General features: G+C 69.2%; 48 protein-coding genes (1 of these 48 only partly in view). 29 read left to right on the plus strand and 19 right to left on the minus strand.

Features of this window, described 5'->3' with window-relative positions; all coding sequences use genetic code 11:
* Both DSZ44_RS13980 and DSZ44_RS13985 read right to left on the minus strand, forming a co-directional pair.
* A protein-coding gene (locus DSZ44_RS13980) for a pyridoxal phosphate-dependent aminotransferase (RefSeq protein ID WP_110853293.1) crosses the window boundary here: on the minus strand, positions 1–721 show its 5' portion. 500 nt of this gene lie to the left of the window's left edge; the window shows 721 of its 1221 coding nt (coding positions 1–721); the start codon lies at positions 719–721; its stop codon lies off the left edge, out of view.
* A gap of 633 nt (positions 722–1354) precedes the next feature.
* Positions 1355–3754, minus strand: coding sequence for an amidase family protein (locus DSZ44_RS13985; RefSeq protein ID WP_110853246.1), 2400 nt, complete (start codon positions 3752–3754; stop codon positions 1355–1357).
* Between the two features lie 270 nt (positions 3755–4024).
* On the opposite strand from DSZ44_RS13985, the gene DSZ44_RS13990 reads away from it, so the two are divergent.
* Positions 4025–5296 carry an MFS transporter gene (locus tag DSZ44_RS13990; protein ID WP_110853247.1) on the plus strand — a complete coding sequence of 424 codons (1272 nt, stop codon included), beginning with the start codon at positions 4025–4027 and terminating at the stop codon, positions 5294–5296.
* A 14-nt stretch (positions 5297–5310) separates the two neighbouring features.
* On the opposite strand, the gene DSZ44_RS18365 is transcribed toward DSZ44_RS13990, so the two are convergent.
* Positions 5311–5451, minus strand: coding sequence for a hypothetical protein (locus DSZ44_RS18365; protein ID WP_181424650.1), 141 nt, complete (start codon positions 5449–5451; stop codon positions 5311–5313).
* A 239-nt stretch (positions 5452–5690) separates the two neighbouring features.
* Here DSZ44_RS18365 and DSZ44_RS13995 point away from each other — a divergent pair, with 239 nt between their 5' ends.
* A complete protein-coding gene (locus tag DSZ44_RS13995) occupies positions 5691–6557 on the plus strand; it encodes a potassium channel family protein (protein ID WP_110853248.1) in 867 nt (288 codons plus the stop codon).
* A 156-nt stretch (positions 6558–6713) separates the two neighbouring features.
* Complete coding sequence (locus DSZ44_RS14000) at positions 6714–7241, plus strand: DUF305 domain-containing protein (protein ID WP_110853294.1); 528 nt, start codon at positions 6714–6716, stop codon at positions 7239–7241.
* 316 nt (positions 7242–7557) lie between these two features.
* Here the strand turns inward: DSZ44_RS14000 and DSZ44_RS14005 are convergent, their stop codons facing one another.
* The 4 genes from DSZ44_RS14005 to DSZ44_RS14015 all read right to left on the minus strand — a co-directional run bounded on the left by DSZ44_RS14005 (position 7558) and on the right by DSZ44_RS14015 (position 10137).
* Complete coding sequence (locus tag DSZ44_RS14005; protein ID WP_110853249.1) at positions 7558–8118, minus strand: DUF421 domain-containing protein; 561 nt, start codon at positions 8116–8118, stop codon at positions 7558–7560.
* 320 nt (positions 8119–8438) lie between these two features.
* Positions 8439–8885, minus strand: coding sequence for a hypothetical protein (locus DSZ44_RS14010; protein ID WP_146237564.1), 447 nt, complete (start codon positions 8883–8885; stop codon positions 8439–8441).
* Positions 8886–8905: 20 nt separating this feature from the next.
* On the minus strand, positions 8906–9028 hold the full coding sequence (locus DSZ44_RS18850; RefSeq protein ID WP_258369525.1) for a hypothetical protein: 123 nt from the start codon (positions 9026–9028) through the stop codon (positions 8906–8908).
* Positions 9029–9120: 92 nt separating this feature from the next.
* On the minus strand, positions 9121–10137 hold the full coding sequence (locus DSZ44_RS14015) for a zinc-dependent alcohol dehydrogenase family protein (protein WP_110853251.1): 1017 nt from the start codon (positions 10135–10137) through the stop codon (positions 9121–9123).
* 174 nt (positions 10138–10311) lie between these two features.
* Here DSZ44_RS14015 and DSZ44_RS14020 point away from each other — a divergent pair, with 174 nt between their 5' ends.
* On the plus strand, positions 10312–11508 hold the full coding sequence (locus DSZ44_RS14020) for an NAD(P)/FAD-dependent oxidoreductase (RefSeq protein WP_110853252.1): 1197 nt from the start codon (positions 10312–10314) through the stop codon (positions 11506–11508).
* Between the two features lie 24 nt (positions 11509–11532).
* Positions 11533–12525, plus strand: coding sequence for an RNA polymerase sigma-70 factor (locus tag DSZ44_RS14025; protein ID WP_110853253.1), 993 nt, complete (start codon positions 11533–11535; stop codon positions 12523–12525).
* Here the strand turns inward: DSZ44_RS14025 and deoC are convergent.
* The 7 genes from deoC to DSZ44_RS14060 all read right to left on the minus strand — a co-directional run bounded on the left by deoC (position 12519) and on the right by DSZ44_RS14060 (position 19144).
* The gene (gene deoC, locus DSZ44_RS14030) at positions 12519–13193 is read right to left on the minus strand and encodes a deoxyribose-phosphate aldolase (protein WP_110853254.1); all 675 of its coding nucleotides are present in this window, start codon (positions 13191–13193) and stop codon (positions 12519–12521) included. The genes DSZ44_RS14025 and deoC overlap by 7 nt on opposite strands.
* A gap of 85 nt (positions 13194–13278) precedes the next feature.
* Complete coding sequence (locus DSZ44_RS14035) at positions 13279–14007, minus strand: GntR family transcriptional regulator (RefSeq protein WP_110853255.1); 729 nt, start codon at positions 14005–14007, stop codon at positions 13279–13281.
* Between the two features lie 101 nt (positions 14008–14108).
* Positions 14109–14588, minus strand: coding sequence for a D-ribose pyranase (gene rbsD, locus DSZ44_RS14040; protein WP_110853256.1), 480 nt, complete (start codon positions 14586–14588; stop codon positions 14109–14111).
* Position 14589: 1 nt separating this feature from the next.
* The gene (locus tag DSZ44_RS14045) at positions 14590–16128 is read right to left on the minus strand and encodes a sugar ABC transporter ATP-binding protein (protein WP_110853257.1); all 1539 of its coding nucleotides are present in this window, start codon (positions 16126–16128) and stop codon (positions 14590–14592) included.
* A 3-nt stretch (positions 16129–16131) separates the two neighbouring features.
* Positions 16132–17163 (minus strand): substrate-binding domain-containing protein, encoded by a 1032-nt coding sequence (locus DSZ44_RS14050; protein WP_110853258.1) that lies wholly within the window; start codon positions 17161–17163, stop codon positions 16132–16134.
* A 32-nt stretch (positions 17164–17195) separates the two neighbouring features.
* Entirely contained in the window at positions 17196–18218 is a 1023-nt protein-coding gene (locus DSZ44_RS14055) for an ABC transporter permease (protein WP_110853259.1), read from the minus strand.
* A complete protein-coding gene (locus DSZ44_RS14060; protein ID WP_220035209.1) occupies positions 18215–19144 on the minus strand; it encodes a ribokinase in 930 nt (309 codons plus the stop codon). The genes DSZ44_RS14055 and DSZ44_RS14060 overlap by 4 nt, the downstream gene beginning before the upstream one ends.
* Positions 19145–19250: 106 nt before the next feature.
* Between DSZ44_RS14060 and DSZ44_RS14065 the strand changes: the two genes are divergently transcribed.
* The 3 genes from DSZ44_RS14065 to DSZ44_RS14075 all read left to right on the plus strand — a co-directional run bounded on the left by DSZ44_RS14065 (position 19251) and on the right by DSZ44_RS14075 (position 25880).
* Entirely contained in the window at positions 19251–19835 is a 585-nt protein-coding gene (locus DSZ44_RS14065) for a DUF8817 family protein (RefSeq protein ID WP_110853261.1), read from the plus strand.
* 136 nt (positions 19836–19971) lie between these two features.
* Positions 19972–22572 carry an Ig-like domain repeat protein gene (locus DSZ44_RS18985; RefSeq protein WP_146237565.1) on the plus strand — a complete coding sequence of 867 codons (2601 nt, stop codon included), beginning with the start codon at positions 19972–19974 and terminating at the stop codon, positions 22570–22572.
* Complete coding sequence (locus DSZ44_RS14075) at positions 22569–25880, plus strand: multicopper oxidase domain-containing protein (protein WP_110853263.1); 3312 nt, start codon at positions 22569–22571, stop codon at positions 25878–25880. Before DSZ44_RS18985 ends, DSZ44_RS14075 begins: the two co-directional genes overlap by 4 nt.
* Before the next feature lie 103 nt (positions 25881–25983).
* On the opposite strand, the gene DSZ44_RS14080 is transcribed toward DSZ44_RS14075, so the two are convergent.
* The gene (locus DSZ44_RS14080; RefSeq protein WP_110853264.1) at positions 25984–26613 is read right to left on the minus strand and encodes a dihydrofolate reductase family protein; all 630 of its coding nucleotides are present in this window, start codon (positions 26611–26613) and stop codon (positions 25984–25986) included.
* Between the two features lie 67 nt (positions 26614–26680).
* Between DSZ44_RS14080 and DSZ44_RS14085 the strand changes: the two genes are divergently transcribed.
* The 4 genes from DSZ44_RS14085 (at position 26681) to DSZ44_RS14100 (ending at position 28813) form a co-directional block, all read left to right on the plus strand.
* The gene (locus DSZ44_RS14085) at positions 26681–26974 is read left to right on the plus strand and encodes a hypothetical protein (protein ID WP_110853265.1); all 294 of its coding nucleotides are present in this window, start codon (positions 26681–26683) and stop codon (positions 26972–26974) included.
* A gap of 121 nt (positions 26975–27095) precedes the next feature.
* Positions 27096–27524 carry a hypothetical protein gene (locus DSZ44_RS14090; RefSeq protein ID WP_110853266.1) on the plus strand — a complete coding sequence of 143 codons (429 nt, stop codon included), beginning with the start codon at positions 27096–27098 and terminating at the stop codon, positions 27522–27524.
* A 9-nt stretch (positions 27525–27533) separates the two neighbouring features.
* A complete protein-coding gene (locus DSZ44_RS14095) occupies positions 27534–28040 on the plus strand; it encodes a signal peptidase I (protein ID WP_110853267.1) in 507 nt (168 codons plus the stop codon).
* Complete coding sequence (locus DSZ44_RS14100; RefSeq protein ID WP_110853268.1) at positions 28007–28813, plus strand: hypothetical protein; 807 nt, start codon at positions 28007–28009, stop codon at positions 28811–28813. The genes DSZ44_RS14095 and DSZ44_RS14100 overlap by 34 nt, the downstream gene beginning before the upstream one ends.
* A 29-nt stretch (positions 28814–28842) precedes the next feature.
* Here DSZ44_RS14100 and DSZ44_RS18375 read toward each other — a convergent pair whose 3' ends face one another.
* The gene (locus tag DSZ44_RS18375; RefSeq protein ID WP_181424651.1) at positions 28843–28986 is read right to left on the minus strand and encodes a hypothetical protein; all 144 of its coding nucleotides are present in this window, start codon (positions 28984–28986) and stop codon (positions 28843–28845) included.
* Positions 28987–29175: 189 nt separating this feature from the next.
* Between DSZ44_RS18375 and DSZ44_RS14110 the strand changes: the two genes are divergently transcribed.
* The 4 genes from DSZ44_RS14110 to DSZ44_RS14125 all read left to right on the plus strand — a co-directional run bounded on the left by DSZ44_RS14110 (position 29176) and on the right by DSZ44_RS14125 (position 33809).
* Positions 29176–30333 carry a MalY/PatB family protein gene (locus DSZ44_RS14110; protein WP_258369527.1) on the plus strand — a complete coding sequence of 386 codons (1158 nt, stop codon included), beginning with the start codon at positions 29176–29178 and terminating at the stop codon, positions 30331–30333.
* A gap of 130 nt (positions 30334–30463) precedes the next feature.
* Positions 30464–32356: a DUF8600 domain-containing protein gene (locus tag DSZ44_RS14115; RefSeq protein WP_110853270.1), complete on the plus strand. Its 1893-nt coding sequence runs from the start codon at positions 30464–30466 to the stop codon at positions 32354–32356.
* Positions 32353–32892, plus strand: a complete 540-nt coding sequence (locus tag DSZ44_RS14120) for a KwaA family protein (RefSeq protein ID WP_146237566.1) — start codon at positions 32353–32355, stop codon at positions 32890–32892. The genes DSZ44_RS14115 and DSZ44_RS14120 overlap by 4 nt, the downstream gene beginning before the upstream one ends.
* On the plus strand, positions 32889–33809 hold the full coding sequence (locus tag DSZ44_RS14125; RefSeq protein WP_110853272.1) for a DUF4868 domain-containing protein: 921 nt from the start codon (positions 32889–32891) through the stop codon (positions 33807–33809). The genes DSZ44_RS14120 and DSZ44_RS14125 overlap by 4 nt, the downstream gene beginning before the upstream one ends.
* A gap of 220 nt (positions 33810–34029) precedes the next feature.
* Here the strand turns inward: DSZ44_RS14125 and DSZ44_RS14130 are convergent, their stop codons facing one another.
* Together DSZ44_RS14130 and DSZ44_RS14135 are read right to left on the minus strand one after the other, a co-directional pair.
* Entirely contained in the window at positions 34030–38151 is a 4122-nt protein-coding gene (locus tag DSZ44_RS14130; protein WP_181424652.1) for a metallophosphoesterase, read from the minus strand.
* A 32-nt stretch (positions 38152–38183) separates the two neighbouring features.
* Entirely contained in the window at positions 38184–40367 is a 2184-nt protein-coding gene (locus tag DSZ44_RS14135; RefSeq protein WP_110853274.1) for a purple acid phosphatase family protein, read from the minus strand.
* Positions 40368–40725: 358 nt separating this feature from the next.
* On the opposite strand from DSZ44_RS14135, the gene DSZ44_RS14140 reads away from it, so the two are divergent.
* Complete coding sequence (locus DSZ44_RS14140) at positions 40726–41601, plus strand: HAD family hydrolase (RefSeq protein ID WP_181424653.1); 876 nt, start codon at positions 40726–40728, stop codon at positions 41599–41601.
* 48 nt (positions 41602–41649) lie between these two features.
* Here the strand turns inward: DSZ44_RS14140 and DSZ44_RS18585 are convergent, their stop codons facing one another.
* Positions 41650–42033: a sortase family protein gene (locus DSZ44_RS18585; RefSeq protein ID WP_220035210.1), complete on the minus strand. Its 384-nt coding sequence runs from the start codon at positions 42031–42033 to the stop codon at positions 41650–41652.
* 181 nt (positions 42034–42214) lie between these two features.
* On the opposite strand from DSZ44_RS18585, the gene DSZ44_RS14150 reads away from it, so the two are divergent.
* The 12 genes from DSZ44_RS14150 to DSZ44_RS14210 all read left to right on the plus strand — a co-directional run.
* Positions 42215–43948, plus strand: coding sequence for a polysaccharide biosynthesis protein (locus DSZ44_RS14150; RefSeq protein WP_258369528.1), 1734 nt, complete (start codon positions 42215–42217; stop codon positions 43946–43948).
* Positions 43945–45111, plus strand: a complete 1167-nt coding sequence (locus DSZ44_RS14155; RefSeq protein ID WP_110853277.1) for a DegT/DnrJ/EryC1/StrS family aminotransferase — start codon at positions 43945–43947, stop codon at positions 45109–45111. The genes DSZ44_RS14150 and DSZ44_RS14155 overlap by 4 nt, the downstream gene beginning before the upstream one ends.
* Positions 45098–45778, plus strand: coding sequence for a sugar transferase (locus DSZ44_RS14160; RefSeq protein WP_110853278.1), 681 nt, complete (start codon positions 45098–45100; stop codon positions 45776–45778). The genes DSZ44_RS14155 and DSZ44_RS14160 overlap by 14 nt, the downstream gene beginning before the upstream one ends.
* Positions 45775–46353 carry a GNAT family N-acetyltransferase gene (locus DSZ44_RS14165; RefSeq protein ID WP_110853279.1) on the plus strand — a complete coding sequence of 193 codons (579 nt, stop codon included), beginning with the start codon at positions 45775–45777 and terminating at the stop codon, positions 46351–46353. The genes DSZ44_RS14160 and DSZ44_RS14165 overlap by 4 nt, the downstream gene beginning before the upstream one ends.
* A 50-nt stretch (positions 46354–46403) precedes the next feature.
* The gene (locus DSZ44_RS14170) at positions 46404–47462 is read left to right on the plus strand and encodes a GNAT family N-acetyltransferase (RefSeq protein ID WP_181424654.1); all 1059 of its coding nucleotides are present in this window, start codon (positions 46404–46406) and stop codon (positions 47460–47462) included.
* On the plus strand, positions 47453–48640 hold the full coding sequence (locus DSZ44_RS18110) for a glycosyltransferase family 4 protein (RefSeq protein WP_181424655.1): 1188 nt from the start codon (positions 47453–47455) through the stop codon (positions 48638–48640). Before DSZ44_RS14170 ends, DSZ44_RS18110 begins: the two co-directional genes overlap by 10 nt.
* Entirely contained in the window at positions 48640–49569 is a 930-nt protein-coding gene (locus DSZ44_RS14185; RefSeq protein ID WP_110853282.1) for a glycosyltransferase family 2 protein, read from the plus strand. The genes DSZ44_RS18110 and DSZ44_RS14185 overlap by 1 nt, the downstream gene beginning before the upstream one ends.
* Positions 49570–49819: 250 nt before the next feature.
* Entirely contained in the window at positions 49820–50908 is a 1089-nt protein-coding gene (locus DSZ44_RS14190) for an O-antigen ligase family protein (protein WP_181424656.1), read from the plus strand.
* 139 nt (positions 50909–51047) lie between these two features.
* Entirely contained in the window at positions 51048–51986 is a 939-nt protein-coding gene (locus DSZ44_RS14195; protein ID WP_146237568.1) for a polysaccharide pyruvyl transferase family protein, read from the plus strand.
* Positions 51987–51988: 2 nt separating this feature from the next.
* Positions 51989–53365, plus strand: coding sequence for an oligosaccharide flippase family protein (locus DSZ44_RS14200; protein ID WP_258369535.1), 1377 nt, complete (start codon positions 51989–51991; stop codon positions 53363–53365).
* Between the two features lie 140 nt (positions 53366–53505).
* Positions 53506–54486 (plus strand): glycosyltransferase family 4 protein, encoded by a 981-nt coding sequence (locus tag DSZ44_RS19040; protein ID WP_110853286.1) that lies wholly within the window; start codon positions 53506–53508, stop codon positions 54484–54486.
* Positions 54487–54517: 31 nt separating this feature from the next.
* The coding region (locus DSZ44_RS14210; RefSeq protein ID WP_146237569.1) for a 3-hydroxyacyl-CoA dehydrogenase NAD-binding domain-containing protein at positions 54518–54644 on the plus strand (127 nt) is incomplete at its 3' end.

A 54644-nucleotide genomic window follows, 5' to 3' on the forward strand; every position in this document is an offset into this window, starting at 1 on the left:
AGATCGTCAGCGTCCGCCCGGCCGCGGCGGGCAGGGTGGCGAGCGGGACGTGGCGGACGCCGTCGTAGGTGAGGTGCTCGTAGACCTCGTCGGTGACGATGACGGCGTCGCGCGCGGCCGCCTGCTCGGCCAGCAGGGTGAGCTCGGCGGTGGTGAGGACCGTGCCGGTGGGGTTGTGCGGGGTGTTGACCAGGACGAGGCGGGTGCGGTCGGTGAAGGCGACGCGCACGTCATCGGGGTCGAGGTGGAAGCCGTCGGGGCCGGGGCGCAGCGCGATGGTGCGGTGGGTGGCGCCGGCCATGGCGATCGAGGCGGCGTAGGAGTCGTAGTAGGGCTCGAGGGTGACGACCTCGTCGCCCGGGCCGGTGAGCGCAAGGATCGTCGCGGCGATGGCCTCGGTGGCGCCGGCGGTGACGAGCACCTCGGTGTCCGGGTCGACGCTCAGCCCGTAGTGCCGGGCCTGGTGCGCGGCGACCGCCTCTCGCAGCTGCGGGATGCCGGGGCCCGGCGGGTACTGGTTGTGGCCGTCGCGGATGGCCGCGATCGCCGCCTCCTTGAGGTGCTCCGGCCCGTCGACGTCCGGGAACCCCTGGCCGAGGTTGACCGCGCCGGTGCGGGTGGCGAGCTCTGACATCTCGGCGAAGATCGTCGGGGCGACGGCTCCCGACGGCGAGAGCAGGCCGGCCCCGCGGGCCACGTCGATCCAGCGGTCACTACGCATGAGGGCATCTTCGCACTGCACCGGCGAGGCGGTCGGTTCGTCCATCGGCACGCTCGCCAGCGCGCGTCGGGAGCGCCCCGAGAGCGGCCGGACCGAACTATGCGAGTGCACCGCGCAAATGGGCTGAATTCATGTACGGATGTAGAAACCCTTCCACGTGGGCGTCCCCAGCGCCCCACACGTCGGTGTTAGGGAGGCGCCATGCCCCGCTCTCACCCAGGCACCCCTGACGCTGTAGGCCCATCCAAGGCGATTGCAGCCCTGAACGGCCTGAACCTCTCCGGTGCCGCGGTTGCACCACGCTGCTACGCGACCGCGACCGTCATATGCAGAGCCACATGACGACGGGTAAGCCGCGGACGCCGGGATGGCGCTCACCACGAATGAACTCGCCACTAGGGCGACTGTTGCGGCCGCACTCGCGAGCGACCGCCGAACTGAGGTGTTCACCTGTCTTCTCCCCCCTGCTGAAGAAGCCGCTCGGTCGAACGGTGGCCAAACCTTACTATCGACGAAACCCCCGCGGAAGCCTCTTGCATTGTTCAATTTCTGGCGACGCGGGCCTCGGTTAAGAACAGGAAGGCCCGCACCCGTCTCGGGTGCGGGCCTCCCGTTAGGGCCGACTCGCGACCGTCAGCCCACCGGCAGACGACGCACGCCCAGCGTGTCCTTCCCGTCGCCGTTCCAGTCCCCGACGTAGACCTCGTCGGCCGCTCGCCCGTACATCACTGCGAAGTCGGCCGGCCCACCGACGAGCGAGTTCTTCACGAAGTACGCCTTGCCCCGGCGCACCGCGAAAGTGTCGGTGCCGTTGCCGTCCCAGTCACCGGCCAGCGTGACGTCGGCCGCCCGGCCGTAGGTGAACACCCGGTCCGCGTCGCCGCCGACCATCGCGTTCTTCACGTGGTAGGTCGCCCCTCGGCGGGCGGCGAAGGTGTCGGTACCGCTGCCGTCCCAGTCACCGACCACGATCGCGTCACCGGCACGGCCGTAGGTGACCACCGTGTCGGCGTCACCACCACGAAGCGAGTTCTTCACGTGGTAGGTGCTCCCGCGACGAATCGCCAGCGTGTCCACGCCGTCGCCGTCCCAGTCACCAACCACGAAGACGTCTCCCGGGCGGCCGTAGGTGAACACCCGCTCCGCCGGGCCACCCCTCGGCGCGTTGCTGACGTGGAACCGGTCCTCACGACGCACGACGATGGAGTCCGTCCCGTCGCCGTCCCAGTCGCCGATGAGCACCTCGTCGGCCGAACGTCCGTACTGGAAGGCGTGGTGCGCCGTCCCGGACCAGTCGTCGGAGAGGAAGAACCCGGACGGCGACGGCGTCGGCTCGACCGGGTCGGAGGCGGCCGGCAGGTCGGGGAAGCCTGCCGGCGCGGCCCGGAGCTGGCTGGCCTGCTCGTAGTCGTAGGCGAAGCCGAGCAGCTCGCCCTCGGAGTAGGGCCGCCCCATGAAGGACAGGTCCATCGGCAGGCCCTGCGAGCCGAAGCCCATCGGCACGACGACGCCCGGGAAGCCCACGGAGCTGTACCCCGCGAACGTCGAGGGCTTGGGGACGCTGGACCGCACGAACGTCGGGTCCTCGACGGTCTCGACGGGATTGTTGATCGGCGTCGCGAAGCTCGTCTCGTACGGGAAGACGAGCGCCTCGACGTCGTTGTCCTCGAAGAGGGAGAGCTTGTACTCCGTCGCGGCGGGCAGGACGCGTTCGATGAGGTCCTGGAACGCCGGATCGTCAGTCGACGTCGTGAGCGACCGCTTCAGCAGGTTCAGGACGCTGGCCTCCACGGGCAGCGCCGACTGGCTGACCTCCTCCTCGTAGATCTCGATGAACTCCTCGACCGTCTTGGGCACGTCCGGCCCGAAGGTCGCGAGGTAGGTCTCGAACTCCTCCTTGAAGCGGTAGTCGGCGATGGTGCGGATGTTCGGGCCGCCGTTGGTGAGGTAGAAGTCGACAAACTCGGGGTCCAGCTCGATGTCGACGAGCGTGGCCCCCTGCTCCTCGAGGGTCTCCAGTGCCTCCTCCGCCATCGCGTCGATCTCCGGGTCGCCCCCGAAGAACGTCCGCACGACGCCCAGGCGCACGCCGTCGAGAGCGTTCTCGTCCAGGTGGTCGAGGTAGTCGATGCCCGGGGTGCCGGGGGCGCCACCGGGGTAGTTCTCGTACACCTCCACGCTCAACGGGTCCGCCTCGTCCACGCCGGTCAGGGCGCGCATCATGATGGCCGTGTCGGTGACCGTGCGGGCCATCGGGCCGGCGGAGTCGAAGGTGAGGTTCTTGGGGGCGATGCCGTCGCGGCTGATGAGGCCCGTCGTCGGGCGCAGGCCGACGATCCCGTTGTAGGCGGCAGGCCCGCGCACCGACGTGCTCGTGTCGGTACCGACGGCGAGGACGGCGAGGTTCGCCGCGATGGCCGCGCCCGAGCCTGCGCTGGAGCCGCCGGTGCCGCGCTTGGCGTTGTACGGGTTCACCACCTGCCCGTTGATGGTGTTGTAGCTGCCGCCGGCGAACTCCCCCATCTCCGCCTTGCCGAGGATGAGGGCCCCCTCCTCGCGGAGCCTGGCGGTGATGAAGGCGTCGTCCGGCGGGACGGCGTCCTCGAGGATGACCGAGCCGTTCGTCGTCGGCATGTCGTCCGTGTCGATGTTGTCCTTGAGCAGGACTGGGATGCAGTGCAGGTCGCTTCGCGGGCCAGTGCGCGCGTACTCCTCGTCAAGAGCTGCGGCGGTCTCCAGGGCGTCGGGATTGACGGTAGCGACGGAGTTGATCCTGGGACCGGCGTCGTCGTAGGCCGCGATCCGCTCGATGTAGAGCTCGGTGAGCTCGACACAGGTGAGGGACCCTTCCGCGAACGCGCGGGAGATGTCCTCGATGGTCGCTTCCTCGAGGGTGAAGTCCTCGTCGGGCGCCGGCTGCGCGACCGCCGGTGCCCCCATGGCGAGCGATGCCACCGTCGCGACACCGAGCAGCGCCACGCCTCGTCGTCCTGCGAGCGCGCGGGTCGCGGCTCCCTCCTTCGTGTGCTTCATGTTCCCTCTCCTCGTGCGTGCCGGTACGTGTGGACCGTGCAGACGGAGCGGCCGCAGGTACGCAGAAGCTGCTGTTCCTCAGCCATGGCGACGCCCCCTACCCAGGACTGCTCCGTTGGTCGGAACGAGACGTCCAGGTATGGCCGATACTGCGAGACCGTCGTTTCCCCGGAGTTACCTGCTGTTGCGCCCGCGTAACAGTCGCGCACCGCGAGGGATCTCCCGGCTCCGCGTCGGTCCTAGACTCGGCCCGTCGGCGAGAGGAGAGCGATGCCGCAGGACCACCACACCCACCGCCGCGCCGTCGCGCTCCTCGCCCTGAGCAACGTCCTGGGCGGGATCGGGGTGGCGTCGGGGATCGCCGTCGGCGCCCTGCTCGCCGAGCAGCTCGGTGGCACGGCCGTGGCGGGCCTGGCCCAGGCCGCGGGGGTCCTCGGCGCCGCGGTCGCTGCCGTCCCGCTCGCTGCGCTGGCCACCCGGCGAGGTCGCCGGTGGTCCCTCACGCTCGGGTACACGATCGCCCTGCTCGGCGCGGGCCTCGTCGTCACGGCCGCCGTCGTCGGTTCCTTCCTCCTCCTGCTGCTCGGTCTGGGCACCTTCGGGGTGGCGCAGGCCGCCAACCTCCAGTCCCGGTACGCCGCCGCGGACGGCGCGAGCGCGGCCACCCGCGCCCGGTCGATCTCCGTGGTCATGTGGGCGACGACGATCGGCTCGGTCGCCGGCCCCAACCTCACCGCCGCGGGTGAGCGGGTGGCGTCGGGTGTCGGCATCCCCGGTCTCGCCGGGCCGTACCTCTTCTCCGCGCTGGCCTTCGCCCTCGCCGCCACCGTCCTCGGCACCTTCTTCCGTCCCGCCGACGACGGCGCGGACGGTTCGGTCCGGCAGCCGGTCCTCGTGCCCGGTGCCGCGTCCCCGCCGCGCACGGTCGGCGCCACGGGGGCCCTGCGCTGGGCGGCCGGGCACTCGGTGGCCCGGTTCGCCGTCGGGCTCATCGCGCTGGCGCACGCCGTCATGGTCATGGTCATGGTTATGACGCCGGTCCACATGCGGCACAGCGGCATGAGCCTCGAGCTCGTGGGCATCGTCATCAGCGTGCACGTGCTGGGGATGTACGCGCTCAGCCCGGTGTTCGGGTGGCTGGTGGACCGGTCCGGCGGCGTGCGCGTGGCGGTCGGCGGCATCGCCGTCCTCTTCACCGCCACCGTGCTGGGCTTCGTGGCGGCGGCATCGGGCGGGCGTCCCGTCCTCACCGCGGCCGCGCTCACGGTGCTGGGGCTCGGCTGGTCGGCGTCGCTCATCGCCGCCTCCGCGCTGCTCACCGAGGTCGCACCGGACCCCGTCCGCGTCCCGCTGCAGGGAGCCACGGACGCCGTGATGAGCTACGCCGGTGCGGCCGCCGCCGCCCTGGCCGGGCCGGTCCTGGCAGCCGGCGGGTTCCGCGCGGTCAACGTCGCGGCGGCGCTCCTCGTGCTCCCCGCGGCACTCCTCGCCGTGGGCGCCGCCCGCCCGGCTCACGTCACCACGCCCGCCGACGGACGGTGACGCCGCGGGGCGCGTCAGACGAACTCCTCGATGTCCGCTGTCTCGCCGGTCGTGACAGGCAGCCCTGCCACCTGGGGCTCGGGCGTCACGGTGTCGCTCGGCGACTCCGTGCGCTCGGCCGTGGTCTCGGTGGGGTGAATGTGCTGCGCGCCCATAGGGTCGCCTTTCGGTCCGGGGGTTCTCACCGCCCGGTGTCGGACTATAGGTATCACGCTGCCACTCGACCGATGCCGCATTCCGCGCATGAATTGAGAATGCCGTTCGCCGGTCGGCCCGTTCCGGGACCTCAGGCCCGGAACCCCTCGTCACCACCACGTCCCTCGCCGTGCGCTCCGCGCCGCCCTGGTGTCGACTGCCGGGAGAGTCGGAGCCGAGGAGTGAGCTGTTGGGACCTATGTGGATCGCGACCGTCGCGGGTGTCGTGCTCGTGCTCGCCGCGCTGTGGGACCTCTTCCACACACTGTGGAACCCGAGCGGCCAAGGTCCCATCTGCCGGCTGTTCATGCGCCTGGTGTGGCGCACGTCGAAGCACGTTCACGCCCGCGCGGGGCGGCTCAGCGGCCCGGTCACGCTCGTCATCGTCATCCTCACGTGGGTGGTGCTGGTCGTCGTCGGGTGCGCGCTGATCTACTGGCCGCACGTGCCCGAGGCCTTCTCCTACAGCCCCGGTCTCATGCCCGAGGAGCGAGGGAACCTCCTCGACGCGCTGTACCTCTCCGCCGTCGCCCTCGTGACCCTGGGACTGGGCGACATCGTCCCCACGGCCGGGTGGCTCCAGCTGCTGGTCCCCCTCGAGGCCCTGCTCGGCTTCGCCCTGCTGACCGCCGCCGTCTCGTGGGTGCTCCAGGTCTACCCGGCGCTCACCCGTCGGCGTTCCCTCGCCCTCAGGCTCGACGCGTTGCGCCGTGCCGGCACCGCCGAGGCACTCCCCCACCTGGACCGGTCCGCCGCGTCCGGGCTGCTCGGGGAGCTGGCCGACGGCGTCGGGAAGGTCTACGTCGACCTGGTCCAGTACAGCGAGACCTACTTCTTCCGTGACAGCGGCGCCCGGACCACGCTCGCGGTGACGGTGCCCTACGCCCTCGAGCTGGCCGAGGTGGCCGAGGCGAGCACGGTGGAGGACGTGCGGCACGGAGGACGGACGCTCGCCGAGGTCCTCGCCGACCTCGCCGAGGTGCTCGACGACCAGTTCCTCCACACCGGCGCGGACACCGCCGGCGTGCTCGCCGCCTACAAGGACGACCAGAGCCTGCCCTCCTAGCCGCGGACCTCGCCGGTCGCGGGCACCGTGCCGTGGGGCAACACTGGGTCGGGCAATCAGCCCCGACGTGCGTGGAGGTGGCCCGTGGCCCGCAACGAGCACCGACAGAACCAGGACGACGACGGCCACGGCGGTGGACACCCCGGCTCCGGACGGATGTACCTGCGCTTCGGCGCGATGCTGCTGACGGCCATGGTGGTCATGTACTGGGTGATGTTCGTCGGCACGTGGGAGTGGGGCCACGTGCGCTTCAGCCAGAGCCGCGTGTTCATGGCCGTGACCATGGGCGGCGCGATGGGGCTCGTCATGCTCGCGTGGATGCTCAACATGTACCGGAGCACCAAGGCGAACGTCATCGTCGTCGTGGCCAGTCTCGTCCTGCTCGGCGGAGGGACAGCGCTGGACCGCAGCCAGGCGACGGTGGGTGACTCCTCCTACATGAAGGCGATGATCCCGCACCACTCACTGGCGATCACGCGCTCCGAACGCGCCGGGCTCGAGGACGTGCGCGTGTGCGAGCTGGCGGTGGAGATCAGCGAGGCCCAGCGCCGCGAGATCATGGAGATGGACTGGCTCATCGAGGACATCGCCGAGAACGGCCCGGCGACGACCGCCGCGGAGGCCGAGGCCCGGCCCGTTCCCACCTTCACCGAACCCGCCGAGCGGGACTGCAGCGGTGGCTGACGCCCGCGCTCTCCTGCTGGCTCGTCAGAGGAACTCTTCGGAGTCCCCGAACTCGCTGATCGTGAAGCGAAGCACGGCCTGTTGCATCTCGTACTTGGCCGCCAGCGTGTCTCGCCACGACTCCGTGCGACTGGCCGACTCCGTGCGACTGGTCGCGGTCTCGACCAGGTGATCTCGCTGAGTGCCCATGGGATTGCCCTCCCGTCCGGGTACTGACACCGCCCGATGCCAACGCCGCCATTAGTACCACGGCGCGCCTTACTGGTGCACCCCTTCTGCCTGGGCCTTCACCACGGCGTCGTCGCACCCCGAGGTGTCAGGTTCCCAGCAGCCCCGGGGGCATCCGTTCCGCCCCTCTCACGCCACCGAGCATGGCCGGAGCGATGGGTTCCCCCCGGCGCAGGACGCTGAGTGTGCCGGTCGGCTCGAGGACGACGGCGGCCACCTCCGCGTCGCTGCGGATCCCGGCCTGCCGCAGGCGGGACCGCAGCTGGCTCTCGGTGACGTGCGTGCGCCGCAGCTCCCTCCACAGCACCTCGGACCCGGCCATGAGGAGCACGGGCGCGTTGTTGGCCAGTCGCTCCCAGCGCGGCCGCGAGCTCATCCACCCGAGCGCTCCCTCGAGCGCGAGGAGCGTCACCACGGCGATGAGGCCGGCGGCCAGCGTGGGGCTGTGGCCGAGGATCGCCCGGCCCAGGACGGCACCGAGGACGATGACGACGACGATGTCGAAGCCGGAGAAGCCGGCCAGCACCCGCTGACCGAGCGAACGGGTGAGCACGATGAAGCTCAGGTAGAGCACCGTCGTGGACACGACCACCGACACCGCCGCGCCCGCCGAGATCCCGAGGTTTCCCACCAGCTCCTGCACGTCCATCGCGCCTCCCAGACCGCTCCGCACCCCGGCATCTCCGAACGCGTCACGCTACCCGTCGGGCCGGCCCGCGGCGGTGCGCAGCACCCGTCCACACCGCGGCCCCGTCCGCGCAGGAGTCCGTTCGACGACGACGGCGCCACGTCGCGGTCCCCTCTCCTGCGGTGCACGGATGGTCGGGGACGTCGGCGACGAGCCACGACGCGCGAAGGACGGGGAGCGGCAACTCAGCGAATTCACGGACGGAGCGTTGCAGGCGATGAACCGGCCATCGCTCGACCTGCACGCTGCGCTCGGCTTCCGCGCGGTGACACGCGATCTCGCTACCGCCCGCCGGTCGCGGCCCCGTGCTCCCGCTTCTGAACGCTGTAGGCGCTGTACAACCCGAGTGCCGCGACGAGGGTGAACGGCCCCACCCACACGGTCATCGTGGTGGCGAGCTCGCGGTCTCCGGCGCCTGTCACTGCCAGCACTGCGCCCACCGCGATCAGCAGGACTCCGGCGGCTGCCACAAGGTGACCGAGCCGGAGGACCAGCTCGAGGTTGTGCCGCCGACGGTCCTCAGACTCCTCTCCACCGGCAGACTCCTCTCCACCGGCGAGGAGTGATCGCCGTTGGAAACCCACTGTGAAGACGAGAAGGACCACGCCTGCCGCGCCCACACCTGTAGCTGCGGCGTACTGCGCAGTCAGCAGCAAGATGGCCACCGCCGCCATCGAGAAGAACGCCACCGCGAGCTGGATCGCCCGAATGAAGCGTCGAGAATCCATCATGAGCCCTCCACATCCACCTATCGGAACCGCGCCCTGACGTGCTCGTGCGCCTCGTGCCGGTCGCCGTCGGCCTCGACGGCCCCTCCCAGCACCCCTGCCCAGAAGCGGCTCTCCACGTCCTGGTCGACGGCGTCGAACACGAGGTGATGCTTGATCTGGATGGCGGCCTCCTTGCGCGCGAGGACCGGGGGTAGTGGCCGCCATCCCCGCGAGCGCGAGGGACTCCGGGCGCTCAGACCCGCAGCAGTGCCTTGATCGCGCGGCGCTCGTCCATCGCCCGGTACGCCTCGGCGGCGTCCTCGAGGGGCACCTCGAGGTCGAACACGCGGCCCGGGTCGATGCGCCGGTTCCAGATGAGGTCGATGAGCTCGGGCAGGTACTGGCGCACCGGCGCCGGCCCGCCGTGCAGGTGCACGTGGGAGCCGAAGAGCAGCCTCCCGGGGATCTCGACGCCGTGGGAGACCCCCACGAACCCCACGTGCCCGCCGGGCCGGGTGGCCTTGATGGCCTGGAGCATCGCCTCCTGCGTGCCGACGGCCTCGATGACCGAGTGCGCCCCCAGCCCGTCGGTGAGCTCCTTGACGGCGGCCGCGCCCTCGTCGCCGCGCTCGGTGACGACGTCGGTCGCGCCGAACTCCTTCGCGAGCGCCTGCCGGTCGGCGTGCCGGCTGAAGACGATGATCCGCTCGGCGCCCATCTCCCGCGCCGCCAGGACGCCGAGCAACCCCACCGCCCCGTCCCCGACGACGGCGACCGTCCTGCCCGGTCCCGCCTGTGCCGCGGCGGCGGCGAACCAGCCGGTGCCGAGGACGTCGGAGGCGGCGAGCAGGCTGGGAACCAGGTCAGGGGCGGGCTCACCGGGCGTGGCGACGAGCGTGCCGTCGGCGAGCGGCACACGCAGGTACTCGGCCTGGGAGCCGCCCATGCCCACGCGCTGTACGCAGGCCGCCTGGTAGCCGGAGCGGCAGAGCTCGCACGTGTTGTCCGACGCGATGAAGGACCCCACGACGAAGTCCCCCACCTTGACGTTGCTCACCGCGGAGCCGACCTCCTCGACCACCCCGACGTACTCGTGCCCCATGGGCCGCGGCTCCCGGGTCTCGTCGGCGCCGCGGTAGGGCCACAGGTCCGAGCCGCACACGCAGGCGGCGGCGAGCCGGATGACGGCGTCGGTCGGCTCCTCGATGGTCGGCATGGGCAGGTCCTCGACGCGGACGTCACGGGCCCCGTGCATGACTACTGCGCGCATGATGCTCCTCGGTGTCGGCTTGGTCTGTCAGGTTCACCTCCCGGGCGCGACCGCACAAGCGGGACGACGACGGCGCACCCGGCACCGAGCGCGGCTCGCCACTCCCCTGTCACGTTCCCCGCCCCGCCGGTGTCTCGTGGGTACAGGCCCTGCGAGACCGAGGAGAGAGAAGCGATGACAGACACGACTCAGGTGGTGGTCGTCGGCGGTGGGTACGCCGGCGTCATCTCCGCGAACCGGCTCACGACCGACCCCGACTTCCAGGTCACCCTCATCAACCCGCGGCCGAGCTTCGTCGAGCGCATCCGGCTGCACCAGCGCACGGTGGGCACGCACGAGGCCGTCCTCGACTTCGCCGAGGTCCTCGCCCCGACCGTCCGGCTCACCGTCGACGCCGTGACGCGCATCGACGCCGGGGCACGGACGCTCGAGCTCGCGAGCGGTGGCCGGGTCCTGTACGACTACCTCGTCTACGCCGTCGGCAGCCACAGCGCGCCGGCCACCGTCCCGGGGGTCCGCGAGCACGCCTTCCCCCTGAGCACGCTGGAGGAGGCCACCGCCCTCAACGCGGCCCTCGACACTGCGGGACCGGCGGCACCGGTCGTCGTCGTGGGAGGCGGCGCCACCGGGCTCGAGACTGCCTCCGAGCTCGCCGAGCACGGCCGGCCCGTCTCGCTGGTCACCGCCACAGAACTCGGCCCCTACCTCCACCCGTCGGCGCGCCGCCAGGTCCACAAGCAGCTGGACCGGCTCGGCGTCTCCGTGCTCGACGGCGTCGCCGTGACCGCCGTCGGCCCCGGTTCCGTGCACCTCGCGGACGGGCGCGAGCTGCCCGCCACCGTCACGGTGTGGACCGCGGGCTTCGGTGTCCCGGACCTCGCCGCGCGCAGCGGGCTGAGCACCGACGAGGTCGGGCGGCTCCTCACGGACGAGACCCTGACCAGCGTCGACGACGAGCGGATCGTCGCTGCCGGGGACGCGGCCGCGCCGTCGGGCGCGCCCTACCGGATGTGCTGCGCGGCCGCCCTGCCGCTCGGTGTCCACGCGGCGGACACCGTCCTGTGCCGCGCCGCCGGCCGCGCCCCAGCACCGTTCTCGGTGCCGGTGACCGGCCAGTGCCTCAGCCTGGGCCGCCGGTCGGGTGTGCTCCAGCTCGCCCGACGCGACGACACGGCGATCGCCGCGCACGTGGGCGGCAGGCTCGGCGCCTGGTTCAAGAAAACCATCACCGCGGGCAACGTCGCGTCGTTGCGCATGACCGCTCGCCTGCCCGGACTGCTCGGCGTGGTCACCACGGTCCAGGACCCCCGCCGCGCACGGCTCCTCGCCGACCAGTCCCGTGCCGCGGCCGGTACGGCCCGGGCAGACTGACGACACCCGGCAAGGAGGTCGACCGTGAAGGATGAGTCCACCACCGGGGCGACCGACGCCTTCGTCGCCCACCGCACCCTGCTCTTCACCGTGGCCTACGAGATCCTCGGCTCGGCGAGCGACGCCGAGGACGTGCTGCAGGAGACGTGGCTGCGGTGGGTGGACGTGGACCTCACGCAGGTCCGCGAGAGGCGTGCCTACCTCGCCCGGATCACCACCCGCCAGGCCCTCAACCGGCTGCGGACCCTGCAGCGGCGCCGGGAGGACTACGTCGGGCAGTGGCTCCCCGAGCCGCTCCTCACCTCCCCCGACGTCGCCGAGGACGTGCTGCTCGCCGAGAGCGTCTCGATGGCGCTCATGGTGGTCCTCGAGTCGCTCGCCCCCACGGAGCGGGCGGTCTTCGTCCTGCGCGAGACCTTCGACTTCGCCTACGACGAGATCGCCGACGCCGTGGAGAAGTCACCCGAGGCCGTCCGGCAGATCGCTCACCGCGCCCGGGGCCACGTGAGGTCACGCCGTCCCCGGCGCGTGGCGACCCCGGCGGAGACGCGCACGGCACTCGAGGCGTTCAAGGTCTCGATCGAGACCGGCGACGTGCAGGCGCTCATGGACGTCCTCGCGCCCGACGTCGTCGTCCTGGCCGACGGCGGCGGCGTCAAGCAGGCCGTGCCGAACCCGGTCCGCGGCGCCGACAGGGTCGCCCGCCTGTTCGTCGGCGGCATGCGCAAGGCCGGCGGCGTCCTCACCGCCGTGCCCTGGACCGTCAACGGCCACCCGGGCCTCCTCGTCGCCATGGACGGCGAGCTCGACGGCGTCTTCGCGGCCCAGGTGCAGGACGGCCGGATCGCCGGCATCTACTACGTCCGCAACCCGCACAAGCTCGGCCGGCTCGAGGAGGAGGTCCCTCTCACGCGGCACGAGCGCACGCGCGCGGGGGCCGCTGCACCTTCGGCCGGACAGACGACGGGCTCGCAGCGCCGAAGCACCGCGAGCCCGTCGGGCGAGTCGGCTCAGTAGGAGACGGTGAGCTCGTCCGCGGTGGCCGTCACCAGCTCGATACCGGCGCTGGTGCCGAGCAGGACGGCGCCGGCTGCGATGAGCGAGCGCGCCTGGTCGAGGCTCTTGATCCCGCCGGACGCCTTGACCTGCACGCCCTCGGGCGCCCGCGCCACGAGGAACTCGATGCTGGCGGGATTGGCGATCTCGACGGCGCCGCTGCTCGCGTTCTTGAGGAACGCGGCCCCCGCCTCGATCGACAGCTCGACGGCCGCCTCCTTCTCCTCGGCCGTGAGAAGCGGCAGCTCGAGCATGACCTTGACGGGCACCCCCGCGGCGACCACACCCGCGATGTCGTCCCGGAAGTCGTCGTAGCGGCCGCTCTTGAGCCATCCGACCTGGACACCGCAGTCGATCTCATCGGCACCGGCCTTGACCAGGGCCTCCGCCTCCGCCGCCTTGCCGGCGGGGGTCATGACGCCGCAGGTGGGGAAGTCGAGGGCGGAGGCCACCTTGACGCCGCTCCCGCGCAGGACGTCGGCCACGAGCGGCACCCAGGAGCCGGGGACCATGGCGGCGTTGAAGCCGTGCTCCAGCGCCTCCTCGGCGTGGGCGACCATCTGGTCCCGCGTGACGCCGGTGTCGATGAGCGTGTGCTGGATGTAGGGGGCGAGGCTGAGCTCGGTCATGTTTTCACTCCACTTGTCTATGGACAACTATGTACAACTCTAGAGTAGGCGTGGACCAAGGTCCACTGCTGGGAAAGGGCGAACGTCAGCGAGAGAGCAGCGAGGTCACGCGCATGCGCTCGCTGTGGATCCACACGTCGGAGTACTCGACGGGACGACCGTCGGCGAGGTAGGTGATCTGCTCGAGGTACAGCAGGGGGTGCCCTTTGACCACGCCCAGGCGCTGGGCGAGCTCCGCCGTCGCCGCGACGGCGCTGAAGGTGCGACGACCGCGGGAGATCTTCAGCCCGTGCCGGGACTCCAGTTCACCGAAGAGGGACTGGTGACTGAAGTCGACGCTCTCGAGGCCAGGGGCGACGTCCAGCCGGACGTAGTTCACGAGGTAGGCCACCGGCCCCTTCGAGGAGGACCGGACGCGCTCGAGGTGCAGCACGTCCTGTCCCTTCGCCAGGTCGAGCAGCGCCGAGACCGGGGCCGGGGCCCGCATGGTGTCGATGGTCAGCACCTCCGTGCGCACCTCCTCGCCACGGTGGGCGAAGTCCTCGCTCAGCGTGGTGAGCTTCTGCGCGATGGAGGGCTCCAGGGCGGTCGCAGTCACGAACGTCCCGCGACCACGCGCCTGCACGAGCAGGCCCTCGCGGATGAGCGTCGAGATCGCCCGTCGTAGGGTGCCTCTGGAGATCCCGAACTCCTGGGCCAGTTCCGGCTCACTGCTCAGCCGGTGGTCGGGCTGCCACTCCCCCGAGATGATCTTCTCCCTGATGACGTCCGAAACCTGAACGTTCAGTGGCTGCGGACCTTCATGGTCGAACATCGGTGCGGCTCCCACTGGCCGGCTCCTTCCGCGCGTCGTTGCCGTGAACGATCATGCCCTGCCCACCACCGTCACACGTGGTGACAGGCAGGGCATCCCGCTCAGTCCGTCCGCGACTCGGCAGCGCGCATGCGGTCCTGGTAGTAGTCCGGCACGACGACGCCGGGCTCGTCGAACCAGCGCGGGACGTCCACGCCGCACACGAGGCCGATGTTGCCCCACGGGTTGAAGGCACCGGTGCGGATGATGATCTTGGCGCGCTGAGCCATCTCACCGAGCATCTCGGCGTGCGTACGCGTCTCCAGCGGAGCATCGGAGAAGGTCTCCTGGACGAATGCGGCGAGCGGCTCGTTGTGGGTGACGACGTCCTCTGCCAGGACGACACCCTCGACGATGAGCTCCTTGCTCACGAGCTCGAGGACGGTCTCGAGCTTCGGGAGGTCCTCCGCGATCGCCAGGTCCACCCGGGTCGCGGTGCTCGGGATCGGGAAGCCCGCGTCCACCACCATGACGAGGTCGGTGTGACCGAGGGTCGCGAGCGCCCCGGACAGCTGGGCGTTGAGAATTCCGTTCCGCTTCACTTCAGGCACTCTCCTTGAGTGTGTCGGCCCCGGTGGCCAGGGCCATGATTGATTCCTCTGTCGCCGTCGCCGTCGGCAGGACACCGACGACGTGGCCGGCGGCCATGACCGCGATGCGGTCGGTGATCGCGAGCAGCTCGGGCAGGTCGGAGGAGGACACGACCATGGCCATGCCGCTCGTCGTGAGCTCCCGGAAGACCGCGTAGATCTCTGCCTTGGCGCCGACGTCGACGCCGCGGGTCGGCTCGTCGAGAAGCATGAGCCGGGGGTCGATTGCCAGCCACCGCGCGATGAGCGCCTTCTGCTGGTTGCCGCCCGACAGCTGGGTGATGCCCTGCCCAACGTTGGAGATCTTCACGCGCAGCTGCTCGGCCCGCTGCTTCGCGTCGGCGCGCAGTGCGCCGCGACGGAGCAGGCCGAGCTGCGAGCGTCGCGACAGCGTGAGCACGTTCATGTTGTCGGCCACGCTCATCGTCGGGAAGATCCCCTGGTGCCGCCTCTCGCCCGGCAGGTAGGCGATGCCGTTGGCGATCGCGTCCCGGGGAGACCGGTGGCGCACGGTCTCGCCGTCGAGAGAGATCTTGCCGCCGTCGGTCGGATCGGCGCCGAAGACGGCCCGAAGGAGCTCTACGCGGCCGCTGTCGGGCAGCCCCGCGATGCCGAGCACCTCGCCCGGTGCCACGTCGAGGCTGACGTCGTGCACCCGGGGTGCCCGCACCTCGCGCAGCGCGAGCCGCGGGACCTGCCCGCTCTCGCGGTGCGAGGTCGTCTCCGAGCGCGCGAGCTCGGAGGACAGGTCTCGGCCCACCATGGACCCGACGACCTGGTCGGGCGTGACCTCCGAGGTGTCCCAGCCACCGATGTGGTGGCCGTCCCGCAGGACGTGGATGCGGTCGGAGAGCGCGAAGACCTCCGGGATCCGGTGGGAGACGTAGAGCATCGTCACGCCGTCGGCACGCAGGCCCTCGATGACCGCGAAGAGTCGCTCCGACTCGGCCGGCGAGAGCACAGCCGTCGGCTCGTCGAAGATCACCACGCGCGCCTCACGCGCCAGGGCCCGGGCGATGACGACGATCTGCTGCGTCGCCGCATCGAGCTCACGCACGGGACGGCGGGGGTCGAGGCGCTCGCCGAGACGGTCGAGCAGCTCGGCTGCGCGGGCGTCGACCGCCCGGCCGCTCGGGAAGAACCGGCTGCCCGGCTCGGCCCCGAGCATGATGTTCTGTGCGACGGTCCGCTCGCCGGCGAGGGCGAGTTCCTGCGGTACGAGTGCCACCCGGTGCTCGCTCAGCATGACGGACGGGTCGAAGCGTGTGACGGGCGTGCCTCGCACCTCCACATCACCCGCCGTCGGGGAGTCGAGCCCCGCGAGGATCTTCATGAACGTCGACTTGCCAGCCCCGTTCTCACCCATGACCGCGGTGAGCGTGCCGTCGTACACGTCGAGCGTGACGTCGTTAAGGGCGCGCACAGGTCCGAAGTGCCGGGTGAGCCCCCGGACCGACAGGGCGACCTGCCGGGAGTGGTCGGTGGCCTGCACCGGTCAGCCCTCGACCGGCACGTCGGCGACGGTGTCGGGAGTGACGACGAGCACGCCGGTGTCGACGTCGTCGATTTCCACGCCGTCCTTCAGGAAGTCCGTGAGGAGCTTGACGGCCTGGTAGCCCTGCTCCGCCGGCGCCTGGCTGATCGTGAGGTCGACGACGCCACGCTCGAGGTAACCGACCGTCTGCGGCTGGACGTCGAAGCCGATCGCGTGGATCTCACCGGCCTTGCCGGACTGCTCGATCCACTGCGCACCGGCGGTGAAGCTGCAGCAGTCGAGCGAGACGAGGGCGAGCGCGTCGCTCTGGCCGGCCATCGTGGACTCGATGGTGTTGTAGGCGGCGGTCGGCTCGTTACCGGTGTTCACCGGGCCGACGACCTCGATCCCGCTGCCCTCGATGCCCGTCTCGAAACCGGAGAAGCGGTCGTTGGACCATCCGGCGCCGGAGTCGACGGAGAAGACGACGACCTTGCCGGTCTCGCCGTCGAGCACGGTGAGCAGCTCCTCCGCGAGCGCCTCACCGGAGGCGACGAGGTCCTGTCCGACGAAACCCATCTGCTGGGAGTCGGGGTTGTTGGTGTTGAAGGAGATGATCGGGATACCGGCGTCGTAGGCCTGCTGGATGACCGGCTTGAGCGCGTCGTTGCTCGCGGAGGACACGGCCAGGCCGTGGATCGCCTGCTGGTTGATGAGGGTCTGCAGCTCAGACACCTGGTCGGCGGCGTCACCGCCGGAGGGGCCGATCATCTCGCCGTTGACGCCGAGTTCGTCGGCGGCGCGCTGCATGCCCTCGCGGATCGGGACGGCGAAGGCGAGCGACGGGTCGTGGTAGCTGAGGCGGATCTCGAGCGTCTCGCCGGCGTCGACGGCCTCCTGGATGTAGGGGGCGAGCGCGAAGCCGCCGTCGGCGCCATCCTCGGCGGAGGCGGAGCCGTTGCCGGAGGTGACGGCGCCGCAGGCAGCGGTGAGAAGGAGGGCGCCCGCACCGAGCAGGGCGGCGGCGGAACGACGAAGGGTGGAACGGGACATGATGACTTCCTTGTCTGAAGAGGCGGGTGGGTCTACTTCTTGGAGCCGGACCTGCGCCCGAGCCAGGCGTCGGCGGAGACGGCGATGATGATGACGGCGCCGGTCGCGACGGTCTGCCAGAAGGACGAGATGCCGCGGAGATTGAGGACGTTCTGCAGGACACCGATGAACAGGACACCGATCGTGGTGCCGAGCATCGTGCCGGAGCCGCCGGCGAGAGCGGCGCCACCGATGATGACGGCGGAGATGACCGTGAGCTCCATCCCGGTGCCGGTGACGCCCTGCACGTAGGAGAGGAACGACAGGCCGAGCACGCCGGCCAGACCGGCGACCGTGCCGGAGATCGTGAAGGCGACGACCTTGACGCGGTTGGCGTTGATGCCGGAGAGCCGCGCGGCCTCGGCACTGCCGCCGACGGCGTAACTGCTGAACCCGTACCGGGACCGGGCGAGCACGATGTAACCGACGAAGGCGACGACGACGAAGAAGATGAGCTGCATCGGGACGATCCCGAACAAGCGCCCCTGACCGAGGAGGTTGAACTCGGCCACCCCGGGGTCGCCGGAGGACAGGGAGATGGGCGAGCCGCCGCTGATGAGCAGCGCGAGACCGCGGTACACGCTCAGGGTGCCGAGCGTGACGATGAAGGACGGGATGCCGAAGCCGACGGTCATGATGCCGTTAAGGAACCCGGCGAGGGCTCCGGCGAGGACACCGAGCAGCGACGCGACGGGCCAGGCCATCCCGTCGGCCATGAACAGGCCGGTGGTGATGGCTCCGAGCCCGTAGATCGAGCCGACCGAGAGGTCGATCTCGCCGTTGATGAGCACGAAGGTCATGCCCACGGCCATGATGCCGAGCTGGGCCACCTGCTGGCCGACGGTGAGCAGGTTGCTGCTGCCCGTGAAGCCGGGGGCCACGAGCGCGCCGACGACCAGCAGGAGGCCGAGGGCGATGAGAGTGCTGGCCTCGCGGGCGTGGAGGAAGCGCTTGAGCGGTGAGGGCCGGGCGGTGGAGACGGTACGGGGTGCCGGCGGTGCTGCGGTGGTGGTCATCGCGCACCTGCCTGGACGGAGGCGTTCATGAAGGCGTCGAGCTCCTCGGTGTGAGGGATGGAGGGGATGACCTCGGCGGTGCCGACGGCGTAGGCGCCGGCAGCGGCAGCGAGGCGAACGGCAGCGGGCAGGTCCGTGCCCTGGTCCAGGGCGTGGGCGAGCGCGCCCGTGAACGTGTCACCGGCCCCCGTGGTGTCGACCACGGCGCGGGGCGGGACGGGGTCGACGCGGTAGCGCCGCTCCCCGTCGTCGACGAGGGCACCGGCGCTACCAAGCGTCATGACGATGACGCCCTCGCAGACATCCCGGAGGCGGTCGACGAGCTCGTGGTCCGCTGCCAGCGCGTCAGGAGCGAGGCCCAGCATGGTGCGCGCCTCGCTGGCGTTGGGGGTAAGGACGTCGATCCACGGCCACACCTCCGCGGGGATGCGCCGGGCGGGCGCTGGGTTGAGCAGGGTCCGCACCCCGTGGCGGTGGGCGGTCTCGAGCGCGGCGGCCGCGACCTCGAGGGGGATCTCGAGGGAGACGACGAGGAGGTCGGAGGCGGCGATCGCCGGCTCGAAGCTCGCGACGTGGGCGGGGGTGAGGTCGTCGAGTGCGCCAGGAGCGATGACGATGCGGTTCTCACCGTCGCCGTCGACGAGGATGACCCCCACCATCGTCGGGGAGCCGGTGCGCACCACCGCGTCGACGTCGATGCCCTCCGCCCGCCAGAGCTCGAGGGCCGAGTCGCCGAACTCGTCACGACCGACGGCGGTGAGGATGGCGACCGAGGAACCGAGGCGAGCGGCGGCGACAGCCTGGTTGGACCCCTTGCCGCCGTGGCTGGAGGAGAAGGAGCCGTCGGAGATCGTCTCACCTGCCACCGGTATGCGCGCCGATCGCATGGTGAGGCCGACCCCGTAACTACCGACAAGCGTAATCATGTGGACCTCTTTGTCTGGGGACAACCCTGTACAAGGCGAGACTGTAGAAGGTGCCCTTGGTCACTGTCAAAGTGCGCGTGGGCGTGCCCGCTGAGACGCTCACTCCATGACTGTGCAGGTCATCCCGATGCTCCCGTGCGGTGACATCGACGAGATCGCCGACTTCTTCACCGCCCTGGGCTTCCGCGTCACCTACCGGCAGGTGCGGCCCAACCCGTACGTCGCCGTCGAGGGCCACGGATTCCCACTGCACTACTACGGGATGGACGGCCACCGTCCTGAGGCGTCGCACAGCACCTGCGGGGTGGTCGTGGACGACACGGCTCCACTGTTCGACGCCCTCGCCGCCGGCCTGCGGGCCAGGTACGGCAGGCTGCCCGTCGCGGGCTTCCCGCGAATCACGCGGCCCCGGCCCCGAAAGAACGCCGGCGGCCTGACCGGGTTCAGCCTCGTCGACCCGGCCGGCAACTGGATCCGGGTCATGAGCCGCTCAGGCCCTGCCGAGCCGCCGGGTGAGTCCTCACCCCTGCGGGAGAGTCTCCTCAACGCGATCGTGATCGCCGACAGCAAGGGCGACCCGGCGCAGGCCGAGAAGATCCTCACCGGGGCGGTTCGCCGTGCGGACGCCGCTGACCCCGCGCTCGAGGACGCCCGGGAGTTCCTCGCCGAGCTCGCGGAGCGTCTCGCGTAGGCGGCGGTGGTTGCCCGATCGGGCGCGCGGACGGACGCCCTCGGAGACATCGACCGCCAGACGGCCCCGGACCTACGCTCGATCCAGGGCAACCGGCCGCCCACGGGGCGGTTCCACCGACCTCAGGGGCATCACCATGGCCGTTCTCATGTCGTTGGCCGGCAACACCGCGGGCGACGGCTTCCTCATCGCCCCGCTGGGCTCGACGTACCCGGCGGAGCTGCTGCTCTGGACGGACGCCGGCAGCCTCGCGGTGACCGTGCAGGCCTCGCCGAACGCCGCCGGCCTGGTCTTCTCACAGACCTCCCTCACCCTCACCACCACGCCGTCGAGCGTCATGGTGCACTCGACCCTGCAGAGCGGGGCGCGGGGCGACACCACGATCCAGGTGCTCGACGGCGCCGCCGTGGTCGCGAGCTTCGCGGTGACCTCCCTCAACAGCCCGGTGGTCCACTTCCGGGGTCGGTTCGAGGCGCGGTTCGCCACGGACAACGCCGCCTACAACCGCAACCCGATGTACACGGCCACCAACGACGCCGCGGTCCCGCCCGGCTGGACGTGGGCGCTGGAGGGCGAGCCGGGCTTCGTGCCGCCGGTCGGCAACGTGCCGGAGAACCTCGAGACGCCGGTGGGCCGCGTGGTCCGTCTCAACAACCCGGAGGTGCTGCGCAGCCACGCGCAGCCGGTCACCACGGCGGTCGACGCCGTCGTCGGCACCACGACCGCGGGCCCCGAGCGGTTCACCCGCGGCGACCCGCTCATCGGGGACCCGGTCGACCTCGGTCCCGACACCTACCTCGCGGGCAACAACCCGCAGCACCCCGCCGACCCGCAGCCGGAGGAGATCTGGGCCGCGACGATCGAGCCGATGGCGCTGTTCGAGCTCCACCTCGGCAGCCGGCTCAGCGGCCGCTCGAGCCTGGGTCCGTTCACCGCCAAGGCGACGACGATCAACCAGCACACCCGCACCCCGGACGACCGGCCGATCGCCAACGGCCTCGTCGGAGCGTCGCTCGACCTCGCCGCCATCGGGCTGCCGGACCTGCCCACGTGGAGCGCCACCCGCATCGACCAGCTGCTCGCCGACTACACCGCGCTCCCGGCCGGGGACTCCGTCGACCGTCGCAACCTCAAGCGACGGATCGGGCACCTGCTCGCCGCCGTCACCCCCGCCAAGCGGACCGCGGTCCAGGCCGCCCACCCCGGGGAGTTCAGCGTCCGCGCCGTCACGTTGCCCGGGGGCTGGTCGGGCAAGGAGGTCTACGACGGCAAGGTCAACGCCGACCTCACCTTCACGCCGGACGGCTCCGCCGTGGTCGAGTACCTCTCCGGCCACACCTCGCTGAACTTCCAGTGGACCCCGTTCGCGTTCCACTCCGACGAGCTCCTCGGTCACCACTGGGGCCTGCTCGGCGCCGGCTCCCTCCTCCACGGCGCGTACACCGGCGACCCGCACACGACCACCGTCGACGGCACCCGGTACGACTTCCAGAGCGTCGGGGAGTTCACCCTGCTGCGCGGTGACGGGCTCGAGGTGCAGGTCCGGCAGACGCCGGTGAACGCGGCGAACCCCGTCACCGACGGTCACAGCGGCCTCACCGTGTGCGTCAGCATCATCACCGCCGTCGCCCTCCGGGTGGGCCGCCACACCGTCTCCTACCAGCCCACCCGCGAGGGCAAGCGGCTCCAGCTGTTCGTCGACGGCAAGCCCCGCGACCTTCCGCCGCACGGTCTGGACCTCGAGCGCCACCGCCTCTCGGTCTTCGACGCCGCCGGCGAGGAGGGGCTGCGCGTCGACTACGCCACCGGAGCGGTCGTCACCGTCACCCCCGCGTTCTGGGGCAGCTACAGCGTCTGGTACCTCAACGTCGCCGTCTCCGGCACCGCGGCGCACGAGGGCGTCATGGGGTACATCCCCGACAAGAGCTGGCTGCCGCGGCTGCGCGACGGCACCGACCTCGGCCCGCTGCCGTCCGACCTGCACGGCAGGTACAAGATCCTGTACCGGATCTTCGCCGACTCGTGGCGGGTGGAGGACCACTCGAGCATGTTCGTCTACGAGCAGGACACGTCCACCGACACCTTCACCGACCGCGACTGGCCCGGCGAGCGCCCGCCCTGCGACGCCATCAAGCCGGAGCTGGCCCCGCCCGGGCTGCACCTCCTCGAGGGCATGGACCTCGAGAAGGCCGAGATGGTCTGCCGGGTGGTCACCGAGCCGGACCTCCACGCGAACTGCGTCTTCGACGTCGCCACCACCGGCGACGAGGAGTTCGCCCGCGGCTACGTGGCCGCGCAGGAGCTGCGGCTCTACGGCACCAAGGTCGACATCGCCGGCTTCGAGGCGCCGGTGTTCGGGGACCGCATGCCCCCGGACGGGCCGCCGGAGAAGGTGCGGCCACCGGCCGGTGCGCTCGCCGTCACGGCCCGGGTGTCCGCGCTGGTCCCCGGCAGGCCGGTGCCCACCGGCTCGGTGACCTTCGTCGTCGACGACGTCCCGCTCCGACGCCCGCTCGAGCTCGACGGCGGCGGCCGGGTGCGCACCACGCTGCGGCTCAAGCCGGGCCGGCACGTCATCAGGGCGTTCTACTCCGGCGGCGGGAAGTACGAGTACCACTCGAGCACCAGCCCGAACCTGCGGCACAGCGTCAAGGAGCGGACGGACGAGCGCCCCCCGGAGAAGGAGGAGCGCCCCGGGAAGGAGCGCCCGGCGGCAGCACCGACGGACGAGCGATGACGAGCGGCGGCAGCCCGTACGAGGTGCCCGTCGCCGTCGACGCTGACCCCTCGACGCCCACGTGGCTGGAGACGACGATCGCCACCCGCCACGCCATGGTGGACATCGGCGGGGTCATGGCCCACGCCGAGACCTTCAACGGGGCCATCCCGGGACCGACGCTGCGGATGGACGTGGGAGACCGGGCCTTCGTCCGGCTCGTCAACGAGATGCACCACCTGGGCGTCCACCTCCACGGCATCGAGCTCGCCAACTCCGCCGACGGCACCGAGGTCACCCAGGACGGCGTCCAGCCCGCCTCCCACCACCCGCCCCCGGCGCCCGCGCCGGCGGGTGGCACCTACCTCTACGCGTTCCGCGCGACCCGGCCGGGCCTGTACTGGTACCACCCGCACCACCACCACGCGACGAGCCACGTCTTCCGCGGCATGTACGGAATGATCGTCATCAACGACCCGCACGAGGCGGCCCTCGTCGCCGCCGGCGTGCTGCCCGGCCCTGCCGACACCCGCCAGGTGGTCCTCAGCGACATCACCGTGTGCAAGGCTCCCGGGTCGAACGACGCCGCCACCTACCCCGACCCGACCGCCCTGCCGCTCGCCGACCGGCCCGAGTGGCTCAGCGGCGCCACCTCCCAGCCGCCCCCGACACCGGTGACGCTGTGCGAGCTCCCCACCGCCGTCGACGACGCCGGGGACCCGGCCGTCGCCCCGTACGCCGCGGGCGACGTCCCGAGCGTGTTCCGCCCGGGCCAGCACAACGAGGGCCAGACCGTGCTCACCAACGGGGTGTCCGTCGGTGGGCGGCTCGGACAGCCCACGGCCCCGGGGGCCCTGCTGCCCGGCGCCCAGACGATGGACGTCCTCGCCGGCCAGGGCCTGCGCCTGCAGATCGCCAACTGCGCGATCAGCCGCTACTTCCGACTCGTCCTCACGACGAGCACCGGGGCGCTCGTCCCGCTCCTGCGGGTCGGCGGGGAGGGCGGCCTGCTCGACGCCGCGATCGCCGAGGGCGGGGTCGTCGACGGCCACGACTCCAAGTACGACGTCGGGGAGATCCTCCTGCCGCCCGGCAGCCGCGCCGACGTCGTCGCCGCCATCCCGCCGACGGCGAGCGGCGTGCTCACCCTGTGGACCCGTGACTTCCGCCGCAACGGGGGCCTGTGGGCGGGGCTGCCCACCGTGCCGGTCATGCACCTCCAGGTCACCGGCCCCGCCCCGAGCACCTACACGATCGCGGCCGGCACCGCGTTACGGGCGGCCGTCCCGGCACCCGTCGAGACGCTCGGGCCGCCGACGGACACCCTGCTCGACCCCGCCGCCTTCACGCCCGCCAAGCCGGGGTCCGCCCTCCAGGACATCCTGGTGACCGGGACGACGGGCATCGACGGCGTCAGCGGCTCGTTCATGGGCTTCGCCTCCTACACCGACGCACCGCACATCGTGACTTCCCGGTGGGCCGAGAAGGACAAGGTCCTCGAGCTCACCGTGACGAACTTCAGCGGCAGCCACCACCCGTTCCACCTCCACGGGTTCTCGGTCCAGCCGGTCGCGCTCGAGCAGCCCGGCTTCCCCACCTACACCTGGCCCTACCGCGAGTTCCGCGACAACGTCGACATCCCGGCCGCGTACACGCTGCGGTTCAGGGTCCGGCTCGACGAGCGCACCCTCAAGGACGGCGTGACGATGGGCGGCGCGCTCGGCCGGTGGCTGTTCCACTGCCACATCCTCATCCACCACCACCAGGGGATGATCAGCGAGCTCGTCGTCTCCGACGGCGACGGCACCGAGCGCCCGCACGTCGACGTCGGCGGGTCCTGGGCGTACACGCCCGTGGGCGGGATCGCCCAGCGGCACGGCACCTACCACCATCCCGACGGCGCCCCGGTCACCCTCACCGCCACCGCCGGGACGGTGGTGGACACCGGCAGCGGGACGTGGTCGTGGAGCTATGACGCCACCGGGGCGACGCCCCACGTCGAGTACGTCTACGTCACGGGCACCGACCCCGCCGGCCGGGTGGACCAGGCGGTCTTCCGGCTCAAGGTGGGCGCACCGGACGACGGCGCGGACAACGGCGACCCGCACGTCCACACCGTCGACGGGAACCGCTACGACTTCCAGGGCGCCGGGGAGTTCGTCCTCCTGCGCGACCACGAGGGCATGGAGGTGCAGGCGCGCCACTGGCCGGTCCGCGCCGCCAGCCCGGTGACCGACCCGGCCACCGGCCTCACCTCGTGCGTGAGCCTCAACACCGCGGTGGCGGCGCGCGTGGGCGAGCACCGGATCGCCTACCAGCAGAGCCGCCCGGGTGAGAAGGGCGAGCCGGAGCTCTTCGTGGACGGCGAGCGGGTCCGCGCGCCCCGCGGTGGGCTCGACCTCGGGGAGCACCGCCTCACCACCGTGAGGCTGGACACCGGGGCCACGGGCCTGCGCGTGGACTACGCCAACCAGGCGGTGCTCACGGTGACGCCTCATCTCTGGTCCGCCTACGGCCTGTGGTACCTCAACGTCCACGTCTCCCGCACGCAGGCCGAGGAGGGGATCATGGGGCCGATCGCCGCCGGCAGCTGGCTGCCGATGCTGCCGACGCGCACGTCGGTCGGCCCGATGCCCGGGAGCCTGCGGGCACGCCACGAGGTGCTGTACCGCACCTTCGCCGACGCGTGGCGGGTGACCGACGGGACGAGCCTGTTCGTCTACGGGTCGGGAGAGTCGACGGCGTCGTTCACCGACCGGCGCTGGCCCGCGGTGAAGCCGCCGTGCCGGGTGCAGCCCTGGTTCGAGGTCCCTGGGGCGCAGCCGCCGGTGGCCGGGCTGACGCAGGAGGCGGCCGAGCGCGCGTGCCGGCTCGTCACCGACGGCGCGCTGCACCACGACTGCGTGCTCGACGTCGCGGCTACCGGCGACGAGGCCTTCGCCCGGGACTACCTGCGCGAGCAGGACCTCGCCCGCCGCACCGCCGCGGTCCAGCTGGTGGTCGACCGGCCCGACGCGAAGGCGGGGACGATCCTCGTGGCGACGGTCCTGCCGCTCTCGGGCCGCAGCAAGGAGTGCGCGGTGCCGACCGGCTCGGTGACCTTCGTCGTCGACGACTCACCGGTCGGCGAGCCGGTCCGGCTCGACCGGCGTGGCCGAGCCGTGCAGGTGCTCCACCACCTCAAGGAGGGGCACCACCGGGTGCGGGCCGAGTACGGCGGCGGCGGCCGAGGGACGTACGGCCCGTGCTCCAGCGCCACGGTGGTCGTGTCCGCCGGACACGACCCGCACGAGCACGGTCACGGGAGCGGCCCTCACGCGTCGGCGTGAGGTGGGCTGCCACCGCGCCACGCGCCTCGGGAGGCGGACGGCGCAAGCGCCGGGCAGAGGTCACGTGCGGGGCGGCACCACGTCGACCACGGTGCCGTCCTCGTCAGCCGTCGTCCGAGGTGACGACGTCGTACACGAGGTGTGTCGCCGTCGCCGTCGGGGTGACCGTGCGCTGCACGAGGGGGCACGGCTGGCCGCCCGTGAACAGCGGCGTCCCGGCACCGAGGATCAGGGGCGCCAGGTGCAGGGAGAGCACGTCGACCAGCCCCGTCGCGAGCGCCGAGGCGATCGTCGCCCCGCCACCCATGACGACGACGTCGAGCTCCTCCCCCTGCTCCTCCGACGCCGCCTCCGCCCGTTCCCGCGCGACCGCGACGGCGGCCGCGAGTCCCGTCGTGACGAAGGTCCAGTCGAGGCCGGAGAGCCGCACCGACGTCGGCGGTGAGCTCGTCACGACGACGAAGGGCGGCGTGCCCGCCTCCCCCGCCCCGTACCCGGTGCGCTCGTCCCAGCCCTGCGGGCCGTCGACGACGTCGAAGAGCCGTCGCCCCATGACGACGGCGCCCGAGCGGGCGGTCCCCTCCCGCAGGATCCGCTGGTCGACGGGATCGTCGGAGAAGGCCCAGCGGTGGAGAGGCTCCCCACCGGTTCCGAGGCCGTTCTCCGGCCCGGCACCGGGGCCCGTGACGAAGCCGTCGAGTGAGACGGTGATGTCAGCGATGACTCGGCTCATACGAGGACAGACCGCGCGCGGCCCCGGTCCTCATCGCGACGTCACACCTCACCGACACGATGAGCGTGTGACTCAGGAGCTGCTCGCGTGGGACGCCCACGCCGCCACGTGGCAGCCCGTGCGCAACGAGCGCCCCATCCCCCACCGCCGGGCGCAGGTCAGCTCGGGCGTCCCCGTCCCGGTGACGGCGCGCGTCGTGTGGGAGCACGACGGCGTCGAGGAGATCGACACCGTCGTGTGGGCGTGGACCTCGCGCTCGGTCCTCGTGGAGCTGCACGACGTGCGGCGCCAGACGATCGGGCTGTGGCTCCCGGCGCGCGACGTCCGGCGGCGGCGCCCCACGACCAACGGCAACACGTGACGCGATTCACGACCTCATTCGAAAGGATGAGGGCATACTGCACTTTAGATGGGGGGCCAGGCTCCCCTCCTTCTTCACCAGCGCCGTGCCAACGTCGGCAGCCTTTCCGAGGAGTCACACCGTGTCCCAGCCCAAGCGTCGTCTCATCCTTCCCGGCCTTCTCATCGCCGCCGGCCTCGCGGGCTTCGGGCTGGCCGCGGCCTCCGAGCTCGACCTCGACTGGGGCGGCACCTTCCAGGCCGGCGCGGTCACGGTGGAGGCGGACTGCCAGAGCGGCGCCATCGACGTGACCTTCGCCGCGCCCGAGTTCGAGGCGGCCGCCGCGGCTGCCCCGTGGTCGGTGGACGCCCTCTCCTTCTCGGGCATCTCGGCGACATGCGTCAACACGACCTACGAGGTCGCCGTCCGCACCGCCGCCTCCGGAGCGACCTGGACGGAGCTCGGCACCGGCACCGTCGCGGGCACCACGCTCTCCGTCCCCCTGGGCAGCGGCGTCAAGGCCGAGACCATTGCCGACGTCGCGCTCACCATGCACAAGCCCGCCGGCTAGGCCGCCGCCATGACGCTCGTCGCCACCGCACCACCGCGGACGCGCCGCCGCGTCCGGCCGCGTGCCGGCAGCGTCCTGCGCTCCGTGGCCCTCGCCACGGCGGTGGTGCTCCTGTGGCCGGTGAGCCTCGGGGGCCTGTTCGGCGGCATCATCGTCTCCGGCCACTCCATGGAGCCGACCATGGAGCGGGGCGATCTCGTCGTCGTCATGCGGGTCCGCGAGGCGCAGGTGGGTGACGTCGTCGTCTTCCGTCCCCAGGTGGCCCCGCACGCGCGCGTGGTCCACCGCATCGTCGGGGCGGACGGCGAGCAGCTGGAGCTCCGGGGGGACAACAACGACTGGAGCGACCCCTTCGACGTCACCCAGGACGACGTCGTCGGCAAGGTCGTGATGCGGCTGCCGCAGGTCGGCGGCGCACTGTCCTCCCTCACCGACGCGCGCGTGTGGGCGTCGCTGCTGCTCCTCGGCGCGGGGCTGTGGCTGTGGCCGCGCCGAGCGCCGGACGGCGCGCCGTGATCCGGCGCTGGCTGGCCACGCTCGGGGTCCTCGCGCTCGTCACCACGGCGCTGGTGGGGATCGCCCACGCGAGCCAGCTGGCCCTCGCGCCGCCGACGACGGCGAGTCTGGACGTCGTGCGCAAGTGCGCCCAGGCGGACGTGCAGGTCATCGGGGCCGTCGGCCGGACCCAGCTCACGGTCTCCGGCCTCCCCGCCGCCTGTGGCGGTCTCCCGATGCGCCTGTGGCTCCACGAGGCCGGCACCACCCGGCACGTCGACGCGGTCACCCCGCACGAGGGTGGCGCGCTGACCGTCACGCTCCCCGCTCCCGTCGGTGCGCGACCGACGGCCGTGGTCACCGTGAGGACCTGGCCGATGCCGACGACGGCCCGCATCTCCGACTTCCCCACGTTCACCTGCCGCACGCCTGACGCGCCGCAGGTCGGGTGCGCAGTGAGCGTCTCGAAGAGGACCAACTGGCCGGACTACTGGCAGCGCACGCTGCTCATCTCGACCACGTCCACGACGCCGGTGCGCTGGGAGCTCACCGTGGACCTCTCCACGTCTGCCTTCATGACGACGAAGGAGCTGCTGGACATCCGAACCAGCCTCACGAGGACGTCCGCTCTCGACTGCGCCCGCACGCCTCGCACCGTCACGATCGGCGGGCGGCCCATGCACAACAACTTCCACCTCGTCGACTCCACCACGGTGCGAGAGGCGGAGCTCCAGGGGAACCCCACGGTGAACATCTACGCGAACCCGAACAGCGTCCTCCTCCACTGCCCCTGAGCCCCGACGGCAGCAGGAGCCCCCAGGGCTCACACGGCCTCGCCGTGCTCCTCGTCCGCCTCGATGGCCTGCCTCAGCCGTGCCTGCATCGCCGCGTGCTCGGTCACCAAGGTCTCGCGCCACCGGGGCACTGCCCGCATCGTCGCGGTGTGATCGTCAACGTCGTTACTCACGGTCGCCCCTCCGCCCGTGTCGACGCCGCCCGTGACGCCGACGTCATCGACACTAGCCGACAACTCGGGGCCGCCGCACGCTCGGCACCCCTCGGTGAGTCGAGGAGCGACCGCCGCGCCGACCGCCTCCGCCGCGCCGTTAGCCTCGTGACAGACCACCCGCCCCGACCGCGCCACCCTGGAGGACCAGTGCACCCCTTCGACGAGATCACCGTCGACCAGCTCCGCGCCGCGGGCAGCACGAAGTGGACGATGTTCCCCGACGCGATCGGTGCCTTCGTCGCGGAGATGGACTTCGGCGTCCCACCCGCCGTCGCGGACGTCGTCCGCACGGCCGCCGACACCCAGGCGATGGGCTACCTCCCGGCGGCCGACCGCGCCGCCGCCAAGCGCGCCACCGCCGGGTGGCTGGCCCGCAGCTTCGACTGGCAGGTCCCCGAGGACAACGTCCACCTCCTGCCCGACGTCCTGTCCGCCATGCGCATCGCGATCCAGCGCTTCACCCCGCCGGGCTCCCCCGTCATCGTGCCGACGCCGGCCTACATGCCCTTCCTCACCGTCGTGCCCGCGCTGAACCGCGAGGTCATCGAGGTCCCCTCGATCCTCGAGGAGGACGGCCGCTACCGCCTCGACCTCGACGCCATCGACGCCGCCTTCGCCGCCGGCGCCGGCCTGCTGGTGCTGTGCAACCCCTGGAACCCCGTGGGCCGGGTCCTCACCCGCGACGAGCTCACCGACGTCGCCGAGGTCGTCGACCGCCACGGCGGGCGCGTCTTCTCCGACGAGATCCACGCCCCGCTCGTCCTGGACGACCTCCCCCACCTCCCCTACGCCTCCCTCGACGCGCGCACCGCCGGCCACACCATCACCGCCGTCGCCGCCTCCAAGGGCTGGAACATCCCCGGCCTCAAGTGCGGACAGATGATCCTGTCCAACGACGACGACGTCGCCGCCTTCGCCCCGTACGCCACCGACGCCGGGGACACGGTCGGCCTCCTGGGAGGCCGCGCCGTCGTCGCCGCCTACGACAAGAGCCAGGACTGGCTCGACAACGTCGTCACCTACCTCCGCGGCAACAGGGACCTCCTCGTCGACATGGTCGACCAGATCCCCGGCCTGCGGATCAGCCCGGTCGAGGGCACCTACATCGCCTGGCTCGACTGCCGCGAGCTCGACCTCCCCGGCGGACCGGCCCAGTTCTTCCGCCGCGAAGCCGGCGTCGCCCTCACCGACGGCAACCTCTGCGGAGCAGCCGGCGAGGGGTTCGCCCGGCTCATCTTCGCCATGCCCCGCCCGGTCCTGCGCAAGGCGCTGGAGCGGATGCGCGCAGCAGTGATCGGTCGCTGACCAGCGGCACGGACCCCGTCCACGAGAATGCGGTGAGCCTCGCCCTTGGGAGGCCACCGTTCCGAGGTCACAGAGGGCCCTCGGCGGGCATACTGGCGCGACGACGCCGACGTCGAGACCGAGGACCGCCATGCCGACTCTTGCGAGCGCTGCAGACCTGTGGCGCACGTGGGCCAACCTCGGGGTGTTGCGCCCGCGGGACTACGACACGGACGTCCTCGAGGCACTCGGGCCTCTCGTCGGTGCACCCGCCGACCTCTCCGCGGACACCATTCCCGGTCTGTTCGACACGCACGGGATCAGCGCCCGCGACTTCATCCGGGCGCTCACTCCTCTCATCACGTCCTTCGCCGGGATGCTGCGGGACTTGCTGGCGCTGTACGCACGCGTCGGGGCGACTCACGGCACAGGCGACAACCTGCGCATCGAGTACGAGTTCGAGGACGGTCATGTCGTCGACGACTCGTTGGCGTCCTTCCGCGAGGCAGTCACCTCGGTGGAGCAGGCGACGGTGACGCTCCCCCAGCTCGTCTTCGACGGCAACCGCGCCTGGGACCCGGTCTGGCGTCCTTACGGGCGCGTCGATCATGATCTCTCCCGGACCCTGGGCGAGGTGGTGGACCAGGTTGTGTGGCTGGACACCGTGCCCCCGCCCAGCCCGACCGGCAGACCGGACGTCGATGACGTCGTCACCCGTTGGTGGCACCTTATTGGCGAGTGCAGGCGGCTGATCGCGGAGATCGCAGACGACCATGGTCAGATGCTCGCGTGGCTGTATGCCGACAACGGCGTCGCACCCGCAGCTCAGGTGGATCTCGTCCGGAGTGCGACTGACTACTGGCCGGCGAGCCAGATCGAGGCAGTCCACGGTCTCGCCATCATGACCTCGCGCGGTGCCGCGCCGTCAGCCACCGACCTCGCCGCGCTCGACGAGTGGCTGGCCGCGTTCTGGCAGGACCGGCCGACGTCCGCCGCCGTCGAGGCACTCACTGACGTGCTCTCCCTTCCCCTGTGGGGACGCCGGCACGAGCTGTACTCAGCATGGATCCTCACCCAGCTCGACGCCGCGCTGCCCGGCCGGCTTACGATCGAGGTAGTCGACGGTGCGATCCGGTTCCCCTTCGCGCCGACGAGGCTCGCCACCCTCGAGGTCGCCGGTGACGACGGCGGCTCCCGCCCGGTCGATTTGTGGAGCGAGTTCCGTTCTCCCGCCGACGACCTCGCGGGGTCGGGCCGGAAGCACGCCGTCCAGCCCGACTACCAGTTCCGGGTTGCCGACGCAGGGTCCGACGCCCGCGGTGCTCTGCTCGCCGTGGAGGTGAAGCAGTACCTGCGATCGGTGCTGCGCAACCCCGGCCTGGCGCTGCGCGACTATGCCCTCGCTCTCCCCTCGGCGCAGGTCGTGCTCGTCGCACACGGCCCGCTCAGCCCACGCGTCACCACGCTGACGCCGCACCCCGCGGCCGACCGCGTCGCTGCCTTCCCTCACGTGCGTCCCACGCTCCCCTCGCGCTACGCGCCGTTTCGCACCGCCGTTGCTTCATGCCTCCCAGCTCCGCCGCTGCCCCCGCCGCCACCCGCACCGCCGCAGTCGCAGGGCTCGGAGACAACGGCGCCGGTCGCCGCGCAGCCGTTCGTCGCGGCCCCGGAGGGCTTGCGGCTGACGCTCCGGTGGCACCCGTGGGTGCACGACCTAGACCTGAGCGCCCACCGATCCGGCATCTGGGAGCGGGTCTCGTACGCGAGCGCGGTACAGCCCTGGGGTCGGCTGAGAGCCGATGCGTTCGACGGCGGGCCCGAGGTCCTCGACGTACGCCCGACCGGTGATGCCATCCGTCTCACCGTTCGCGTCTACAAGGGCGCCGACTCGGTGGAGGAGGCGGGCGCGGTCCTCGAAGTCACGACGGCCGATGCCACCGTGTACCTGCGCCCGGCACGTGGCGTGGGCCGGGAGTGGCGCGTCGGTGAGCTCGCGCCGGACGGGACCTTCCTCCCGAGCACCGCGACCGTCGCGCCGGAATGACCATGGCGACGCCGCCGCGGCTGGGGCCGCTCCGACTGAGGGCAGAGCTGACGTTCGCCGCCTTCACGCCCGCTTTCGCGCTGCTTGCCGTGCGCACCTACGGCACGTGGTGGCTCTGGCCGTTCGTCGTCCTCGCGGCTGTCGGCGTCGTGCTCCTCGCGGTGCTGACCCTGCACGTCCGATCGGGCAACGCCGAACCCTTCCACTTCGACGACGTCGAGGACAGGGGTGAGGACGTCCTGGGGCACATCGGGGCCTACCTGCTGCCGGTCGTGCTCGACCCGAGCGCGGGCAGCCGGGAGGTGGTGATCACGGTGTCGGCGCTTGGACTCATCGTGCTCATCCACATCGCCACCGGCCGGGTACACGTGAATCCCCTGGTCTACCTGGCCGGTCGCCGGATCCACACCGGTCTGCGGAACGGCAGCGCCTACTACGTCATCTCGCGTACCGACCCCGCTACCTGGGCACAGACACGTCCGCGTTTCGTGTCGGTGGCGCCGTCGCTGCTCGTCGAGAAGAAAGAGAAGGCATGAGCCAGGAAGACGTCGCCACCAACGTGGAAGCGCGCCTCGCCGAGTCGGTCTCACTCGCCGTCGGTCGGCTGGCGGACGGCTCACTCAGCAAGGCTCGGCTCGGCCTCGATGCCCGTACCGCGGACGCGCTGCGGGACCTCGGCCGACCTGTCGTCGAACGGCTAAGGGGCGCCCCCGCCGTGCCCTACACCGCGGGCAACGAGATCGAGGGAGACGAGTACTTCCTCGTCACCGACACCGACACCCTCGGGGACCTGGCGCCCTTCCGGGAGCTTGCGCTCGATCTCGGCAGCATGCCCATGACCCGACCCGCCGAGCTCGACGCGTCGATCGGCGTGAGCGCAGCCGGCTACGGGGACGATGACGCCGCCCGAGTCGTCGCCGTCCAGAAGTCCGACCCGCGCATGGGACACCGCGGCGGGCGGTTCTTCGCCATCGGCGCCCAGCGCCTCACACTGGTGGAAGAGCCGCTGTTCGCGTTCTCCCCACGGTTCGACTTCCTCGTCGGGCCGGACTGGGCAGTGGTGCTCAACCAGAAGGCTTTCGAGAGCCTGCTCCGCCACGTCTCCCAGGTCGAGCAGCGAATCGCCGGCTGGGTCGACGGCATCACGACACACCTACCGATGTCAGCGGGCAGCGTCGAGTCCCTCCGTGACGTCGCGCTGCGCGACTCGCGGACGTGGCGCCGGCTGCGGGAGATCAACCAGCGCGGCCATCTGGCGCACGTTACGATCGACGACGTCCGGGACTACAGCGACCGCGTCGGGCTTGACCCCGAGCACGTCGTCAAGGATGGAGAACTGGTCTTCGACCCCGCCGAACGGTTCGGGTTCCTCCATCTGCTCAATGAGGACCTGTACCGCGGGTATCTCACCGACGAGGTGTACGAAGCTCGGCGGAAGTCGACGACAGCGTAGGCGGGCGCTCCCAGCGGATCCGCCGCACACCCCGCCGCCCACACCATCGCCGCCTCCAAGGTCGAAACTTCCCCAGCCTCCCGGCGAAGACTCTCGCGCGGCTCGCCAATGCCGCGGCCCGTCCTGCGCCGCAGGCTGGGAACAGATGCACGAGGCCGTCGGCCCGGAGCCCGAGCGCACCTGGGGCGAGTCGCCCCAGGTGCGCTCGGGTGCGGCGCTGCTACCTCGCGGGGATCAGCTCGACGATCCCTGCGGGATGGCGGTCACGGGCCGAGACGTAGACGTTGCCCGTCTGGGAGTTGACCGAGACGCCGTAGACCTTGTTCCCGTACTCGTGGTCACTCAGGCGTGCCACCAGGCTCAGGTCCTCCGCGGCGTAAACGCTCACCCCGGAGGCGTTGAACGTCGTTGACGAGTGCCCGGCGTAGATCAGCCCCGCCACCGGGTCCACCTCCACCTGGCGCAGGTCGGCATCCGTGAGCGGGATGGAGCCGACCAGCGCGAAGTCCGCGTCGTACACGCGCACTCCCTCGGTCGCGCCGTCCGCGTCGGCGTTCGAGACGTAGACCAAGGACGACGACGGGTCGAAGGCGATCCCGTGGGAGCGCCACACGGAACCGTCCCCGGCCACCGTCTCGACCATCTCGCCGGTCGCGGCGTCCATGACGTCGAAGCCTGCTCCACGCGTGGCCCCGAGCACCAGCCCCCCATCGAGGTCGACGTCCATGCCCCGCACGTTCGCCGAGAACTGGAACGGACCGCGCACCAGCTCGGCGGTGTCCGCGTCCATCACCAGCCACTGGTTCGCGTAGGCGACGTAGAGCTCGTTGGTCTCCTCGTCGAGCGCCACGTCCCGCACGCCCTCGTCGGCCGCAGTGGGCGCCGGGACCGCGTGCTCAGCCACCACGGCGTCGGTCACCGGGTCGATCTCCCACACTCGCGCCGGACGCATCTCGTTGCCGACGAACAGGTGACCGCTCGACAGCTCGACGTCCGAGCCCACCGGACGGGCATCCGACTCCGGCACGTCCGTAGCCGATGGGATGACACCGAGCGCCCGGGCGGTGTAGCCGTCATCGGGCTGCTCCGGGTCGGTCGGCTCCTCGGGGTCCGTGGGTTCCTCGGGCTCCGTGGGGTCCGGCGGATCGACCGGCTCCCCCGCCAGGACTCGCTGGCTCACCGTGACGGCGACGGGCGTGAGCTCCTCGCCGGGCGGGTTGAGGCGGAAGTCCCGGTTGGCGACGAACACCCGCTGGCGCTCCTCGTCGACGGTGATCCCGTACCCGTCCTTGCCGTACTCCGCGCCGACCATGTCACCGAGCAGCTCGCCCGTCGTGAGGTCGTGCACCGAGAACCCGCCACCCTCCTGCGTGGTGCCGGTGTAGCCGACGTAGAGGAGCTCGTTGGTCGAGTCGATGTCCACCTGCCGCGGACCGGGCCGCGTGGTCTGCTCCCACACCTTGGTGAAGCCCGCCGTGGCGTCGAACGCCTCGATGTTGATCACCGTGGAGTCGTCGTGGAACTTCGTGGACACGACGAGGCCGGAGACCGGGTCGGCCGCCACGTAGTACGCGTCCGCCGTCCCGTTGATCACCCCCAGCGACTCACCGGACTCCGCGGAGAACACCTCCACCCCACGCGCCGGCACGGCCACATAGACGTACCCGTTGATCGGGTCGACGTCGATCGACCGGTTCGACTCGATGATCGGGAACGGACCGCGCACCACCTCACCGAAGGACTCATCGGCGACCGACACCACCACCCAGTTCCGGTTCTGCTGACCCACGTAGAGCAGCTCGTTCTCCTCATCGATCCCCAGGTCACGGATGTTCTCCGGCAGCTCGAACGACCGCAGCACCTCATCGGTCCCAGGGTCGATCTCGAACACGCTCCGCCCGTTCTGGTCACCCAGGTACAGCACGTCCCGCGACTGCGAGAACGCCACACCCGCAGGCAGACGCGCCATCGACGGGGCCACCGAGTCCAGGGCCGCGACGTGCTCGTACTCGTAGCTCTGCCCGAGCGCCCGGGTGGAGACGGTGACGGCGACGGGCTCGAGCTCCTCGCCCGGCGGGTTGAGGCGGAAGTCCCGGTTGGCGACGAACACCCGCTGGCGCTCCTCGTCGACGGCGATCCCGTACCCGTCCTTGCCGTACTCCGCGCCGACCATGTCACCGAGCAGCTCGCCCGTCGTGAGGTCGTGGACCGAGAACCCGCCGCCCTCCTGCGTGGTACCGGTGTAGCCGACGTAGAGGAGCTCGTTGGTCGAGTCGATGTCCACCTGCCGCGGACCGGGCCGCGTGGTCTGCCCCCACACCTTGGTGAACCCGGCGGTCGCGTCGAACGCCTCCACGCCGACGACGGACGGGTCGCCGTAGTTCTTTGTGGACACGACGAGGCCGGAGACCGGGTCGGCCGCCACGTAGTACGCGTCCGCCGTCCCGTTGATCACCCCCAGCGACTCACCGGACTCCGCGGAGAACACCTCCACCCCACGTGCCGGCACGGCCACATAGACGTACCCGTTGATCGGGTCGACGTCGATCGACCGGTTCGACTCGATGATCTGGAACGGACCGCGCACCACCTCACCGAAGGACTCATCGGCGACCGAGACCACCACCCAGTTCCGGTTCTGCTGACCCACGTAGAGCAGCTCGTTCTCCTCATCGATCCCCAGGTCCCGGATGTTCTCCGGCAGCTCGAAGGACCGCAGCACCTCGTCGGTCGCGGGGTCGATCTCGAACACGCTCCGGCCGTTCTGGTCACCCAGGTACAGCACGTCCCGCGACTGCGAGAACGCCACACCCGCAGGCAGACGCGCCATCGACGGGCCCACCGAGTCCAGGGCGGCCGTCACCTCGTAGACGAAGTCGCCGGTCGGCTCACCGGGCTCACCGGGCTCACCCGGCTCCCCGGGCTCCTCCGGCCCCGGGTCGGGGTTCTCCTCGCAGCCAAGGCACGGCGCCGGCTCACCGGGGTCGATCTCCATGACGGGCACGCCGTCGGTGACCTTCTTGCCCTCGGCGGTGTTGGCGATCGTGAAGCCGTCGAAGTACTCGCCGTCGGCGGTTCGCGCCTGGTAGCGCAGCTCGTCCCCGACGACGTCAACGAGCTGGTAGAACTGCTTGCCTGCCGCGAGCTGACGCAGGTGCGCGTCGTTCTCGACCCAGTGGCGCGGGCCGGGGGTGTAGAACTTCTCCCCGACCGACGTCGTGACGTAGACCGGCCCGGAGTAGTCGGTCTGCGGGTCCCAGCCCTCGGGCAGGTCGGCCTCGGAGGCGAGGGTGTTGCCCCGCCCGTAGGCGTGGTCGTGGCCGGTGAGCACGAGATCCACCCCGTGCTCCTCGAAGATCGGGACCCACGTGTTCCGGATGCCGAGGTTGTTGCGACCCTCGTCCAGCGAGAACGGCGGGTGGTGGAAGAAGACGACCGTCCAGTCGTGGGGGTTCTCGGTGAGCACCCCCTCGAGCCACTCCGCCTGCGCGGTGAGGCCGGCCTGGCCGCCCACGTTGGAGTTCAGGGAGATGAACCGCACCCCCTGGTGGTCCGTGTAGTACGCGGTGCCCGCGAGGCCCTCGCCGTCGGGACCGTTGTCGGCATAGCGGAACTGGCTCTGCCACTGCTGGGAGAGCCGGCCGCCCTCGTACTCGTGGTTACCCGGCGTGGTGAGCATGGTCTGCGTGCCGAGGGTGTAGTCGAAGGCCTCGTAGAGCTCCCCCCACTGGGCGTCCGAGTCGGCGTCGTTCACGAGATCGCCGATCTGCAGCACGATGTCGGCGTCGGGACGGTCACGGAAGGCGTTGCGCACCACGCGTGAGGACTGACTCTCGATGCCGGTCTGGATGTCGCCGAGATAGATGAAGGAGAAGTCCTCCGCGCCTTCGGTCGCGGTCGCGAAGTCCTGCCACTCGCTGAAGTTCGTGCCGTCACCGACGCGGTACATGTACTGCGTGCCGGCCGCCAGGCCGGAGAGCTCGACGGTGTGCACCACCTGCGTGTACCCGAGGTCGGTGGTGTGCTCCGTACTGCTCGCGGCGAGGGTCCGCTGGACCCCGCCCGGGTACGGGGCCGGTGTCAGGGTGCGGTACTCGACCATCGGCTCGGCGATCCCGGTTCCCGTGCGCCAGGTGATGCGCTGGCCGGTGGTCGGGTCGTCGGCCGGGGTGAGGGTGATCCGGTCGGGTACCCGACTGGGAGCGAAACGCTGCGCGGCGGGCTCTGTCGCCGCGGCGGCCTCGTCCTGGACGACGACGGCGGCCGTCCCGCTCAGCAGCACCGACGCGGCAACCAGCGCCGCGAGCCTGGCGCGCGGACGCACGGGTTGACGGGTGTGCATGGCGGTTCCTTTCGAGGTGGTGTGGACGGCGCTCATCGGGCACCACCCGCGCGGCGCGAGTGGAGGATCACGGCGAGCCCGAGGGCGGCGAGCACGCCGCCTCCGAGCATGAGGCCACCGGCCTCGACGCCCGTGCTCGGCAGACCGCCGCCACCTGGCGTACCGGCCCTTGGTCCGCCGTCGTCATCGCCGGGGGCCGACGGCGCCCGCGTGACAGTGAGGTCGGCGGAGAGGACGACGCCCGACTCGAGTCCGGTCAGCACCACCTGGTGCTCACCCGGGGTCACCGACGTCGGGATCTGCACGGTCGCGCTGACCGCCCCTGTCTCGGTGGCAGTGCTCATGCCGAGCAGCACGGGGTCGGAATTGAGCTCGATGCTCACCCGCTCACCGGGCTGGAAGCCCGACGCCGTGAGGCTGAGCTCCCCGCCGACTGCCACTTCCAGTGCCCCGAGCTCGATCGATCCGGTGGCACCATCCGTGGGCTCCTCGGTTGGTTGATCCGTCGGGCCGTCCGTCGGCTCCTCCGTCGGCTCGTCGGTCGGCTCCTCCGTGGGCTGCTCTGACGGCTCCTCCGTTGGGTCGTCCGTTGGGTCGTCCGTGGGCTCCTCCGTCGGCTCCTCGGTGGGCTCCTCGGTCGGCTCCTCCGTCGGCTCCTCCGTCGGCTCCTCCGTCGGCTCGTCGGTCGGCTCGTCGGTCGGCTCCTCCGTCGGCTCCTCCGTCGGCTCCTCAGTGGGCTCCTCGGTGGGCTCCTCCGTCGGCTCCTCGTCGGGCATCCCTCCGCGGGTCGAACCCGGCCCCACCGGCCACCCGGCCGACTCGTCCGTCACGAGCTTGGTGCCGTCGTCGTCCTTGGTGATGGTGAAGGCGTCGAAGAGCACGCCATCGACCGTCCGGGCCTGGACGTGCATCTGGTCCGCGGTGACGTCGACCGTCTGGAAGAGCTGGACGTCGCGGCCGACAGTGCGCAGGTTCGCGCCGTTCGTCACCCAGTTGTTGGATTCCGGCGCGTCAGGGACGTACATCTTGGGACCCGCGACGCTGACGAGGAACACCGGGCCGGTGTGGCTCGTGTCGGCGTTCGCCCCCTCGGGCAGGTCCACCTCACCGGAGAGGAGGTTGCCGCGCCCGTACGCGTGGTCGTGCCCCTGGACGACGAGGTCGACGTCGTGCTCCTCGAACAGCGGCAGCCACGCGTCGCGCAGGTGGGCGTTGTCGCGTCCGGAGGTCACCGAGAAGATCGGGTGGTGGAAGGTCACGACCGTCCACCTGTTGGGGTTGTCCGTGAGCACCTCGTCGAGCCAGCGGGTCTGCGCGTCGCGCATCTCCGCGTTGGAGCCGCGCGTGCTGTTGAGACTGATGAAGCGCACGCCCTGGTAGTCGACGTAGTAGACCGTCTCGTCCAGCTCCTGCTGGATCGCCTCGGTGTCGGCCGGCCCGTTGCTCGGGTACTCGAACTGCGCCCCCCAGTGCTCCGCGACCTCCGGCCCTGGGTAGTACTCGTGGTTGCCGGTCGAGGCGATGACGTTGAGGTACTGGTTGGCGAAGCCGGCCGCGGCGTGCCACTCACCCCACTCGGCGTCGGAGGTCTCGGTGTCGATGAGGTCGCCGGCGTGGACGACGAGGCGCGCGTAGGGACGGTCCTCGAAGGCGGCACGGAAGGACCGTGAGGTGTAGGCCTTGTTGTCGTTCTGCGCGTCACCCTGGACGAGGAAGCTGAACTCCGCGGCCGCGGGGGCAGCCGTCGTGAACTCCAGCCACTCACTCCAGGCCTCACCGTCACCCACGCGGTAGACGTAGGTGGTCTCCGGCTCGAGGGCGGTGAACGTGACGGTGTGGTGCTTGACGACGTAGCCGAGGTCGGCGTCGAACTCGGAGGTCGACGCCGCGGGAACCGAGACCGCCTCGGCTGCGGCCACGGGTGAGGGCCCGGCCGCGGCGAGCTGCGCCTGGGGCGCGGTGACGACGTCGGACGTGCGCCACACGACGTGCTGGCTCGTGGCGGGAGTCTCGGTGGGAGTGAGGATGACGCGATCGGGCACGGCGGACGGCGCGGCGACCGTGGCCGGCGGGACGGCCGGCGGCGCCAGGCCGCCGGTGGCGGAGGCGACGCCAGTGCCGAACGTCGCCAGACCAGCAACGGCAAGAAGGGAACCCGCGCCGGCAGCGAGGCGACGGCGCAGGGTTCGTGGAGGAGTAGAACTCGGGCTTCTCATGCGTGAACAGCACCTTTCACAGGGCCGGAGAAACAGAGGAGGGACCAGCCCGAGCAAAACTCCATCGATGCCGGGAAAGGCTTTCTCGCGCTGACGCCACGCGGAATCTAGCAGTGTGAAGTAAACAGGCCAAGAGTCGAGATCAAGTCATTTGATGTTCTCGCAAAACACCCTGATTGTTCACCCTCGATTGGTGTTTCACTGAATGTCGAATGTGCTAGTCGGGCGCGTATCTGACGCGCCCGGACACCAGGCAATGGGCATCTCCCCCGGCCGTCGACCGCACCGATACGTGGCGCGTGCCCAACGCCGGGCCACGTAGCGTGGGAGCACCCATCTCGTCGAGCTGAGGAGTTTCGTGAGGTCCTGGCCCGAGCTCGTCCCCCGCCTGGTTGCCACCGACATCGACGGCACGATCGTGCCGCACGGTGGCACGGTCAGCCCCCGCACCCGTGCCGCGCTGCAGCAGTACGTCGAGCGAGGGATCGACGTCGTCCTGGTCACGGGACGGCCGCCACGGTGGCTGCCGCCGGTGGTCGAGGCGACGGGCCTCGCCGGGCAGGTCATCGCCGCCAACGGCGCGATGGTCGTCGACGCCCAGTCGCTGGAGGCGATCGAAGTGAAGGCGATCGCGCTCGCGCACCTCACCGAGGCCATCGAGCGCTTCACCGCGGCGCTACCGGACGCCGTGTTCGCCGTCGAGACACCCTCGGAGCTGCGCCTCGGCCCCGGCTTCGCGGACGCGCCCACGCGCGGCCGGCGCGAAGGACTCACCCCGGAGGGACCGCCCGTCATCGAGGCGTCCTCCGTCGAGGAGCTGCTCGAGACCGCGGACGTCATCAAGATCCTCGTCCGCAGCCCCGCGTCGGACCCGGACGAGTTGCTCGAGACGGGCCGCGCCGAGGCCGGGCACGTCGTGAGCGTGACCCGCTCCGGCGTCGCCAAGCCACTCCTCGAGCTCGGCCCGGTGGGCGTCACCAAGGCCTCGACACTGGCCGAGTATGCGCAAGCCCGCGGCATCGATCAGGGCGACGTCGTCGCCTTCGGGGACATGCCCAACGACGTCGAGATGCTGCGCTGGGCCGGCCACGGCTTCGCCATGCACGGCGGCCACCACGAGGCACTGGCCGCCGCGCCCCACGTCGCCCCTCCCGTCGAGGAGGACGGCGTCGCCCAGGTGCTCGAGACCATCCTCGCCACACGCCCCACCCTCGCCCCAATCGCGGACAGCTGAGCTGCTCACGTGACAACCCCGGCGCTCGGCGAGGAACCGGTGCCCCCATCACAGCCCGGCCGGCGTCGAGCACGGTGACGTCCGACGGCGTGCGACTTCGTCGGCACAGCGACGACGACGACGGCGGCCACGGTCCCCACGCCGGCCGCCACGGCCCACCACGGGAAGCCCAGCGCCCGTGGACCGCTCCCCCGCCACGGCACCGGCCGGCGTCTCCAGACGTTCGGCGACGACGACGATCCGATCGGTGTTCATCCCCAGCGGCGTGCATGTGATGAGCGTCAGCAGGTCCCGGCCCTGCTGGACCGGCTGGTGCTCGGCGTCGCCCGGCGGTAGAACCCGGCGGATCGGCTGGTCCAGCGAGATGGACGGTATGCGCAGGCGGGCAATGACCTCGGTGCCGCCGACCGTATCGTGCCGTCGGTCACCCATAGCGCGTTGCTCTACGGGTGTCCCGTATGCTGCTGGACGACTCACGCCCATCTGGGCCAGCCGTTTCATGCCGCTCCATCGGCGATCAGGGCGCGCCACTAGGAGGTTCACCTTGTCCGGGGGGACACTGGCTCGACGAAGCCTGATCGGGCTGTGGGACTGCGCCGCGTGGTGCGTCGCCGTGGCAGTCATCGTCGGGACTCGCTACGAGTTCTACTTGAACGATGCGCAGTGGAGCACCGTCTTCCTCTACGCGGGCCTCGCGAGCATCGCTCAGCTCGTCGTCGGCGCGTTGCTCAAGCTGTACCGCGGGAAGTACCGCGTGGGCAGCTTCGAGGAGAGCCTCGGCCTCCTTCTCTCGATGGTCGTCGTGGCGCTCACCCTCATCGTCGCGTTCGTCTTCATCCGCGACCTCGAGGACTTCCCTCGCGGCATCGCGTTCCTGGCGCCGCCATTCGCACTCATCTTCATGGCGGCCGGCCGGTGGGCCTACCGCGCCTGGAGCACGCCCAAGCGAGCGTCGAGCGAGGACACCGAGAACGTCCTCATCTACGGCGCCGGTGACGCCGGCTATCAGCTGCTCCGGCTCGTGGAGATGGACTCGTCCTCTCCCTACCGGGTCGTCGGGTTCATCGACGACGACCCCGCCAAGCGTCACCTCAGTCTCCTCAACGCCCCGGTGCTGGGTGGCCGAGACGACATCGTGAGGCAGGCGCAGGAGCGTGATGTCACGACGGTGATCCTCGCGATCTCCGCCGCGAGCAAGACGATGATCTCGGAGGTCGCCGACATCGTCGAGGGCGCGGGCATGAAGTTCCTCCTGCTGCCGCCCCTCAGTCAGATCCTCGGCGGGCGGGTGAAGCTGAGCGACATCAAGGAGGTCGACATCGCCGACATCCTCGGTCGACGTCAGATCCGCACGGACATCGGCTCCATCGCGGATTACCTCACCGACAAGCGCGTCCTCGTCACCGGTGCCGGCGGCTCGATCGGCTCCGAGCTGGCCCGGCAGGTGCACAAGTTCGGTCCCGCCGATCTCATCCTCCTCGACCGTGACGAGTCGGCTCTCCACGGTGTGCAGCTCTCCATCTATGGCAAGGCTCTTCTCGACACCCCGGACATGGCCCTCGCGAGCATCCGTGACAAGGCTGCGCTGCGCGAGATCTTCGAGGCTCACCGCCCGGAGGTCGTCTTCCACGCCGCCGCGCTCAAGCACCTCCCCATGCTCGAGCAGTACCCGGAGGAGGCGTGGAAGACCAACGTTGTCGGCACGCAGAACCTCCTCGAGCTCTCCGCCGAGTTCGGCGTCGAGAGGTTCGTCAACATCTCAACCGACAAGGCCGCCAACCCGACGAGCGTCCTGGGCAAGACCAAGCGCCTCGCTGAACAGCTCACCGCCTGGTACGGCCAGCACGCGAGCGGCACGTACCTGTCGGTCCGCTTCGGCAACGTCCTCGGCTCGCGCGGCTCGATGCTGCACACCTTCCGCCAGCAGATCGAGCGCGGCGGCCCCATCACGGTGACCCACCCGGACGTCACGCGATTCTTCATGACGATCCCCGAGGCCAGCGAGCTGGTCATCCAGGCCGGCGCCATCGGCAGCGACGGCGAGGTCCTCGTCCTCGACATGGGCGAGCCCGTGAAGATCCTCGACGTCGCGCGGCGCCTCGTCACCCACTCAGGCGAGGACATCGAGATCGTTTTCACCGGCCTGCGCCCCAACGAGAAGCTCCACGAGGACCTCTTCAGCGAGAACGAGACCGGGGTGCGGCCTCAGCACCCGCTCATCTCGCACGTCGCTGTACCTCCCATCGCACCGTCCCAACTGGACCGGCTCCATGACCGCGGGACCCAGCGCCACGAAGAGGCTGACCAGTTGGCTGCACCGGACAACCTGAAGGAGCGCCAGTCATGAACGACCGGATCCTGCTCTCGCCGCCCGACACCGGGCCGGCCGAGGAGGAAGCCGTTCTGCGCGCGCTTCGAGGCGGGTGGGTGGCGCCGCTCGGTCCCGAGGTGGACGCCTTCGAGGAGGAGATTGCGGCATACACCGGCAGGAAGCATGCGGTTGCCCTGTCGTCTGGCACTGCCGCTCTTCACCTCGGGCTGCTCAACTTCGGAGTTGGTCCGGGGGACGTCGTGGTGACAGCGACGATGACCTTCGCTGCAACGGCGAACGCGATCATCTACACCGGCGCGGAGCCCGTCTTTGTCGACTGCGACGAGACTGGGAACATCGACGTCGACCTCCTCGACCATGCGATCTCCGATCTTCAAGCGAAGGGCAGGCGGGTCGCGGCGATCGTCCCTGTCGATCTACTGGGGAAGGTCGCCAACTACGAGGGCATCGTCGAGATCGCCGCCCGGGCGGGTGTACCGGTTCTGTCCGATGCCGCCGAGTCGCTCGGCGCATGGCGCAACGGCCGCCCTGCTGGGAGCTTCGGCGACGCGTCGATCCTGTCGTTCAACGGCAACAAGGTCATGACGACGTCGGGCGGCGGGATGCTCCTGACGGATGACGCTGACATCGCCTCGCGAACACGGTATCTCGCGACCCAGGCCCGACAGCCGGTCATCCACTACGAGCACCTCGACGTCGGTTACAACTATCGTCTTTCGAACATCCTGGCCGCGCTAGGCAGGGCCCAGTTGGCGCGGCTCGACAGCATGATCGAGCGTCGCCGTCAGCACAGGCTGTGGTACCGCGAACTGACGGACAAGATTCCGAACTCCCGAGTGTTCGGCATACCCGACGGATCCGAAGGCGGCGACACGCGGGACAACTTCTGGCTGACCTCGATTATCCTCACGCCCCCCGACGGTTCAGCCACCGCCGGACTGATCGCTCACCTGGCCAAGCACGGGATCGAAGCGCGTCCATTGTGGAAGCCCATGCACCTGCAGCCAGCCTTCAGTCACGCGCACTCTTACCGCACAGGCATGGCGGAGAGCCTCTTCCAGACGGGCGTGTCACTCCCGAGCGGCTCCGCCATGACAACCGACCATACGTCGCGGATCGAAGCAGCCCTCTCCGCATACTCAAAGCAGAGTAGGTGGTTGGACCATGTACAAGCCTAACGACCACACCACTCCACCTGCACGCACGTCGAGTGAGAAGGCAACGACATCGGGCGCGAAACGCTTGATCGACGTCGTCGGAGCCTTTACCGGACTAGTCGCTACCGCGCCGCTCACCCTCCCGGCTGCGGCAGCGATACGCCTGACGATGGGAAGGCCGGTGCTGTTCCGCCAGTTGCGTCCTGGCCTGCACGGCATGCCTTTCACCGTGATGAAGTTTCGAACGATGGTGCCGAGTGTGGACGCGGAGCCGACCGCGGCGGCGGATGAATCGCGGCTCACGCCGGTAGGCAGGTTCCTTCGCCGCACCAGCATCGACGAGATCCCCCAACTCTTCAACGTATTGCGTGGCGAGATGAGCTTGGTGGGCCCAAGACCTCTCCTGCTCGAGTACCTGGACCAGTACACGCCCGAACAGCACCGCCGCCACAGTGTCAAACCTGGGATTACTGGCCTCGCACAAGTCGCGGGCCGGCAAAACCTGGCGTTTAGCCGACGAATCGCCCTGGACCTACAGTACATCGATGGCTGGACCCTCGGCTTAGATCTCCGAATCTTGGCCAGGACCGCTAAACAGCTCTTTCGATCCGACGACACAAACCCTGACACCACTCGGGGGCCCATCAACGACCTCCGGGACAGTGGCACGCACAAGGAGGGACCGTGATTCCAGTTGTCGGCACGCCGGTCAAGCTCCGGCGACTAGAGCGTGAAGATCTAGAGGCTCTGCACGCCTACAAGAACGACCCCGACGCTCGATCGCTTCTAGTCGGATTCTCGACCGGTTACTCTCGAACAGATCTGGTCGACTGGCTGGAATACCACCGCACCAGGAACGATGAGGTCTTGTTCGCGATCGCTAGCGTTAACAACGACGAGTGCCTCGGTCACGTCGGGCTCTATGAGATCGACTACCGGACCAGAAAGGCACAGTTCGGCATCCTCATCGGAGCGCCCGGCGCCCGCAACAAGGGTTGGGGAACGGCAATCTCTCGGACGATGCTCGACTTCGGGTTCGGCGAGTTGAACCTCAACAAGATTACCGGGCAATACCTCACGTCCAACGTGCGCGTGCGCCACATGAACCTCAAGCTCGGCTTTGAAGACGAGGGTGTATTGCGCGACGAGGTCTTCAGAGGTGGCCGATATCATGACATCGGCATCATGTCTGTCCTCCGTAGAAACTGGGAGCCCCTAGCCGAGCACACCGGCGAGGGCGAGCCATCCGCGAGCCACACGTAGTGGCTCGGCGAGTACCCGACCAGGTTCGCCCGGCGCCGTAGGGGATGACGATGAACGAGACCGTTTCGTGCGAGATCATCGCAACGACTGACGCCCGATGGTCAGACCTTCTCAGGAGGGTCGAGCACGACGTGTACCACACGCCACAGTGGACCGAACTCAGCGCGAAATTCGAGGGAACCACTCCGATGGCTCTCCTCATTGGCCTGCGCGACGGACAAGTCCTCATTCCGCTCCTTCGCAGGAACCTGAGTTCTGAACTTTGGGACGCTGCGTCGCCGTACGGCTACCCGGGTCCGGTCTCCGACCTGATCCCATCGGAAGCGACCCTGCGCTCCATGACGTCGGCGCTCATCGCACAACTGGGCGCGGCCGGTTGCGTCAGCATCTTTCTCCGCCTCCACCCCTGGATCACAGCAGCCTGGCCATGGCCACACCATTTGACCAGGACAGAGAGCACGACAGTTTCGGTCGACCTCGGCCAAGACGTTCTCGCGTACCAGAGTTCCCTCCGAAAAAGCCACCGCTACGACATCCGGCGATCCACCGCGCGCGGGCTCACCGTCGAGGTCGACAACTCTGATGCGTCGCTCAGCGCCTTCGAGGCCATCTACACAGACACGATGACCCGTGTCGGGGCATCGGATAGCTACTTCTTTCGCCGTGACTACTTCGATTCTCTCCGAGCCTCCTACCCCGAGGACTTCGAACTCCACCTCGCACGCGTGAGCGACAAGATCGTCGCAGGAGCGGTGTTTCTTCACGCTGGACATGGCGTCGTGCAGTATCACCTCTCAGCAACCGACGCCGAGTACCTAAAGTGGCAGCCGACCAAGGTTCTACTCGACAACAAGATTCGGAACTCGCTGAGCAACGACGCCCTCACCCGCCTACATCTCGGCGGAGGACGAGGTGGAAGCGAGGACTCGTTGTATCAGTTCAAGCGTGGATTCGGCACGACGGAGCACACTTTCCGCACCCTCGGGCTCGTCACGAACGAGGCGGCCTACGAGGAACTGTGCGCAGCGAGCAATACCAGCCGCGACGTCGGGTACTTCCCCGCCTATCGGAGTGCTGGAACCCCGAAAGCAGGCACCAAGTGCACGTAACGTATATTCACCAACACTTCCGTCGGCCGGATCAGCCTGGCGGGACCAGGTCGTGGGAGTTTGCACGGCGGCTGGCAAGCGATGGCCACGAAGTGACGATGATATGCGCAGGTGCACAGCGGCGCACTTATGTTACCGACGGATTCACAGTGCGGCAGTTGCCAGTCCCGTACCGAAACTCGCTCTCTTTCGCAGGTCGCATACGCGCGTTCTTCGGATTCATGATCCTCGCATCTATTGAAGCCGTACGAACGCCCGGCGACGTCATTCTCGCCACGAGCACCCCACTCACCGTGGCTATCCCAGCCCTCATCGCATCAAAGGCTCGTCGCCGTCCTTTCGTATTCGAGGTACGGGACTTGTGGCCACAGGTTCCGATCGAGCTCGGGTACCTTCGCAACCGGACTATCATCCGTCTAGCGCAAGCCCTGGAGCGGGCCGCATATCGGGGAGCCACACAGATCGTGGCGCTGTCTCCCTCGATGGCGGCCGGCGTTCTACGGATCGCGCCCCGCAAGCCGGTTACTACGATCCCGAACTCGTCCGACATTGATCGCTTCAAGTCAGTAGACGCCAGCGAGGCCGCCGATCTCCGGCGTGAGCTCGGCATCGGTGCCGATGAGGCCCTCATCCTCTATGCGGGATCCCTCGGCGAATCTTACGAGGTGGACTGGTTGGTGGATCTGGCCGCCAGTCTGCCGGACGACTCGGTACACGTCGTGGTCGCCGGAGACGGTACAACACGGCCCACACTCGAGGCGCAAGTGCAGCGACTGGGACTTGAGGACCGCGTGCATCTGCTTGGCCCTCGCCCCAAGGCCTTCATCGCTGGGCTATACGCGGCGTCGGACGTTGTCGCATCGAGCTTACGAGACCATCCCTCACTCGAGGGCAACTCATTGAACAAGGTTTTCGACGCGCTGGCGGCTGGAAAGCCAGTCATCTTCAACCACGGGGGCTGGCTCGCTCAGTTGCTCAGCACGGAAGGCGCAGGTTGGCGGCTGTCCCGAAGCACCGAGTCCGCCGCTGAAGAGCTGACTGCTTTGCTCCAAGATCCCCGTCTGCTCGCTGAGGCGGGCGAACGAGCTCACGCTATCGCACTAAGTGACTTCAACAGAGATACACATTACGCGAACCTCAAAAGAGTCCTGCTCGCTGCAGAAGGGCGACGAAAGTGATGACAGCGCACGACCGCACCAGCGCACGACCGCCCATCGCCTCTGCGCTTATCGCGGTCATCACCTATCGTCGACCAGCAGAACTCGCGCGATTCATCGAGAGCGTTCTGGCCTTGGAGTCCGAGATTCCCTGGCGGCTCGTCGTCGTCGATAACGATCCTCACGGCTCCGCTCGGACGACGGTCGATCGATTCGGATCAGCCGTCCAATACGCGCACGAGCCGAAGCCAGGAATTGCGGCCGCGCGCAATCGCTGCATCAGCCTGATCGGCCCCGCCGACGACGCGATCGTCTTCACCGACGACGATGAAGTTGTCGGTGAGAATTGGCTCAATGATCTCATCGCCTGCGCTAACGCGTTTGATGCCGACGTCGTTGGCGGGCCAGTTCGCTCGGTTGTGCCCGACGACGCGCCCGCCTGGATTCGTCAAGGGAACTTTTTTCAACGGCGGATCCGGCCAACGGGCAGCAGCGAGGGCCTACCAGCCACGAACAACGTACTTGTCCGCTCCTCGGCGCTTCGCCAGCGCGATCAACTGCGGTTCGACGATAGGTTTTCGATCACGGGCGGAAGCGACACAGATTTCTTCGCAAGGTTTATCGTTGGCGATGTACGCTTCGTGTGGAGCTCGACCGCCTATGTTATTGACTACCTCCCAAGCGCGCGCCTGTCATTCCGCTGGCTTTTCCGACGCTTCACACGTGGCGGCGAGACGTACGCTCGGGTATTCGGCCGCACGCGAAGCAAGGTACGAATCGCCCTAACGGGTGTTGCCTACATGCTCGCAGGACTGTTGATTGCTCCGTTCGCCATCTTCATCAGGCCAGCGCTGCGCGGGATCAGTCTCAAGCTATTCGCGCGGGGCTACGGATTTCTTCGTGGCATCATGGGCGCCTCCGTGAATGAGTACGCCAGGATGGAAGAGTAGGTTGCCTATGTCTAGCCGCGCACTCGCTCGGCGTCAGCCTGAGCGGCTTTCCTACGCCCGTGAAGGCACCTCAATCAGTTCCGGCGGACTCGACTCGGGGCTCGATGACTCCCTTAGCGGCACCTGGGCATGGGTCCCACTCGGACTCGCGTTATCGGGAACGATCAAGGGGACGCCCGCACTGGATTGGCTGCCGCTTGACCTCACGCTAATCTGCGCAGTCGCAGCGCTCATATTTGGTGCGCACTACATGGCCAGGCAACGCGGCTGGCTTCCGCCAGGCATCGGAGCGGTGGTGATGCTGTGGGGGTCGTTCGTCCCTGCGGCCGTTATGGTCGCGGTCAGCAATGAAGATCTCGACAAAACGTTGCAGCTCTTCACACTGACCGCTGTGACGACTCTTACGGCCTTGCTCGCGGGAGCCACGAGGAAGGGTCCGAAGGTATGGGTTACAGGGCAGTTCTTGCTGGCGCTGCTACTAATCCCTCTAATCGCCATCTTCCCCGACCATAGCTCGGCTGCGCGTGGCCAAGCGAGTATCGAGGGGTCCAACACGATCGGTATTGGCCGACTGTTGGGCGCCGGCGTCCTCGTCGCGGTTGCGTACGCGCTTGTGCAACGGCGTCACCGGCTAATGTTCGTCGGAAGCGGGCTAGTTCTAGCCACGACCCTCCTACTGGTTGGCAACCGCGCTTCGTTCGTTTCGCTAGTGGTGGCGCTCGTGACGACTGGCCTGTTGGCACAGAGATTTGCGGCCCAGCGCATCAGGATCCTTTTCATCATTCTTGGCGGAGTCTTCGTCCTGATTTCACTAATCCTAAGCGGCAGACTCGAAGCTGCGGGACGCCTCAGAGCATTCCTTACACCGACGGGCGGGCCTGGTTCCGATTCGCCTACTGTGCGCGAGCAACTACTCTCGGTCGCCGTGACCCAGGCGTGGGAGTCACCCCTGGGTCTGGGATGGGGCGGACTATCCGATCTTGCTGACCTTCGCGGCCTGGGGGAAAACGTCTACCCACATAACGTGCCAGTCGAAGTTGTCGCAGAAGGCGGGTGGATCGCAGCCGCTGGGTTCCTAGCGTTCGCAGTAATGGCTCTTGTTCGACTACAGCGAAACAGCACCTCACCCGTCGGTGCGATTCTGCTCGCTTTGGCTGTGTACTGGCTCTCCGCATCTCTGTTTTCCGAGGACATCAACGGGAACCGCATGATGTGGGCGAGCCTTGCAATCGGCTTTGCGAGTCTCCCACCCGTTCGGCAAGGTTCGGCGTCCAATCCGCGCCTCAGCGCCTCCGATCGAACAACGGGCTCGCACGCCGTCGTCGCTAGCCGCGCGTAGTTTATGGAACAGCCATCCAGCCTAAGTCGTCCCAAAGATCACGAGAAGGAGCCCCGTGACAGCTCGCCGTAGTTCGCCACACCACACGCTACTCGAATCCCTCGCTCACATCCGAGGCCGAGCTGCTTATGTCGTGCCGATGACCTGGGAGACGGGTCGTCCTCTCGGCAACAACGGAGACGCGCTTCTCCATGAGGTCTTCTACTCAATCCTCGCACAGTTGGATATTCGGGTGGTTGAAGAGCCACTGCAAGCGGATATCGTGGCTGTTCCGCCCAACGGCGCACTGCTCGACACGTATGAGTTCCCTAGGTTGGTCGCTGAGCGCATTGCCGGCTTAGAGCATCTGCCTCTGTACATCTTCCCGTCGTCGGCCTACTTCACCGTTGCCGACCCCGCCGAGTTGTTTCACGAGAGGAGCGCACGGACGGTTTGGTTCATGCGCGAAGCGAACTCGCTGGAACATCTCACGACCAAGTGGGGCGGGTCGCTCTCCCGAGCCAATGTGGAACTCGTTCTCGACCACGACGTCGTAGCGTCGGCCGGCGAAGAGCTGACGGGGTACTTTCCGATCGCGTCCGGCAAGAGCTACCTGCTGGTGGCCGCTCGCGCCGATAGGGAGGCGAGCACCACGGCGCTAGCCAGTTCCTCCACGAGTCCCGCGGCCTCCTTGCCTCACCGCATAGCGAAGGCAGCGTGGCGCGCTCTCCCGGCGAACCGTCTGGGGACAGCGGTCGCAAGACGGGCGCGAGCGTCTTCGAGTTCAGTCCAGGCCGCGCGGCTGCTGGACCGCGTCCCCGAGGCAACGTGGTCAGAACTCGGTCTCGAGCAACGAACCCTCTCATCTCTCAGAAGGTTGTCCCTCGATGTAAGTTCCCCGAAGCTCGCCACTTACGACGAGTACAAAGAAATTATAGCTGGCGCCGCGGCCGTGGTCTCCGACCGACTGCATGTAGCGCTCCCTAGCGCACTTCTCGGCAAGCCTACGGTCATGCTTGAGGCGGGCTACCATAAACTCGGCGGCGTGTACGAGCGGTCGCTGGCGCATCTGCCGAATGTGCGTTACGTCTCACGATGACCATGCCCGGTAGCACCACAACTGTCCTTCGCGGCGTCGCACAGCTCTCACTTGGAACCGCGCTCATCCGGGGAGTTGCTGGCGCTTCGCAGTTCGTACTCGCAATCTGGCTCGTGCCCGCAGACTTCGGCCACTGGGCCGCAGCTGTATCCGCCACGGCTTTTGTCTCTGCGCTCATGAACTTTGGCCTAGTTGACGGCTATCTAGCGCGCCAGGGATTAACGTTCGGGCAGTTGCTTCGGCAAACCACGATCGCCAACGTCCTTCTTGGCGTGGCGGCTCTAGGGGTTGCTGGCGCATACCTGCTTGTCGATCGCCCCGTGATTGCCTTGCTCGTCGTCGTTGCGGCAATCAACATCCCCCTGACCGGCCTGAGTGAAGTGCTCACTGCGCGCAGATTGCGCCATCGTCGCTACCGGTCGATCGTATCGAGCCAAGCGGTGGCCGCGGCGACAAAACTTGGCCTCGGTGCGGCAGTTGCTGCCGTGACCGCTTCCCCCCTAGCGATCGGCTTGAGCACAGTCGCATTCTCGATTGTGATGATCATCTTCCTCGCTCCGGCGCGCGGTCTGGGCCCGGAACCCAAGGACGACACTCCCTACGTTCCCCGGGCGCGCTACAAGTGGGCAGGGAATGCCCTTGCCACGAAGCTGACCTTGAACTTAGGGTTTTTCGTGGCACAGTTCCTGACGACCGCGGAGGTGCTCGGACTCTACTACTTGAGCTTCCAGGCCGTCCTAGCTGTCAGCGGTGTAGTAGCGCCGCCACTCAAGAGAGTGGCGTTGAACAGCCTTGCTGCGATTGACGACACCAGAAGAGCCTCTATTGCCCAGAGTCTCAGCATCCTGGTAAACGGCTGTACCGTTGTGGGCTGTGCCACATTGGGGCTGTTCGCTCCGGTCCTGACACAGTATGTTCCACAGGCGTGGGAGGACGCACTTCCAGCGGCGCTCATCTTTCTGTCGATCTTGCCAAGCCGAATGCTCTCTCCGATCATCGACGCATATCAGCAGGCACGGAACGAGTGGTGGCTCAGCACGCGTTTCCACATCCTTGATGGCATCGTTGTGAGCATCGCCGCCGTTAGTGCTACTACTGGCGATGTGACGATACTTGCCCTGACGATCTGCGCGAGCCGACTGGCACTGATATCCGTGCGAACAGCGCGGGCGTACGGGACTGATGCTCGGGCGAAAGCTCGGCTTACCGCGTCAACTGTGTTCACTTCAGCCACCCTGCTGATCGGTACCGCGCCGGGAGTGCATCCGGCTTTCTTGGTGGTGCCTTTGGTTACGGGCTTTGCGATTATCTCATCGTACGTCGCTCCGCGCAGGAGGCGGCGCGCAAGCAGTCAACCGAAGTCCGGAGGTACGTCGTGAAAATCGCGGTCCTTAATCCTAAGGGATCCAAAGCGTACAGCGGACCGTCCGTACTCCTCGCGCGCCTGCAACAAGGACTTGAGCGGATCGGGGGCGACAGCCCCCTACATCTCGTTCCTGTCGAGCCTCAGACGCTCGGGATGACGCATGCCGAGCATGACGTCGCCACGCGGTCTGGGCAATTAGCTTGGAGTCTTCGCAGTTCCGTCTGGCTCCTCAGGAACGGGCGCGAGCATGAGGCGATTCACCTCCACGGCACGTATCTGTACTCACTCCTCCCGGGCCTCGTGGCCAGGGCGCTCCGCACTCCGTACATCCTATTCCCGCTGTCAGCGGGCGGAGATCTATCGGTAACCTCCCAGAGCAACCGCTCCAGGATCGCGCGCAGGGTCCGTCGCCTCGCAGTTAGTGGATCTAGCGGCGGTCTCGCCCTCGCCCCCCAGATATCCGATGAACTCAACTACTGGGGACTAGAGCGATGCCAGATCGAAAGAATCTACAATCCCGTTTCCCCGGACTTCAGCTCGGTTGCGAGCGAAGCGTCGCGGGCTCCACGCGCAACGGGGCGCACCATCCTGTTCATCGGCAAGCTAGGGCGGCGAAAGTCACCCGATTTGATACTCGGGGCGCTCGCCAAGCTTAGGACGAGGTGGCCGAACGCCCGGGCACTATTCGTCGGGCCTTACGAGAATGACACTTACCGAGCGCACTTCGAGGGTCGGGCGGCTGAACTCGGCGTGGTGGATTTGATAACGGTTACCGGGCATGTCGATGACGTCGCAGGCTGGATAACACCTGAGACGAGCGTGTTCTTGCTCCCGTCACTGCAGGAGGGGCTGCCCGGCGCCCTTGCAGAGGTACTGTCCTGCGGGATCCCTGCCGGAGTCAGCGATGCCGGCGCGATGCCGTCAATCGTTGCGGGTGCGGCCTGCGGCCGCGTGCTTCCGCGCTCCGAGACGGTCCTGGCAGAGTTTGTGTCGGAGCTTTGGTCACAAGAAGACCTCTGGAAGCGCTTCTCGAGCGGAGGCATAGCGTTCGCTCAAGAGAGCCTTACCAGTACGGCCGTAGCGCGGACATATTACGAGTTCGTGGAACGAATCGTAACTGGGGCGAACCGCTGATTGCGGCTTCCATCTAGGAGAAGGGCTTGGTATGCAGATTTCGGTGATCGGTTGTGGGTACCTGGGTGCGGTGCACGCGGCGTCGATGGCGGAGCTGGGCCATGACGTCGTGGGGATCGACGTGAACGCGGAGAAGGTCGCCCTGCTCAACGCGGGCA

Source organism: Georgenia satyanarayanai (genome assembly GCF_900116375.1).
Lineage (GTDB): Bacteria > Actinomycetota > Actinomycetes > Actinomycetales > Actinomycetaceae > Oceanitalea > Oceanitalea nanhaiensis.

Bases quoted from the DNA above. Each gene is read 5' to 3' on its own strand.
- DSZ44_RS13985 (WP_110853246.1), bottom strand. From the start codon at position 3,754: ATGAAGCACACGAAGGAGGGAGCCGCGACCCGCGCGCTCGCAGGACGA.
- DSZ44_RS13990 (WP_110853247.1), top strand. From the start codon at position 4,025: ATGCCGCAGGACCACCACACCCACCGCCGCGCCGTCGCGCTCCTCGCC.
- DSZ44_RS18365 (WP_181424650.1), bottom strand. From the start codon at position 5,451: ATGGGCGCGCAGCACATTCACCCCACCGAGACCACGGCCGAGCGCACG.
- DSZ44_RS13995 (WP_110853248.1), top strand. From the start codon at position 5,691: ATGTGGATCGCGACCGTCGCGGGTGTCGTGCTCGTGCTCGCCGCGCTG.
- DSZ44_RS14000 (WP_110853294.1), top strand. From the start codon at position 6,714: ATGTACCTGCGCTTCGGCGCGATGCTGCTGACGGCCATGGTGGTCATG.
- DSZ44_RS14005 (WP_110853249.1), bottom strand. From the start codon at position 8,118: ATGGACGTGCAGGAGCTGGTGGGAAACCTCGGGATCTCGGCGGGCGCG.
- DSZ44_RS14010 (WP_146237564.1), bottom strand. From the start codon at position 8,885: ATGGATTCTCGACGCTTCATTCGGGCGATCCAGCTCGCGGTGGCGTTC.
- DSZ44_RS14015 (WP_110853251.1), bottom strand. From the start codon at position 10,137: ATGCGCGCAGTAGTCATGCACGGGGCCCGTGACGTCCGCGTCGAGGAC.
- DSZ44_RS14020 (WP_110853252.1), top strand. From the start codon at position 10,312: ATGACAGACACGACTCAGGTGGTGGTCGTCGGCGGTGGGTACGCCGGC.
- deoC (WP_110853254.1), bottom strand. From the start codon at position 13,193: ATGACCGAGCTCAGCCTCGCCCCCTACATCCAGCACACGCTCATCGAC.
- DSZ44_RS14035 (WP_110853255.1), bottom strand. From the start codon at position 14,007: ATGTTCGACCATGAAGGTCCGCAGCCACTGAACGTTCAGGTTTCGGAC.
- DSZ44_RS14050 (WP_110853258.1), bottom strand. From the start codon at position 17,163: ATGTCCCGTTCCACCCTTCGTCGTTCCGCCGCCGCCCTGCTCGGTGCG.
- DSZ44_RS14055 (WP_110853259.1), bottom strand. From the start codon at position 18,218: ATGACCACCACCGCAGCACCGCCGGCACCCCGTACCGTCTCCACCGCC.
- DSZ44_RS14060 (WP_220035209.1), bottom strand. From the start codon at position 19,144: ATGATTACGCTTGTCGGTAGTTACGGGGTCGGCCTCACCATGCGATCG.
- DSZ44_RS14065 (WP_110853261.1), top strand. From the start codon at position 19,251: ATGACTGTGCAGGTCATCCCGATGCTCCCGTGCGGTGACATCGACGAG.
- DSZ44_RS18985 (WP_146237565.1), top strand. From the start codon at position 19,972: ATGGCCGTTCTCATGTCGTTGGCCGGCAACACCGCGGGCGACGGCTTC.
- DSZ44_RS14075 (WP_110853263.1), top strand. From the start codon at position 22,569: ATGACGAGCGGCGGCAGCCCGTACGAGGTGCCCGTCGCCGTCGACGCT.
- DSZ44_RS14080 (WP_110853264.1), bottom strand. From the start codon at position 26,613: ATGAGCCGAGTCATCGCTGACATCACCGTCTCACTCGACGGCTTCGTC.
- DSZ44_RS14095 (WP_110853267.1), top strand. From the start codon at position 27,534: ATGACGCTCGTCGCCACCGCACCACCGCGGACGCGCCGCCGCGTCCGG.
- DSZ44_RS14115 (WP_110853270.1), top strand. From the start codon at position 30,464: ATGCCGACTCTTGCGAGCGCTGCAGACCTGTGGCGCACGTGGGCCAAC.
- DSZ44_RS14120 (WP_146237566.1), top strand. From the start codon at position 32,353: ATGACCATGGCGACGCCGCCGCGGCTGGGGCCGCTCCGACTGAGGGCA.
- DSZ44_RS14125 (WP_110853272.1), top strand. From the start codon at position 32,889: ATGAGCCAGGAAGACGTCGCCACCAACGTGGAAGCGCGCCTCGCCGAG.
- DSZ44_RS14130 (WP_181424652.1), bottom strand. From the start codon at position 38,151: ATGCACACCCGTCAACCCGTGCGTCCGCGCGCCAGGCTCGCGGCGCTG.
- DSZ44_RS14135 (WP_110853274.1), bottom strand. From the start codon at position 40,367: ATGAGAAGCCCGAGTTCTACTCCTCCACGAACCCTGCGCCGTCGCCTC.
- DSZ44_RS18585 (WP_220035210.1), bottom strand. From the start codon at position 42,033: ATGGGTGACCGACGGCACGATACGGTCGGCGGCACCGAGGTCATTGCC.
- DSZ44_RS14155 (WP_110853277.1), top strand. From the start codon at position 43,945: ATGAACGACCGGATCCTGCTCTCGCCGCCCGACACCGGGCCGGCCGAG.
- DSZ44_RS14160 (WP_110853278.1), top strand. From the start codon at position 45,098: ATGTACAAGCCTAACGACCACACCACTCCACCTGCACGCACGTCGAGT.
- DSZ44_RS14170 (WP_181424654.1), top strand. From the start codon at position 46,404: ATGAACGAGACCGTTTCGTGCGAGATCATCGCAACGACTGACGCCCGA.
- DSZ44_RS14185 (WP_110853282.1), top strand. From the start codon at position 48,640: ATGACAGCGCACGACCGCACCAGCGCACGACCGCCCATCGCCTCTGCG.
- DSZ44_RS14190 (WP_181424656.1), top strand. From the start codon at position 49,820: ATGGCCAGGCAACGCGGCTGGCTTCCGCCAGGCATCGGAGCGGTGGTG.
- DSZ44_RS14195 (WP_146237568.1), top strand. From the start codon at position 51,048: ATGACCTGGGAGACGGGTCGTCCTCTCGGCAACAACGGAGACGCGCTT.
- DSZ44_RS14200 (WP_258369535.1), top strand. From the start codon at position 51,989: ATGCCCGGTAGCACCACAACTGTCCTTCGCGGCGTCGCACAGCTCTCA.
- DSZ44_RS19040 (WP_110853286.1), top strand. From the start codon at position 53,506: ATGACGCATGCCGAGCATGACGTCGCCACGCGGTCTGGGCAATTAGCT.